This is a genomic window from Gottfriedia acidiceleris, assembly GCF_002128425.1.
Taxonomy (GTDB): Bacteria; Bacillota; Bacilli; order Bacillales; family Bacillaceae_G; genus Gottfriedia; species Gottfriedia acidiceleris.
Genome location: NZ_NESS01000005.1, coordinates 346,028 through 403,698, shown reverse-complemented (window position 1 = coordinate 403,698; position 57,671 = coordinate 346,028). Strand labels below are relative to the sequence as shown.

Genomic DNA, 57,671 nt, shown 5'->3' with positions numbered 1-57,671 from the left:
TCGTTCGTTTCCGTAAGTTCTTAGAGAAAAAAGGTCTTTGGACTGAAGAAGAAGAAAATGCAATTATCGAAGAAGCAAAAGAAGCAATTAAAGATGCAATCAAACTTGCTGACCAAGAGCCAAAACAAAAAGTTACTGATTTAATGGCTAATATGTTCGAAACAATGACAACTAATATAGAAGAGCAATATGCAATTTACAAAGAGAAGGAGTCGAAGTAAGTCATGGCGCAAATGACAATGATTCAAGCTATCACAGATGCATTACGCGTTGAAATGAAAAACGATCCAACTGTAGTAGTATTTGGAGAGGACGTTGGAGTTAACGGTGGTGTATTCCGTGCAACTGAAGGTTTACAAGCAGAATTCGGTGAAGAGCGTGTATTCGATACACCACTTGCTGAATCAGGAATCGGTGGATTAGCAATCGGTCTTGGAATTGAAGGCTTCCGTCCAGTACCAGAAATCCAATTCTTCGGATTCTTATTCGAAATTATGGACTCAATCGCTGGCCAAGCTGCTCGTATGCGTTACCGTACAAGTGGTCGTTTTACTTCGCCAATTACTTTCCGTTCACCATTTGGTGGTGGGGTTCATACACCAGAAATGCACGCGGATAGTTTAGAAGGTTTAATGGCTCAAACTCCTGGTTTAAAAGTAGTTATTCCATCAACACCTAAAGATGCTAAAGGTCTTTTAATTTCATCTATTCGTGATAATGATCCGGTTATCTATTTAGAGCACATGAAATTATACCGTTCATTCCGTGAAGATGTACCTGAAGGTGAGTACACTATTGAATTAGGTAAAGCGGATGTTAAACGTGAAGGTAAAGATGTATCTGTATTTGCTTACGGTGCAATGGTTCACGCTGCATTAAAAGCTGCTGAAGAATTAGAAAAAGATGGCGTATCAGTAGAGGTTGTTGACTTACGTACTGTTCACCCATTAGATATCGAAGCAATCGTTGCATCTGTTGAGAAAACTGGCCGTGCAGTTGTTGTACAAGAAGCACAAAAACAAGCTGGTATTGCTGCAAATGTTGTAGCAGAAATTAATGATCGTTGTATCCTTTCATTAGAAGCACCAGTTGTACGTATTACTGCAGCTGATACTGTATACCCATTCTCAGAAGCTGAAACAGTTTGGTTACCAAACCATAAAGATGTAGTTGAAGGAATTCAAAAAGTTTTAAACTTCTAATCAGTTTGTAACAAAAATAGTGAAAGGTATTTGATGAATTCATCAATACCTTTCTTACATTATAGATAAAATATTTAAAAAAATTAATTTAACTTTGTTCGGAGGTAGAAATCTGTGTCAAACTCAGTGGCAAGTCTATTTGAATTTAGATTACCAGATATCGGTGAAGGTATTCACGAAGGTGAAATTGTAAAATGGTTTATTAAAGCAGGCGACGAAGTAAATGAAGATGATATCATTTGTGAAGTTCAAAACGATAAATCAGTAGTAGAAATTCCATCACCTGTAAAAGGGAAAGTATTAGAAGTATTAGTTGCAGAAGGAACAGTTGCGGTTGTTGGTGACGTATTAGTACGTTTAGATGCACCTGGATATGAAAACATTAGCTTCAAAGGACAACATGCTGAAGAAGCTCCAACTACTACTCCAGTACCAGAGGCTGCTGATGCAGTTCAAGCAAAAGTTCAAGAATCTTATGAGCAAAGTGAACCAAAAACAGATGCTGCACCACTATCACCTGTTGCTGCAATTGAACCAAAAGCTCATGTAATTGCAATGCCATCTGTACGTAAATACGCTCGTGAGAAAAACGTAGATTTACGTATTGTACCAGGTTCAGCTAAAAATGGTCGTGTAACAAAACAAGACGTAGATGCATTCTTATTAGGTGGAGTTGCACCAGCTGCTGCAGCACAAACTGAAGTTGCTGTTGAAGTTGTAACTGAAGCGAAAAGCTCAACACAAGAAGCTCCTAAAGCTATGCCAATTCCAGAAGGTGCGTATCCTGAAACTCGTGAAAAAATGAGTGGAATTCGTAAAGCAATCGCTAAAGCAATGGTTAACTCTAAACATACTGCTCCTCACGTAACATTAATGGATGAAGTAGATGTAACGAAACTAGTTGCTAGCCGTAAAAAATATAAAGAAGTTGCAGCTGCACAAGGTATTAAATTAACATTCTTACCTTACGTAGTTAAAGCTTTAACTTCTGCTTTACGTAAATTCCCAGCGTTAAATACATCAATTGATGATGCTACTAACGAAATCATCCACAAGCATTACTATAACATTGGTATTGCTGCAGATACTGATAAAGGTTTATTAGTACCAGTTGTTAAAGATGCTGATCGTAAAGCAATCTTCTCTATTTCTGCTGAAATTAATGAGTTAGCTACAAAAGCTCGTGATGGTAAATTAGCTCCTGCAGAAATGAAAGGTGCTTCATGCACAATTTCAAACATCGGTTCAGCTGGTGGACAATGGTTTACACCAGTAATTAACCACCCTGAAGTAGCTATTTTAGGTATTGGTCGTATTGCTGAAAAACCAGTTGTATTAAATGGAGAAATCGTTGTTGCTCCAGTATTAGCGTTATCATTAAGCTTTGACCACCGTATGATTGATGGTGCAACTGCTCAAAACGCTTTAAACCATATTAAACGATTATTAAATGATCCAGAATTATTATTAATGGAGGCGTAAGATAAATGGTAGTAGGAGATTTTGCAATTGAACTAGATACGGTCGTTATCGGTGCCGGTCCTGGTGGTTATGTTGCAGCAATTCGTGCAGCACAACTAGGACAAAAAGTAGCTGTTATTGAAAAAGGTAATCTTGGTGGGGTATGTTTGAACGTAGGTTGTATTCCTTCAAAAGCATTAATTACAGCTGGTCACCGTTATGAAACAGCTAAGCATTCTGAAGACATCGGTATTACAGCAGAAAATGTAAAAGTTGATTTTACAAAAGTTCAAGCTTGGAAAAGCAGTGTAGTTAATAAATTAACTGGCGGTGTAGCTGGTTTATTAAAAGGAAATAAAGTTGAAGTTATTAAAGGTGAAGCTTACTTTAATGATGCAAACACTCTTCGTGTAATTACTGAAGATTCAGCTCAAACTTATACTTTTAACAATGCGATCATCGCAACAGGTTCAACTCCAATCGAAATCCCTGGTTTCAAATGGAGCAACCGTGTTATCGATTCAACAGGTGCATTAAACTTACCTGAAATTCCAAAAAAATTAGTTGTTATTGGTGGCGGCTATATTGGTATGGAATTAGGTACTGCTTATGCTAACTTTGGTACACACGTTACAATTCTTGAAGCTGGTGACGAAATCTTAAATGGTTTTGAAAAATCTATGAGTTCAATTGTTAAACGTGGATTAAAGAAAAAAGGTAATGTAGATATCGTAACGAAAGCGTTTGGTAAAGGCGTTGAAGAAACTGCTGATGGCGTTACAGTTAAATTCGAAGCTAATGGCGAAATGAAAGAAATCGAAGCTGATTACGTATTAGTAACAGTTGGACGTTTCCCGAACTCTCGTGATATGGGCTTAGAAACTGTTGGTGTTGAAATTAACGAACGTGGTGTTATTACTACAGATAAACAAGCTCGTACAACAATTAAAAATATTTACGCAATTGGTGATGTAATTGCTGGTCCTCCATTAGCTCACAAAGCTTCTTATGAAGGTAAAGTTGCTGCTGAAGCAATCAGTGGTATGTCAAGTCAAATCGAATACTTAGCAATCCCTGCAGTAGTATTTACTGATCCAGAATTAGCAACTGTTGGTTATACTAAAAAACAAGCTGATGAAGAAGGATTAGCTGTTAATGTAGCAAAATTCCCATTTGGCGGAAATGGTCGCGCATTATCTCTAAATTCAACTGATGGATTCGTACAATTAGTTTCTCGTAAAGAAGATGGAGTACTAGTTGGTGCTCAAGTTGCAGGTGTAAATGCATCAGATATTATTTCTGAGCTTGGCCTTGCAATTGAAGCTTGCATGAGCGTTGAGGATATTGCTCAAACAATTCATGCTCACCCAACATTAGGTGAAATCTCAATGGAAGCTGCAGAATTAGCGATGGGTCATCCAATCCACGTTTTAAAATAATTTCTTAAAAACCTCCTATTTTATAGGAGGTTTTTTCATACTGTTCATATTGGTTTAAAACCCTTCATTTAAAGCTTAAATTAGTTTATTAATCATAGCTGCATTTATTACTGTATGAGGCAAATTAACGAAAAAAACGACTGCCTGCAACCTTCTATTTGTTAGAAGGTTTTTTTGCATGATTAGGGCATGTCTCGCATAACGTTTAAAAAAAAATCTTTCTAGTATTTGATGATTGATTGGTGGGAGTATTGATGCGAAAACAATTAATAGTATTAATGATTCATCAACTATTTTGGGTGGGTTTTTCATTTGTTTTATTCTTATCGAAAAGGGATCAAATTTACTCTAAAGTCATTTTGTTTCTAGTATTCTTTTACCAGCTTTATTTAATTGCAAAATACGTTGGAAATACAAGAAAAGCAAGTATTATTATTACTTGCTTTTATGCTTCGATATTTTTCTTTTGTCAGGCTATCGTAAATTTATTTTAAATTATCGTTTGTAAAAATACATGATTCGATTGTTAAATAATTCAAGTTTTGCTTCAATCTTTTGCGCTAAGTATCTACAAAGCTCATTTGCTTTTCCTTTATCACCATAAGTGGAGTTTGGTAACAGCGTAATCACGATATTTTTATCATCTTGAATTGAAACAACAAAATGTTTATAACGAGAATCATTGCTCTGTAAATAAAGTGCCTCTTGTTCATCTAATTTTTTATTTGAAATAGTGTAAGGAAAGGAAGCCCTTTCATAATTCCAGTCAACTTGTTGACCGACCTTAGTTGAAGATTGTATGTAATCATTTATTAAATTATTTATTAAATCTAAATTTGCTTCTTGGTATTTTGATTTTTCCACTAATTGAATGGTAGCTTGTTGAACCATTTTTAATTTTTCCCCCTAAGATGTTTAATGAAAAACATCACTTTTAATCTTTTTTTATCATAACATTATTTTAAATTTTTAGACAAGTATTCGGTATGAATTTAATTTTTTCATCATATGTATTAACTTACAATACTAATTCTTTAGAAGTGGGTGATACAATGTTTGAAAAATTATATGATGATCACGAAAATGTAAGAGTCCGATTTGTTGGCTTCGTTGCGAACGATACAAGATACGATATTGGTATTGTATATACGAACATGTTCTTTGGAAAGCCGCTCGTCATCTGTATGCAGTCTAGACAATGCATCGTATTAGATCGACAGGATGTTTCATTTCCTAATCAGTTGAAATTTTTATGTAAACTAAAAAGTGAGGAAGAGGCAATGGAGCTCGCAGAATATATAGTTGACTGGTTACCGTCACCAAGTATAGAGGAAAGTTATGAATAAAAATAAATGTGTTATACTAATTAAATAGCTCTCACCTAATTAAACCCCTTGAATAATCTAGTATGAGAAAATTTAAGTTATACTTATTTACCTCTTGCGTAAATAAGTATAACACATTATAATGAAGTTAGTTAATTGATACAACATTATGAAAGGGGTTACAAAGATGGGAACGTTCGTATGTAAATGTTGTGAAAAAACAGTAGGTCATTTCGAGGATGAAAAAGTAACAACTCTTTACGTTAAAAACTGTGAAGAGTGTGAACCAGCTGATAATGAAGTTTGCTAATTGAAAATTAGTTAAAACATAAATGAATTTCTGTAGATATCTATAAATGAAGAAATTCCACAAGGGAATCGTTTTTCCTTGTGGCTTTTTTATTGTTTTTTCTTTAGGAGTAAGAACGTGTTTTATCAATGCACAAAAAGGGAGACTCAATTTAGAATCACCCACTTTTATCTTTATGCAATTTGAGTTTGATCTCCAATTCTTGCAGTTATAACGTCAGATGAAGCTTCTCTCGTTGTAACTGGTATTAATTTTGAATTATCCTTTAAATGTTGAGCCATTTCGTTAGAATCAATTCTAGTATTTAAATTTGTTAAAAAGGCAGAAACCATTGCAAAAGGATATCTATGCATATTTAAATGGAAAATAATCTCTTGTAGTGTACGTATTCCGATACCGTGACCATAATAATAATTACTTCCCATAGTTACAGTATTTTCTCCTTGCCACTCTGGGGTCATTGGATCAACTTGAGGGTTTTTGATATAAACAACGTCTCCTGGAGCTGGGCGATCTACTTCAGATGTTAAAATTGCTAATTTAGGGTCGTAATTCCATGTGTACAAGTAAAATCCGTTATCGAATAGTCGATCAAATACTTCGTAGCCGTATAAATCTAGAAGGGCTTTGTAAAATATCATTATGATTGCAGTAGCACACTCTGTTGCGTAAAATTGTCCGTTGCGGAAAATATCATAAATTCCCATGGAAGCTCTTATGCCTGGCCTAAGTCTAAATCCTCCCATTGGGGTGCGAATCCAAAACATAGGATTACAATACGCTCTTCTAAAAACCCTAAATTGCATACCGCTTGTTAATAAGTCTTTAGAAGCCTGTAGTATATAAGTTCTAATTGTTAAATCAAAAGATAATTCACGGTCCGATTTATAAATATGAGATTTTTTACTATTTGTTAAATTGGTCAATATTTCTTGATATAGTTTATTATTTGAATCTTCGCTATTTTTTAATGAAGCATGAACAATTTTATTATTCACGACTATCAATTAGTCCACATCCTAACATAAAAACAGTTTTTTCGTGCGAATAAATATAATTACCTTACCTATCATATGCCTATTTAATTTAGATGTGATTTAGAATACAAAAAAACTAGGATTCATTTCCTAGTTTCTTCATGAAAGCTTTAGTTATTTTAATACTTTTAACGTTAATAATTCTTCGTCTTCTGGACCTTGAACAGGTAATCCCGCTTCAATATTCTTTTTAATATAAACTAGATTTTCAAGTGTAATTTCTTCACCAGGTAAAAAGATTGGAATACCAGGTGGATAAACCATTACAAATTCAGCAATAATTCTACCGACAGAATCCTCAAGTGGAACAGATTCTGTTTCAGAGTAAAATGCATCCCTAGGAGAGACTGCTAAATTTGGAATTGTTGGGATCTCTACGTTTAAATTTGTATTGTGCTCAGAGATTTCAAACTCAGTTACTAATACTTCAAGTGCATGAATTAACTGCTGAATATCTTCTTCACTATCACCTGGTGTTAAAATGCAAAGAACATTATATAAATCAGACATTTCAACTTCAATATTAAATCGCTCTCTTAACCAAACCTCAACGTCATGGCCCGTTATACCTAGTTTTTTTACACTGATTAATAGTTTAGTAGGATCAAAATTGAATGTAGCCTCTTTACCAACTAAGTCATAACCAGGGCAATATAATCCATTGATTGAATTAATTTTATTTCGTGCATTATTTGCTAGTCTAATAGTATTAGTTAGTAAATCTTCACCAACAGTTGCTAACCTCTTTCTTGCAACATCTAATGAAGCAAGTAATAAATAGGATGTTGAAGTAGTTGTCAGCATGCTTAGTACGGATTGTACTCTGTGGACATTCACAATGCCTTCTCTTACATTTAAAATGGAACTTTGAGTCATAGAGCCACCAAGCTTATGTACGCTCGTAGCGGCCATGTCAGCCCCTGCTTGCATTGCTGAGATCGGTAATTCGTTATGGAAATGAATATGTACGCCGTGCGCTTCATCTACTAATACAGCTAAGCCATGTGAATGAGCTAATTCTACAATGCTTTTTAAATCTGCTACAAATCCAAAGTATGTAGGATTAATGACTAATACTGCTTTTGCATCAGGATTATTTAAAATAGCCTCTTTTACTGCGTTTGTTGTAATACCATGTGAAATACCTAATTCACTATCAATTTCTGGATGAACAAAGATTGGTGTAGCGCCTGAGAAAATGATAGCAGATAAAACAGATTTATGAACATTTCTTGGAACGATAATTTTATCGCCAGGTCCACAAACACTCATTACCATTGTCATAATCGCTCCACTTGTGCCTTGAACTGAAAAGAATGTGTGGTCAGCACCGAAAGCTTTTGCTGCAAGATCTTGTGCTTGTTTTATTTTACCTTTTGGATGATGTAGATCATCTAAAGGAGCAATGTTGATTAAATCGATTGATAATGCATTATCACCAATAAACTCTCTAAATGTTGGATCCATTCCATTTCCTTTTTTATGTCCTGGAATATGGAATTGAATAGGGTTCTTCTTTGCATGTTCTAATAAAGAAGAAAATAACGGCGTTTCAATTTGTTTCATTTAACATACACCCCATTTAATGAATAATAGTGTTTTTCGGAAGTGATATGTTTGTAAACAATTCAACTGTTTACTCTCATTAAGTTAAAAACTGTCTTACCTTCATTTGAAAAACAAAAAGATTATATCATTCTATGAATTTTCTGTATAGAAAAATATTATAAAGTTATGAAATTTTATTCATCTGAATGGAATTATATCAATTTTGAAAATAAGAATGGAATTTGAAAAATGTGATAAAATGGAATTAATTAGAAAAGTAGGAGTGAAGTAAATGGATTACCAATACCCCATTTCATATGATTGGACAACAGATGAGACAATTGAAGTAATAAAATTCTACACATCAGTGGAAAAAGCTTATGAAAAGGGAATAGATCGTGAAGAATTAATGGCTACATACAAACAGTTTAAATCAATTGTACCTAGTATTGCAGAAGAAAAAAATTTATGTAATGAGTTAGAGGAGATTTCAGGGTATTCTGCTTATAGAGTCATGCAAAAAGCAAAAAATGGTGCTCCTGGTGATAAAATTAAAATGTAGTACTAATAAAATAATGTTTAAGTCTTAAATAGTAAAAAAATTTTTAGTAAAAATAAAAGCCCACTAAAGGATCATTGACTACCTTCAAGTGGGCTTTTCATACGTATGTATGTCTATGTAAATCAAGTTCATATTTCGTCCTGTCGAAAAATGTGTAAAGAATGGGCATAGACTTTTGTTTTTCACATATGTATAATTAAACAACACTTATATTAATTCAGTTTATACTTATCTTGTATAAAGGAATTAAAGTATTATATGTTTCTATAATACGTTGGATCAGTTCTTCCTTTGTAAGTGTAATAGCTTCATCTTTTGCAATTGTAATCCCACATAGGTATTCTGCTTTTTTTACATCATGAAATCTTTGGATACCTTTATTGAATTCATCTTTAGTCATTTTACTTTTTTGTATCACATCAGGCTTCATATGATCATATGATACAACAAAATTTTTCGGAATCATTTTGTAAAGTTTATTTTTATTCTTTTCAAAGTTAATGGCAATCGATTGCTTATTTGGACTTTCATAAATAATTCCAAAATAAACAAACAGGTGAGTACCCCAAAGTCCAAATTGGAAATGAGGAAGCATCTTGTATCCACGATTATTTGTTGCAAAAGCAATCCAAGTATCTTTTGGAGCATTCACAGTTCGACGAGCATGCTTAGCAATATGGCCAAAAAAGATTTGATCAGTTTGTACATTTAAAAATGGTAATATTTCTTCTTCAATTTCTTTAAATTTTGGTTGAATTTCATTTTGTATAGCACTCATTCTAGTTTCTAATGTTGAGTCAGTTGTAAATATTTCAAAATCACGTTCTTTAAAAAAAGTTTGAGTCATTTTCGAACCCCCTAGTTACATTCTCTAATTAGTATACCATGTTTGTCCAAAACAAATGGGTAATATGTTTCTTCATAAAATAGTTACATTATAAGCTTAAATAACATATATTAGTAGCAAGATAAAAATCAGAAAATTTCGTTAATTAACTTTTACAATTTGTTTTGCCAACTTATATTCTATGGAGGGATAATGATGAGACAAGTGATTAATGCGTTAAAAAGAACTGATGCAGAAAAGAGAATTCCTGTACTTAGATTAGAATTAGATTACGAATTAGCTACACTATTCGATGCTATGACAGTCAATGATAATGAAGCAATGATTGAATCTAAGAAGAAATTAGAATTATTAAGATTAGAATTAATTCGTCTAGAAGCTTAGCGAGTTTATTTACCGAACCTTTAAATAGGTTCGTTTTTCTGTGTGCTCATTCTTCCACTAAAGCCCAATGGTCTATCGTATGCCCACCCTCCAAAATAGTTCCTCATCATTAAATAAAAATCATTTCATTAGGTTTTTTTAGGATAAAATTGGTAAACTGATAAACAGGACCATAATATTACAAGTTTTAGCACGTAGAGTTTGGAGTGTTTAAATATGAATGTAGATTGGAAAGAAATTGAACAATTCGCGAGGAATTTGCTTCAAGAGGCAGCTGAAAATATTAAAAGCTCTTTATACGACTCCATAACAATAAATACAAAATCAAACGAAAATGACTTAGTAACAAATAAGGATGAAGAAATTGAAAAATTCTTTTATGAAAAAATAAAAAAGAAATTTCCAAATCATTACTTACTAGGTGAAGAAGGTAAAGGCGATGAATTGGATCAAGTAAATGGGATTGTATGGATTCTTGACCCAATCGATGGAACAATGAATTTTGTTCATCAAAAACGTAATTTTATGATTTCTTTAGGTATTTATGAAAATGGAATCGGTATAATGGGATTTATAATGGATGTAATACATAATGAACTATATTTTGCTAAAAAAGGAGAAGGAGCGTATTTAAATGATCTTGAATTAACTCCTTTGAAAAATGTAGTATTAGAAGAGGCTATTGTAGCTGTAAATGCTATTTGGTTAACAAAAAATCGTTATTTAAATCATGAAAAATTAAGTAATCTTGTTCGAAGAGTTAGAGGAAGTAGGTCATATGGATCTGCAGCGATGGAAATGGTCTATGTGGCAATGGGAAGGATTGATGCATATATCACCCCAAGATTATCACCTTGGGATTTTGCCGCGGGTAAAATTATTGTTGAAGAACTAGGCGGAATATGTACTACTCTCAAAAATGAAAGCCTTTCAATTCTTAAAAAAAGTTCTGTGCTAGTAAGTAACGCTTCGATTCATAAAGAATTACTCACAGATTATATTGAATTTCTGCAAAAATAATAAAAAGAAGGTAAGTTTGGTTTGTAACTTGCCTTCTTTTTAGTGTGTAGACAGTGTTCAAAAAAATTGATTTTCAAAGAAGGTAAGTCTATAACTTGCCTTCTCTTTTTAATTTAGCACGTAAAGAAAAACCATAACCAACTAAAGATATTGAAATAATTAGTGAAATGATAGCGCCAATAGTACTTAGTTCTGCTAGCATAATACCAACTAGAATTAAGAAGATTACGGATAATGTTGCTACACAGAAAAGCCTAAATTTTATGCTAGACATGGTGAATCCTCCTGTTCATAATTCTTATTTTACTCTTTGTCGAATCGGATGTAAATTTGAAAAAAGTAAATCTTTACTTAATTTTTATTAATAATTATATTTTTGATTAAACATTTTCTTGATATATTTCCGTGTGCATGTGCTATAATGTTTTAGTTAATAATGAAAATAGATGTGTAGACATTTTAGGAGTGAATATATTTTGAAAAAAAGAGAAGATTTACGCAATATAGCAATTATTGCGCACGTTGACCATGGGAAAACAACGTTAGTTGATGAGTTATTAAAACAATCAGGTACATTCCGTTCAAACGAAAACGTTAATGAACGTGCAATGGACTCTAATGATATAGAACGTGAACGTGGAATTACAATTTTAGCTAAAAATACGGCTATTCAATATGAAGGAAAACGTATTAACATTATGGATACACCTGGACACGCCGATTTTGGTGGAGAAGTAGAACGTATCATGAAAATGGTAGATGGTGTTCTTTTAGTTGTAGATGCATATGAAGGATGTATGCCTCAAACTCGTTTTGTATTGAAAAAAGCTTTAGAACAACATTTAACACCTATCGTAGTAGTAAATAAAATCGACCGTGACTTCGCACGTCCTGATGAAGTTGTTGACGAAGTAATCGATTTATTTATCGAATTAGGCGCAGACGAAGATCAATTAGAATTCCCTGTTGTATTCGCTTCAGCAATCAATGGAACTTCTAGCTTAGAATCTGATCCTACTAAACAAGAACCAAACATGAATGCTTTATTTGATACAATTATTGAGCATATTCCAGCTCCAATCGATAATAGTGAAGAGCCATTACAATTCCAAGTAACATTATTAGACTATAATGACTATGTTGGTCGTATTGGTATCGGACGTATTTTCCGCGGGACAATGCAAGTTGGTCAATCAGTTGCATTAATGAAACTTGACGGATCAGTTAAACAATTCCGTATTACGAAAATGTTTGGATTTATAGGATTAAAGCGTATCGAAATCCAAGAAGCACAAGCTGGTGACTTAGTAGCAGTATCTGGAATGGAAGATATCAATGTAGGTGAAACAGTATGTCCTGCTGAACAACAAGAAGCACTTCCAATTTTACGTATTGATGAGCCAACTCTACAAATGACATTCTTAGTTAATAACTCACCTTTTGCTGGTCGTGAAGGTAAATTTGTGACATCTCGTAAAATCGAAGAAAGATTATTACAAGAACTTCAAACAGACGTAAGTTTACGTGTAGAAAACACAGATTCTCCTGATGTATGGATCGTAAGTGGACGTGGTGAGCTTCACTTATCAATCTTAATCGAAAACATGCGTCGTGAAGGATATGAGCTTCAAGTTTCAAAACCAGAAGTTATTATTCGTGTGATTGATGGAGTAAGATGTGAGCCGGTTGAGCATGTACAAATCGATGTACCGGAAGAGTATACTGGTTCAATTATGGAATCTATGGGTGCTCGTAAAGGTGAAATGAGAGACATGGTAAATAATGGTAACGGTCAAGTTCGTTTAACATTTATGGTACCAGCTCGTGGATTAATTGGTTATACTACAGAGTTCTTAACTTTAACTCGTGGCTATGGAATCATTAACCATTCATTTGATAGCTACCAACCAGCTATTCAAGGTCAAGTTGGTGGACGTCGTCAAGGTGTATTAGTTTCAATGGAAACTGGTAAAGCTTCAACATACGGAATTATGGGTCTAGAAGACCGTGGTGTAATTTTCGTTGAGCCAGGAACAGATGTTTATGATGGTATGATTGTTGGTGAACACAACCGTGATAATGATTTATCAGTAAACGTTGTTAAAGTTAAACACGCTACTAACATCCGTTCAGCGAACAAAGACCAAACAACAACAATGAAAAAACCACGTATTATGACGCTTGAAGAGTCTTTAGAATACTTAAACGATGATGAGTACTGTGAAGTTACTCCAACATCAATTCGTTTACGTAAAAAGCTTCTTGATAAAAATGAGCGTGAGCGTGCAGCGAAAAAGAAAAAATACGCTGAACAAGACTAATTAAATTTAAAAATAATTATGATATAATAAAACCGACTAGATAATAGTCGGTTTCATTTTTGTAGACAAAGTACAAAATTTGATTTTTAAGACTGTCTGAAACGAATAGAAGTATTCGGTTTTATTATTAAATAGGGGGATATGGATTTGGAAAAGGCTCCAAAGGGATTTGAATTTGTTATAACACAGTTAATAAATATAACTCATGATATTCATCTTTCAATGTGGATATTATATGGTTTAATTGTTGTACTATGTATTGTGGTATATCATTTAGGTTTCGCAAAAAAATTGAGCATCCTTAAAAGTTTAATCATTTATGTTTTACTTATGATCGGATGTAGTTTCCTTACTTTCTTAGCTTTAAGGATACCAATCGTGGAAGCTTTACTTGCAAGTGTTTTCGTATTAGGTGTTTATAAGATTCGTTTACATCAATCAAAAAAGAATAATGCTACTACATAACGTAACACTTATAGAAAGTTGGTATTTAGATGAAATCTGTTCAGGACGCTTTATATAATTGGTTAACGATAAAAGTAATATATGAAGGTAGGCCTTCGGATGAAGCTGCTAAAGAGACGTATGAAATGTTTGATTCGATTTTAAAAGAGGACCATCAAGTATCAAATGTAAAAATAGAAAAAATGGAAGATTTTTATTTAATCACATTTACACAAGCAGAAAAAGAGCGTACTACGCGCTTTCCAATTGAAATGATTGATTGTTTTTTAGATCAAGTAAAAGTTAATCCGGAGAAGTATTAAAAACCTAGAATTAATCTAGGTTTTTTTACGTTGTGTAGTAAGAAATGAGATTGGCGGCTTATTTCCAAATTTTTTACACTATAAAATTAGCCCGCGTGATTTTGATTTTCATTACTGATTGATCGTTTTCCATTTGTATCAAATAGCGACTAGGAGGATAAATTGAATAATTTTTCTCCCAAAAAAAAGAAGCCCAAACGACTTCATTTTTCATGATTTAATTACCACTCGTCATTGTCCTTAACAGGTTTTAAGAAACGGAATTTTCCTGTTGCAATTCTTTGTTCTGTTTTTATTTTAATTCGATCGTAACATTCAGAGCATGTATATGTATGGATTGGACGATTTCTTAATTTTTTTGCGATAGGTGATTCATCGCTAATCGATTCGCTTTTATCACAAATCATGCATTTAACTCTCATGTGAAATTTCTCTCCTTATATATGGAACTTAAGTTAACATAATTATAACAGGTTTTAGAATATATTTTTAGAAAACAGTGGTTTTAGCAGGAAGTTTTCAATAAACTTTGAATTATATTAGTATACTCTTTATTTGAAGGAGATGAAATAGTGATGGTAAACAGTATTGAGAAAACATTGTCACCAAGCTTATTTGAAGATTGCAATAAAGAAAAGATTGTTTTTTTAAGTACTTTTAACTCCGAAAAGAATGCTCCAGTTACGAATGCAATTTCTTGGCTTGCTGCTTTAGATGACAAGACGATTCGTTTTGCGGTAGATCAAAGATCTGCAATTATAACAAATATTGAAGAAGTTGAAGGAGTATCATTAAGCTTATTTTCAAATGAAACAGTTTATAGCATTTCAGGTAATGCAAAAATTTTAACAAAGCAAATGCCTGGGATTCCATTAAAATTAGCGTGTATAGAAGTAGAAATTAATGAAGTGAAAAATATATTGTTTTATGGGTCAAAAATAACTGTTGAACCAGAGTACGAAAAAACTTATGATGAGAGAGCTGCAAAAAAATTAGATGTAGCTGTATTAAATGGTCTTAGGGCCACTTGAGCTTTAAGCATTAAAACATATTCTAAAGTAGAGAGAAATTCATATAATATATTAACGGTTCGTCCATTCTTCGACTAGTAACCATATGTAAGACCAATCAATTTAGAATTAAAACTAATTATTCTAATCTGAGTTATTTTTAGTCAGGAGGTTAAGGATTGAGTAAAATATATGTTCTCGACACCAATGTACTACTGCAAGACCCACTAGCAATCTTTTCATTTGAAGATAATGAAGTTGTTGTACCAGCTGTTGTATTAGAGGAAGTAGACTCAAAGAAGAGATATATGGATGAAGTTGGTCGTAATGCTAGGTATGTATCTAAATTAATTGATAGCTTTCGAGAACTAGGGAAATTACATGAAAGTATTCCTCTTGAAAATGGTGGTTCGTTTAGAATTGAGTTAAATCATCGCTCGTTTCAACAATTGCAAGAGATCTTTGTTGAAAAAACGAACGATAACCGCATTTTAGCTGTTGCAAAAAACTTATCACTTGAAGAAGAAGCAAAAGAAAGTGGAAAAACAGTGATTTTAGTTAGTAAAGATACATTAGTTCGTGTAAAAGCGGATGCATTAAATTTACTTGCTGAAGATTATTTAAGTGATCGGGTAGTTGAAGTTGATCATATTTATACCGGTTATCTAGAGTATTACATAAATACAGATTTATTAAACAAGTTTTACGAGAAGACAGAACTTCCAGTTTCAGATATAGCCAACCATCCATTTTATCCTAATCAATTTATTGTATTAAAGGATGCTCTCGGTGGTAAAAGCTCAGCTCTTGGAGTTGTTGATAAAACGGGTACTAAAATTAAGAAATTTGTTTTCTCGAATGAACATATTTGGGGCATTAGACCAAGAAATGCACAACAGTCCATGGCTTTAGAATTACTACTTCGAGACGATATACCTTTAGTTACATTGATTGGTAAAGCAGGTACAGGAAAAACATTATTAGCTTTAGCAGCGGGTTTAATGCAAAGTGAGGACCTACAAAGCTATAAAAAATTATTAGTAGCTAGACCAATTGTTCCTGTTGGAAAGGATCTTGGTTATTTACCAGGTGAAAAGGATGAAAAACTTCGACCTTGGATGCAGCCGATTTATGATAATCTAGAATACTTATTCAATACGAAAAAGCCAGGTGAACTTGATGCCATATTAGCTGGAATGGGTTCAATTGAAGTAGAGGCTTTAACTTATATAAGAGGTAGAAGTATCCCAGAACAATTTATTATTATCGATGAAGCACAAAATCTAACTAGACATGAAGTAAAAACGATTTTAACTCGCGTTGGTGATAAGAGTAAAATTGTTTTAATGGGGGATCCAGAACAAATTGATCATCCATATTTAGATGAATACAATAATGGATTAACTTATGTGGTTGAAAAATTTAAAGATCAAAAAATAAGTGGACATGTAAAATTAATAAAAGGTGAACGTTCATCAATTGCACAACTTGCAGCGGATATATTGTAATTAAATATTGGCTTACAAAATACAACATCTTACCAAAATCAGTCGGTAAGATGTTGTATTGTTTTAAACTACAAAATAATTTTCTTGATTGAAGTGATTGGTGTTTCCTTATTTGAGCCATCAACAAAATATAAATGTACTGGACCGTCTTCAATGATTCTCTTACCATTGTACGAAAATGCTAAATAACTTTCATATACAGTTTCAAACGGTAATTTTATTAGCTCACCTTCTGTTTCAATCGTAACTTCTGAATCACGATTTTTCGGTTTACTATTATCTATAAAATAAGAAAATGGCATTGCATACGATTCCTTAAGCCATTCTTTTTTTTGAGTAGCGTATAAAGGACTATTATCAACCTTTGCACCTTCAACAATTTCACGGTCCCAATGCTTTGAAACACTTTTAGTATATTGCTCAAGCTCATCAACCTTTTTTAAATCACCAGCTAACAAACTCTCTAACTTAACCTTTCTGTCATCAAAAATCCAAACACTTGGATCAATCGTTAACGGAAACTCCACATTACCTGTTAATTGAAAAACATCACTCATAAAAAAAACCCCTTCTATGTACTAAGTCTTACTATAGTGTACGACTATTCTATGTAAAAAGACAATCAATTGAACAGAATAGCTCTTATTTTCATTTAAGTTTTTTAAATAGTTTTATCATAGATATTGTCATTATTCTGAGTGTGCTTTTTTTGAAGAAATTAGTTCATTATTTAGTACTACATTCTTAAATAAGAAAATTTTAATAAATAAACTGTTGCAAAAAAATAATTTTCTAAAATACATATTTGCAAAACTTATGATTTAAGTTGATTTTTCATCAAAAGAACTATAATATTAAATAGATAGCTTGTACGGAAGCGGAGGGAGAAAATTGAGGTCTGATGCTGTAACAGATTACAAAGATAAAGCATTTGAATTATTAAAAAAAGATGCTGAAAAAATTTTAAAATTAATAAATGTGCAACTTGATCATTTAACGATGCCACAATGCCCTCTATATGAAGAGGTTTTAGATACTCAAATGTTTGGATTATCAAGAGAGATTGATTTTGCTTCTCGATTAGGTTTAATTGAAGCAGAACAAGGTAAAGAACTTCTTTCTGAACTTGAGCGTCAACTATCTGCTCTGCATGAAGCGTTTACAGATCAAAAGAATAAATAATTATTAGTAACAAAAGCTCAAACAAAAAATGTTTGAGCTTTTTTTTGTAAATTTTTTTAATTGTTATAAGCAATAAATCTATTAATCTATGTTACAATATTTTTATTTATAAAGGGAATTTGTCAAAATAGTTGAATACATAAAGTATAATTAATCAAAGCAGGGATGATTAAGTAATGTTAAAAAAATATCTAAAAAATATTGATTATATGATTTTTGTTCCATTATTAGTTTTATGTTTATTTGGATTAATTATGGTGTATAGTGCAAGTTCGCCACTACCATCCATTCGTTATCAAAGTGAACATTGGCCTAGTGACTATTTCTTTCAAAAGCAATTAATTGCTTTTGAAGTAGGGATGTTTGCATTTGTATTTTTAATGTTTTTACCTGCAACTTTCTTTAGAAAAAGAATTGCTTTGTTATTAAATGTTGTAGTAAGTATTGTATTACTTATTGCAGTTCTTTTATTTGGTGAAGTTAGAAATAACGCAAAAAGCTGGGTGTTTGGAATTCAACCAGCCGAGCTAATCAAATTAGGATCAATCATTCTTCTAGCAGGTTGGTACTCCAAAAGACAAAAGCGAATTACAAAGAACTGGAAAATGCTATTTGCTCCATGGAGTATAGTAGCCCTGTATATCATCTTATTGAGATTACAACCGGATACTGGTACAGCTATATTAATAATAGGTGCTTGCGCTGTAGTATCATTTTGTAGTGGTTTTATTGTTAAGAGATTAATTCTATTATTCGTTGGTGGGATTGTATTTCTATATCCATTAATTAGTATTTGTATCAGTTTAGGAATCGGCTTAACAGATGTACAAGTTAATCGATTTTTAGCATTCCGAAATCCGTTTGATTATGCTCAAGGAATCGGATTTCAAATCGTAAATTCACTAATCGCATTTGCAAATGGTGGCTTTACAGGAGTTGGATTAGGAAAAAGTATTCAAAAACTAGGTTACTTACCTGAGCCTCATACTGACTTTATTCTAGCAATAATCGGTGAAGAAACAGGATTAATAGGAGTAATTGTAGTTATTTTATGTATATTCATAATTGTTTGGCGAGGATTGCTAATAGCGCATCAATCAAAGGATTCTTTTGATTCATTATTGGCTACTGGTATTAGTGCAATTATCGTCATACAATCATTTGTAAATATTGGAGGAGTTACTTCGTTAATTCCACTTACAGGTGTTCCTTTGCCTTTTGTTAGTTATGGAGGAACTTCGTTAATCGTTATGCTTTCCATGGTTGGTATTTTAATGAATATTTCAATACGAAATAAGATTAATAAAGAAACTTTATAAAATCTTCAAAAAAATGCATTTTGAAAAAGTTTATTCTTAATTTATTGATAATTATCTTTCATAAATACAGGAGGCTTAAAAATGACTTACACGAAACAGATTAAAAAGGTTCTAGTCGCTAACCGAGGTGAAATTGCAATTCGAGTTTTTCGAGCTTGCACTGAGTTAGGAATTAGAACAGTTGGTATTTATTCTAAAGAAGATGAAGGGTCATATCACCGTTATAAAGCTGACGAAGCATACATAGTTGGAAAAGGTAAAAAGCCAATTGATGCTTATCTAGATATTGAAGGTATTATTGAAATTGCAAAGAAAAACAGCGTAGATGCAATACATCCAGGATATGGATTCTTATCAGAAAATATTAAATTTGCCGAGAGATGTGAAGAAGAGGGCATTATTTTTATCGGACCATATTCAAGACATTTAGATATTTTTGGAGATAAAATTAAAGCAAAGCAGCAAGCTCTACAAGCCAATTTGCCAATTATACCAGGTAGCAATGGTCCAGTAGAGTCATTGGATGATGTAAAGGAATTTGGTGAAACTTATGGATTCCCGATTATTATTAAAGCTGCTCTAGGTGGTGGCGGTCGTGGAATGAGGATTGTTCGAACGAATGCAGGATTAAAAGATGCATACGAGCGTGCTAAGTCTGAAGCAAAAGCTGCTTTTGGTAATGATGAGGTTTATGTTGAGAAATATATTGAAAATCCAAAGCATATTGAAGTTCAAATATTAGGGGATAACCAAGGGAATATCATTCATTTGTTTGAACGTGACTGTTCAATTCAAAGAAGACATCAAAAGCTAGTTGAAGTTGCACCATGTACTTCGATTAGTGAAGATCTTAGAAATAGAATTTGTGATGCAGCTGTTCAGTTGATGAAAGAAGTAGAATATGTAAATGCTGGGACAGTCGAATTTTTAGTTTCCGGTAATGATTTTTATTTTATTGAGGTGAATCCTCGTGTACAAGTTGAACATACGATTACTGAAATGATTACAGGGATTGATATTGTTCAAACTCAAATCTTAATTGCACAAGGTAATAGTTTACATAGTGATAAAGTAGGAATTCCATTACAAGATGAGATTCCGAGAATTGGTTTTGCTATACAAGCACGTGTTACAACTGAGGATCCACTTAATAATTTTATGCCTGACACAGGAAAAATTATGGCTTATCGCTCAGGTGGTGGTTTTGGTGTAAGGTTAGATACTGGAAACAGCTTCCAAGGTGCTGTTATTACACCGTATTATGATTCATTATTAGTAAAAGTAACGACGCATGCATTAACATTTGAAGGCGCAATTGCGAAGTTAAATCGAAATTTAAAAGAATTCCGTATCCGTGGTATTAAAACAAATATTCCATTTTTAGAAAATGTTATGACGCATCCAGATTTCTTGTCTGGTGAGTATAATACTTCGTTTGTAGATTCATCTCCGGAATTATTTGTTTTTGCTAAAAGAAGAGACAGAGGAACGAAATTATTAAATTATATCGGAAATGTAACAGTGAATGGATTTCCAGGAATATCGGTAAAAGAAAAACCAGTTTATGATGATATTATCATTCCAAATGTAAATCATATTAAAAGTGCTGAAAGTGGTACTAAGCAATTATTAGATAAATTAGGTGCAGATGAATTTTCGAAGTGGTTAAAAAATCAGCCAAATGTTTTATTTACAGATACAACGTTTAGGGATGCTCACCAGTCACTACTTGCAACGAGAATTCGTTCAAAGGACTTAATTACAGTAGCAGAACAAACGTCAAAATTATTACCTAACTTATTCTCTATGGAAATGTGGGGCGGAGCGACTTTCGATGTAGCGTACCGTTTCTTAAATGAAGATCCATGGGAAAGATTATTAAATTTAAGAGAGCAAGTTCCAAATGTATTATTCCAAATGCTTTTACGTGGATCAAATGCAGTTGGTTATAAAAATTACCCTGATAACCTTGTGAAAAAATTTATTGAAGCATCAGCTCAAGCTGGTATCGATGTATTTAGAATATTTGATAGTTTAAATTGGATTAAAGGGATGGAAGTTGCAATTGATGCTGTAAGAGAGAGTGGAAAGCTTGCTGAGGCATCGATTTGTTACACAGGAGATATATTAGACCCAACTAGAACAAAATATAATCTAGCTTATTATAAAGAGCTTGCAAAGGATTTAGAATCGGCTGGTGCACATATTTTAGCTATTAAGGATATGGCAGGTTTATTAAAGCCTCAGTCTGCTTATTCGTTAATTAGTGAATTGAAGGATACAGTAGATTTACCAATCCACTTACATACTCATGATACGAGTGGAAATGGATTATACACATATGTAAAAGCAATTGAAGCAGGTGTTGATGTTGTAGACATCGCTATTGGAAGTATGTCTGGATTAACTTCTCAGCCAAGTGCAAATAGTTTATATTATGCTCTTCAAGGTTCAAATAATGAGACGAACTTAAATATAAACGGCTTAGAACAATTATCAACCTACTGGGAAGGCGTTCGTAAGTATTATAGTAGTTTCGAAAGTGGTATGGTTTCACCACATACAGAAGTTTATCAACATGAAATGCCAGGTGGTCAGTATTCTAACTTAAAACAACAAGCTAAAGGTGTTGGTTTAGGAGACCGATTTGAAGAAGTAAAAGATATGTACGGTAGGGTAAATCAACTTTTTGGGGATGTCGTTAAAGTAACACCATCTTCTAAAGTAGTTGGAGATATGGCATTGTTTATGGTTCAAAATAATTTAGATGAAGATTCTGTATATGAAAAAGGGGAAAATATCGATTTTCCTGATTCAGTTATAGAGTTTTTTGAAGGAAAATTAGGACAACCTCATGGTGGATTTCCAAAGAGCTTACAACGTATCATCTTAAAAGGTAGACAACCATTAACTGAAAGAGCTGGGGAGACTTTAAAACCAATCGATTTTAAAGACGTTGAGGAGTATTTATTCAAAACGTTAAATCGTCAGGTTACGAATTTTGATATATTAGCTTATTGTCTATACCCTAAAGTATTTATGGACTATCAAAAAAATGTTGAAAGCTATGGAGACTTATCTGTACTTGATACACCTACTTTCTTCCATGGAATGAAATTAGATGAAGAGATTAAAGTAGACATTGAACGTGGTAAAACACTGATTGTTAAACTTGTTTCGATTGGTCAAGCTCAGCCTGATGGAACAAGAGTTATATACTTTGAATTAAATGGTCAGCCGCGAGAAATAGTGGTAAAAGATTACTCAGTCAAATCTACAGTCGTTCAAAAAAGAAAAGGCGATACTAGTAATCCAAACCATATAAACGCAACAATGCCAGGTACTGTGTTAAATGTACTTGTTAAAAAGGGAGATGTAGTTGAAAAAGGTCAAACTTTAGCAATTACTGAAGCGATGAAAATGGAAACAACTGTCCAATCTCCATTTACTGGTGTAATAAGAGACATTCTAATTACATCAGGAGAAAGTATTTCTACAGGTGATCTGTTAATAGAATTAGAACAAAGATAAAAAGTGCGAGCTAAAGGAAGAGTATGTAATACTCTTCTTCGCTTCCAATTTAACTGATTAAAAAAGGTATTTCTTCTACAATTAAGTGGAAGAAATACCTTTTTTTAGGAGATATTTTTATTTTGAAGTAACTCAGAATTTGAGTTTTTACTTCTTGTACAAACTAAACTTTGGAAACTAAATATTGCAAACAAGCACGAGATTAAAATAGCATGTGTTAATGCAACATAAATATTTAGGTTTGTAATAACAATAACTGCTCCACAAATTACTTGAAGTGTAACTAAAATTAAAGATACAAACCACCCAAGATAAATGCCACGTTCATTACGATAGTATTTAAAAGCATGTACAAATGCAATAATGATCCAGACGAATAAAAGAAAAGCAGCAAATCGATGCCCCATTTGAATCCATTCATGAACTTGTGTAGGAATACCGTTGTTTGCTTTACTGCAAAGTGGCCAGCTTGGGCAAGCTAAACTAGCATTTTCGTGACGAACAAGTGCGCCGGTGTAAACTACTAAGTATGAATAAATCCATAAACCGTAAGTATGAAATTTCATTCTTTTCCCGACATAAAAAGAATTTTTCTGGTAATTGCGATCGCGTTCAAAAATTAATAATGTTAACATGACAACTGCCGCAAAACAAATTAGAGAAATACCAAAATGAATTGCTTTTACTGCTGGGATTTGTCCCCAAACAACAGCAGCTGCTCCGATTAATGCTTGGGCAATTAGAAAAATACAAGAAATGATTGCTAAAAACTTTGTTTCTCTTTTATGAGGAATTACAATCCAAGCAAGCACTGCTAATAATAAAACAAATATCCCGGCAAGGCCTGATGCTGCACGATGAGATAATTCAATTACAGTTTGAATAGTTAGATGATCAGGAATAATTTGACCTTTACAAAGAGGCCATGATCTTCCACAACCGAGTCCAGAATTAGTCTTTGTTACAAGTGCACCACCTAATAAAACAATTAAAAGAATGAACGAGGTTATTAACGATACCCCTTTTAAAACACGTAGCAAGTATATCCACCCACTTTTATAAAATAATAATAATTTTAAAATTTAATTATTAAAAAAATTATTCTGCAAATAATACTACTATATCATATAAGATTACGACATAAAATTCAAAGGTAACCTTCATATTTAGACATAATATTTGTTTTTTCTTAACTTTGGATGTATTCATTTTTAAAATATAGAAATAATTAATTTTATAATTAAATAGTATTTAGTATTGAAAAGATAGGCTGTTTACGTTAAAATTTTTTTGAAACGTACACAATTTGTTCATATATTTATCACAAAAATTTCATTATATTTAGTTTAATAGAAGTATGTCTAAATTAAAAACTCATTATGAACCATTAAAAAATGGGTATGAAAAATGAAGTTTTGTAAAAACAGAGGAGGATTGACCCTTGGAACAATTAGCAAATAATGTTTCTAATAACGGAGAAACTAATCATCCTTCTAGTTCACTAAAGAAAGATTTACTTTCTTTAATGAAAATAGGGATTGTAAACTCTAATATACTGACAACGTTTACAGGTATCTGGTTAGCAATCCAAATAAATGGATTAGATATATTAGATTCTTTACCAAAAGCAATTATTACTGTAATTGGTTCATCACTTATTATTGCGGGATCATGTGTAATCAATAACTATATTGATCGTGATATTGATCCTTATATGGAGAGAACTAAAAACAGACCAACTGTAACCGGTAATATTAAACCGAGCGTTACAATTTCAATTGGAATTCTTTTATTAATTGTGGGCTTTACATTTATGGCTTTCACAACTTTAATGGCTGTTGTATATGCATTTATTGGTGCATTTACATATATCGTACTATACACTCTTTGGACGAAACGTAATTACACGTTAAACACAGTAGTAGGTAGTATATCTGGTGCAGCACCCCCATTAATTGGATGGGCAGCAATCGATGCGAATTTGCATCCAATTGCTTGGTTGCTGTTTTTAATCATGTTTATTTGGCAACCACCTCATTTCTTAGCACTTGCGATGAGACGTTCTGAAGAATACAAAAGAGCGGGAATTCCAATGCTACCAGTGGTTTACGGATTTGAAATGACGAAACGTCAAGTGATGATCTGGGTATTATGTTTATTACCACTGCCATTTTACATGCAAGCTCTAGGTTTACCATTTATTATTTTTGCAACAATATTGAATATTGGATGGGTTATTTTAGGATTATATTGTTATAAACAAAAGGACGATCAAAAGTTCTCTAAATTGATGTTTATATACTCCATTAACTATTTAACTCTTCTATTTATGTCAATGATTGTGTTTACAATTTCGTTTTAATTAGGGGTATTACGGGGGATTTTTTTACTGTTTGTTTAATCTTATTTTTAAATAAGAATGAAACACTTTAAATTGAAAGAGGGGGAAGTATACTTATGAAACATTGGCGATTAGTCTCGCTAATTTCCTTGATAGCAGTTATTTTGAGTGCATGTGGTCATGCAAATCAATCAACACTGAATCCTCAAGGTGAAGTAGCAAAAATGCAATACGATCTTATGAAGCTAAGTACGTTGATCATGGTATTCGTTGTTGCTGTTGTAACAGTTCTTTTCCTTTACGTAATCGTGAAATACCGTCATCGTAAAGGTCAAGAGAATATTATTCCTAAGCAAGTAGAAGGTAGTCATACTTTAGAACTTCTTTGGACTATTATTCCTGTTATTTTACTTATCGTATTAGCAGTTCCAACAGTATCACAAACGTTTAAGCTTTCAGATGAGAAGCAAATAGGAAAAGATGAGAAGAAAAAGGATGCAATTGTTATTAATGTAAATGCTCATCTATTCTGGTGGGAATTTGAGTATCCAAAACAAAAATTCGTTACTTCTCAAGACATGTACATCCCAGTTGGTAAAAAAGTTATCTTAAACCTTAAAGGTCAAGATATTAAACACTCATTCTGGGTTCCATCATTAGCAGGTAAGATTGATACAAACGTTGAAGGTGAAAACAAAATGTGGCTTTCAGCGGATAAAGAAGGTACATATAATGGGTTCTGTGCAGAGTTTTGTGGTCCTTCACATTCATTAATGCAATTTAAAGTTAAAGTTGTAAGTCAAGCCGACTACGATAAGTGGTTAGCAGATATGAAGAATCAAAAAGGTCAAGCTGTAACAGCAGATGCACAAGAAGGTGAAAAAATCTTCAAACAAAGCTGTATTGGTTGTCATGCTGCAGATGCAAATGATACAAGACCACCTGCTGCAAGACTTGCTCCAAACTTAGCTAACTTCGGTGATCGTGATATGGTTGCTGGTATTGCTAAAAATAATGAAGCAAACATCAAAAAATGGTTAACTAATCCTGAAGCTATGAAGCCAGGAAACCTTATGACAGGTAAATATGGTGACTTATCAGCTGATGAGATTGATGCATTAACTGCATACTTAACTAGCTTGAAAATTGCAAAATAATTTAATGGACATGAAGCAAAGGGGGTAATACTGTGAGTTCTGTAGCGAAAAAGAAACCACTATTGTGGGACTACTTAACGACAGTCGACCATAAGAAAATTGCCATCCTGTATTTATTAGCAGGCGGATTCTTTTTCTTAGTAGGTGGAATGGAAGCGTTATTTATTCGTATACAATTGATTAAGCCAGACAACACATTTTTAGTCGGTGACGCTTATAACCAAGTATTAACAATGCATGGTACAACAATGATTTTCTTAGCGGCGATGCCAATGATTTTCGCATTTTTTAATGCGGTAGTACCTTTACAAATTGGTGCTCGTGACGTAGCATTCCCGTTTTTGAATTCTTTAGGATTTTGGTTATTTTTCTTTGGTGGAGTTTTCTTAAACTTAAGTTGGTTCTTAGGTGGAGCACCAGACGCAGGTTGGACATCTTATGCGACACTGGCTCTACAAAGTAAATCTCATGGTGTAGACTTTTACTTATTAGGTCTGCAAGTCTCAGGTATAGGTACACTAGCAGGTGGTATTAACTTCCTAGCAACAATTATTAACATGCGTGCTCCAGGGTTAACATACATGCGTATGCCACTATTTACTTGGACAGTATTTGTAACATCAGCACTTATTTTATTTGCGTTCCCGGCATTAACAATCGGGTTAGCGCTATTAATGTTTGACCGCCTATTTGGAACTGCATTCTTTGATGCATCTTTAGGTGGAAACTCAATGATCTTTGAACACTTATTCTGGATTTTCGGTCATCCAGAGGTATATATTCTTATATTACCAGCATTTGGTATCTTCTCTGATATCATTCCAGCATTCTCTAAGAAAAGATTATTCGGATATTCTTCAATGGTATTCGCTACAGTATTAATCGGTTTCTTAGGATTCATGGTGTGGGCTCACCACATGTTTACAGATGGTCTTGGTGCAGTAGCAAATGCAATCTTCGCAGTTGCAACAATGGCAATTGCAGTTCCTACAGGGGTTAAAATCTTTAACTGGTTATTAACTATGTGGGGCGGACAAATTCGATTTACAACGCCAATGCTTTGGTCAGTTGCATTTATTCCATCTTTCGTATTAGGTGGAGTAACTGGTATCATGAACGCAGTTGCTCCTGCTGACTATCAATTCCATGATAGTTATTTCGTAGTAGCTCACTTCCACTACGTAATCGTAGGTGGGGTAGTATTTGGTTTATTTGCAGGTGCACACTATTGGTGGCCTAAAATGTTTGGTAAGATCCTAAATGAAAAATTAGGTAAACTTACTTTCGCTTTATTCTTTATTGGTTTCCATTTAACTTTCTTCATCCAACATTTCTTAGGTTTAATGGGTATGCCTCGTCGTTACTTTACATATTTACCAGGACAAGGCTTAGATACTGGAAACATGATTAGTACTATCGGAGCTATGTTCATGGGAGTAGCAACAATCATTATGGTAATTAATGTTATCTATACAGCAGTTAAAGGTGAAAAAGCTGCAGGAGACGCTTGGGGTGTTGGTCGTACACTTGAGTGGTCAATCTCTTCTCCAGCACCAGAATATAACTTTGCTCAAATTCCTTATGTACGTGGATTAGATGCTTTATGGGTAGAAAAAATAGAAGGAGACGGCAAAATGACACCTGCCGAACCATTAGGTGATATTCATATGCCAAACTCATCTATTCTACCGTTTGTTATGTCACTTGGCTTATTTATTGCTTCATTTGGTGCAATGTATAATGACCAACTTAAAAACCACACAGCTGTTGGTGTATTAGTTCTTGGTTTATTTATCACATTTGGATCAATGTTCTTACGTTCTTGGATCGATGATCATGGATTCCATATCCACAAAGAAGATATAGCTGAAGAGGGGGTTAAGGCATAATGGAAATGAATCAAAAATTTACGGCTGAAACTTTTCCTCATAACCCTGAAAAAGCTACAGAAGAAGGTAAAAATAAGTTCTTAGCATTCTGGCTATTTCTTGGTGGAGAAACAGTATTATTCGCATCATTATTTGGTACTTTCTTAGCATTAAGAAACTCTACTGCTGGTGGAGCAAGTGCTGCAGAAATGTTCGAACCAAAATTAGTATTCATTGCTACAATGTTACTTTTAACATCTTCTCTTACAAGTGTTTATGCAATGTACCACATGAAAAACTTTGAACACAAAAAGATGATGCTATGGTTAGGTATTACTGTTTTATTAGGTCTAGGATTTTTATTATTAGAAATTTACGAATTTAGACACTATATGCACGAATATCATTTTACAATTAAGAGTAGTGCATTTGGTTCTTCATTCTATACATTAGTAGGTACTCATGGTGCCCACGTATTTGTTGGTTTACTATGGATCACTACATTAATGCTTCGAAATGGTGGAAGAGGTTTAAATTTATACAACGCTCCGAAGTTTTATGTTGCTAGTTTATACTGGCACTTCATCGACGTAGTATGGATTTTCATCTTTACAGTAGTATACTTAATGGGAATGGTGGGATAAGAAAATGGGTACAAATACAAACTCTCATCAAAGAAATCAAGTTGAAATAAAGTATCACAGACGTAAACATGCAGAAGAAATGAAACAACAATTAATTTCTTTCGCATTAATGATCATTTTAACACTTGCATCATTCGCTGCAGTATTATACAGAGATAAAATGGATCCATACTTTACAGTACCATTCATTTTATTACTTGCTGTAGTACAACTAGTGTTCCAACTTTATTACTTCATGCACATGAAAAATAAAGGTCACAGCACACAAGCATTCTTCCTATATTCAGGACTTACAGTTGCTGTAATTACACTATTAACATTCTTAACACTAATCTGGTTATGATGAAAAAAGGAAGTGAATTTTATTCACTTCCTCTTTTTATGAATTCATATATTCATGACCGGTAATGGGTTACAATACAATTATTTTTTATTATAAAAAAGGTCTGGTTTTCCACAATTTGGGCACTCATATAAATAATGTTCTTGAATTTCATTACTAATATTTGAATTTTTGTCATTAATGGAAACGTTTGAATTACAATTTGGACAATTAATGTTCGTTTTCGGGGACTTGTTTTTTAAATAGTCCATCTACATCCATCCTTTCTTTTCATTTCTCTGTTAAATCCTTTTCTATTTTACCCATTAAATTATATATCTTATTAAATTAATAAACTTGATTCAAAAATGATTTTCTCCTCTAATGGTAATGTCATTTTCAGGTGTCATTTTTATTGGTATAAGAATGATCAGAGGAAGAAAACTATAAAGCCGTTAGTAAAAAAAATTTAGAATGGGTATTGAAAGGTTTCAGACGATCATGGAAAAGGTGATTGAACGATGGATATGGACATTCCTAAAGATGATGATATTGAAATGGAAGAAAAAGTGGACCTAAGTGGGAGTATTGATAAATTAACAGAGCATAAAATCTGGGGCGGACAAGGTTTCATGGATATTCCAATTCAAGGCAAGGCGTACAGGAAACGATATTAAGGAAACCGATATCTATAAGTCGAGAAATTGTTGACCCAAAAAAATATGTGAAGGTTTCAAGGTCAGACAAGGAAAAGATAGCTTTGTATCCTAAGGTGATTTTTTAGTAGATAAAATTGATTTTTTTAGTTATACCCAGTTTTATTTCCATTTCAACCAAGTTATTTATGAATAAATTTTGATACATCACAAGCGCATGCGTTATTAAATCTGGGCTACTTCGGTAGTCCGTTTTTTATTGTCTTAAAGGCGGTACAGTTGCTTAAAATATGCTAAACTAAAAGCCATAAAAATAATCAGTTATTAGCAGCGAAAAAATGGAAGTGTATTCTTGTTCATGATGTGGTTTAAAAACATTTTTAAAAACCAAATGCTAGTGACGAAAATATTTATATAACCAACATGATTCTTTTATTCTTAGATCCAAGGAGTTTCGGGCGAATAACATTTTAAGCTATATTTTAAAATTCAATCAGTTGATCAAACAAAATTCACCATTCTATGAAATCGACGTCAGCATACAGCTAACATTAGACGACATTGTAAAAGCTGGTCAATTAAGCGGATCTGAGTGTTGTCGATATTTCAAACGGATTTTAAAAAATAACACCTTTAAACTATGTATCTGATTATCGAATTCAAAAAAGTTTAATATTAATACAACAACTAGAGTCTAATGTCACTGATGTTTCTTATCAATTAGGATTAAATAGCTCATAAATTCCGATAGTCGATGAACTTGACACCATTAGCATACAAAAAACAAAAAATTCCAGAACGATTGGAATGTTAGTACTCACAAGATATTAATTATGAAGCAAACTCAGCAAATGATCGAGTAATATGAAAAATAGACAATTGGGTGGTGGAATGATCATGAAACATCTTCTTCCGAGTATAGAAGATTTGTTGCAAACAAATTTCTCTTTGCTTTCTGATATGGATGACAATAATGAAACAGCAATTATAATTAAACAGCATCATAGTGAAGTCAGGATGTTAACGATAAATGAGTATCTTCATTTTAAAAGCAAGAATATCAATGAATTTTATTGGAAAAAAGCGTCTGTTTTCAATGAAAAAGCTGTTATTCAAGACGTGATTCAAGAAGTGCAAACATCAGGTGTTGTAGTCATCACGGATGAAGAAGGAAAAATCAAGGGCTACATCGATTCTAGTGTTTTACTTTCTAAAGTGTTTGAATCTTATCAATATTTAGAGGCCTATTTTCGAACGATGATTGATACAATGGATGGTTCGGTCTCGATTGTGGATGAAGCTGGAAAAACGGTTGTTTGGACTCATGGTGCTGAGAGGATCTTTTCAATTCCCAAAGAAGAAATTATCGGGAATGAAATGGAGCAGTTTTTTCCAAAAGATATGTTATTAAATAAAGTTACGATGGAAACAGGTCAATCTTTTCGTCATCATCAGCATAAACCACGTGAGGATCTCTTTGTCATGATTAATAGTAGTCCGATCTTTATCAATGATCAAATCGTAGGTGCAGTTGCTGCAGAAACTGACATTACGAGTCAAGTGGTAATGAATCAAGAACTGATGAATGCTTCCTCCAAAATTCTTAAACTGCAGAAGGAGGTTTCAAGGCTGCAATTGTCGCATGATTCTTTTCAACAAATTAAAGGATCGAGTCAATTGATGAAAGAAACAGTTTCATTATCAAGGAAAATGTCTGAAACAAGTGCGAACATTTTATTATTAGGTGAAACTGGGGTTGGAAAAGAAGTCTTCGCAAAAGCTATACATTTTTATCGTGGATCAACCTCTCCATTTATTGCTGTGAACTGTGGTGCGATTACACCATCATTGTTTGAGAGTGAATTTTTCGGCTATGAAAAGGGAGCATTTTCCGGTGCAGATGCAAAAGGTAAAAAAGGAAAAATAGAGTTAGCGCAGGGAGGAACACTTTTTTTGGATGAAATTGGTGACTTACCTTTGGATATGCAAGTGAAGTTACTCCGAGTATTGCAAGATAAAACGTATTACCGGGTTGGTGGTACAAAGCAACTGAAAGCTAGGTGCCGAATCATCGCTGCTACAAATAAGGATTTAGAAGCAATGGTTGAAGCTAATACATTTCGAGAAGACCTTTATTATCGTCTTAACATTCTATCTATTACGATTCCCCCACTGAGAGAACGAAAAGAAGATGTTATGGAGCTCCTTCATCAATTTATTTATGAGTTTTCATTGCTATATCATCGAACGATTACTGTCGTTGATCCTCAGATAACTTCCGCATTATTACAATACGATTGGCCTGGAAATGTGAGGGAGATGAAAAATGTTATCGAACGATTAGTATTATTGTCAGCAGAAGGAACCATCTCTGCTGGATCCTTACCGCCAAAGCTGTTACAATCTGCATTGTTATCGACTGGATACGATGACTCCTTACAAGATGATCTAAATGATTTTGAAAAAAATAAAATCATTGAAGCTATTCAAACTGAGAATGGCAACAAGCAAGCAGCTGCAAAAAAACTAGGAATTTCTCGAGCTACTTTATACAATAAAATGAAAAAATTACAGATTGAGCTTTAAGAACAAATTGCCTCTGTCTCTAAATTAGCCTAGACGAGCGTAAAAACTCCTGGGCTGATTTAGAAATTTGAAATCAAAAGTTTACGAACGTCATGCAAAGTTAGTTTCAAGTTATCTTCCCTTACCGAAAGAATTTCTCTTCTACCCGTAAGTAAGCTCCCTATCTCAAATAAAACTCCACTTATAGCATGCTCTACTGTTCTTCAAATCTACCGTCTAAATATTTAGACACTAAGCGTTATACAGTGTCTAAAAACATATACACCATTTCCTGAAAAATCCTCTAAATAAAAGATTATAAAAATGGCACAGAACTTGCTTTAATATTTCGTGTCTATTTTTAATCCATACATTAAAGGAGAAATGATCATGAAGAATCGATTGCAAGAATTACAAACATTTTTACAAAAACAAAGTATTCCAGGTGGTTTGATCACATCGCGTGAAAATATTTACTATTTATCGAATTTTGATTACGATCCGCACGAACGATTTGTAGGTATTTTAGTCTTCCCAAATGACGAACCCATTTTTATTACACCGGCAATGGAAGTTCAAATGATAAAGGAAGCAGGCTGGATCCATCCAATTCTAAGTTACACAGATTCCGATCACCCGTGGGCACTTGTTCGTCACGTGATTGAAAGCAGAAACAAAATGAAACTATTTGCTGTTGAGAAGCATGATATTTCCTATCTTTACATTGAAAGTCTGCAACAGATTTTTGGTGAAGTAGAGTTTGCATCACTAGATTCTATACTTACAGAAATGCGACTAGTTAAAGATGCTGTTGAAATTGAAGTTTTACGTGAAGCCGCCGCTTTTGCTGATTACGGAGTACAAGTGGGTATTGAAGCTTTAAAAGAAGGCATTACAGAACTTGAAGTATTAGGGAAAATTGAATTTGAATTAAAGAAAAAAGGGATTAAAGAAATGTCATTCCCTCCCATTGTACTGTTTGGACAAAATGCAAGTAACCCACATGGAGCATCAGGAGACAATAAGTTAAAAAAAGGAGATACTGCCCTATTTGATATAGGTGTGAAATATAAGGGATATTGCTCTGATATTACAAGAACAGTCATTTATGGTGATCCCAATAGTGAACTCGTAAATATCTACAATACAGTTTTACAAGCCAATCTTGCTGGGGTGGATGCTTCTCAACCTGGAACAAGAATTGGTGAAGTTGATCTCTCTGGAAGACGCGTCATTCAAGCGGCTGGCTACGGTGATTTTTTTCCACATCGAATTGGTCATGGCCTTGGTATTGATATTCATGAGGCACCTTCTATGCACGATGCTAATGAGGGATTATTGAAGTCAGGAATGGTCATCACCATTGAACCTGGCATTTATCTTAATGGCCTTGGTGGTGTTCGTATTGAAGATGATGTTGTCATTACAGAGAATGGGAATGAAGTATTAACGAAGTTTCCAAAAAAATTAATGGTTGTAGGAGCTAAATGATAATGAACAGAATCGAAAAAATACAGAAACAGCTTTTAGAGAACAATGTCGATGCAATATTAATTACAAAGAGTGAAAATCGTTGATATACAACAGGTTTTACAGGTTCAGCAGGTATGGTGCTAATTTCAAAAATAGCTGCTACCTTTATCACTGACTTCCGCTATGCTGAACAGGCCCAAAATGAAGTGAAAAACGCTAAGATTATCGTCCATGAAGGTAATCTTGAAAAAGAAGTTGCCAATGAAATCGAACGTCAAGGTCTTAAAAAGGTCGCTGTTGAAGCAAATGCCATGACATTGAAGACGTTCTCTACGTTACAAGAGTATGGAGATGTACAATGGCTCCAATTGGAAAATATCGTTGAAAAGGTTAGAGAAATCAAAGAGTCGCTAGAAATAGAATTAATGAGAACGGCTGCTAAAATCTCTGATCAGGCGTTTGATTAAATTTTGAATGTCATAAAACCAGGGGTTACGGAATTAGCAATCCGTGATGAGCTGGAATTTTTTATGCGTAAGCAAGGGGCAACTTCATCATCCTTTAATACTATTATTGCATCTGGTAAGAGGGCTGCCCTACCACATGGATTGGCTTCCGAAAAAGTGATCGAGCATGGTGACATGGTAACCCTTGACTTTGGTGCATTGTACAATGGTTATTGCTCTGATATTACGAGAACTATTGTCGTTGGAAACTGCTCGGATGAGTTCCACAACATTTATCACATCGTATTAGAAGCTCTAAAACGAGGAACAGAAGGAATTCGAGCAGGTGCAAAAGCGAAAACGATCGACGATTTAACGAGAGAATATATTACAGTAAAAGGATTCTAAAAAAAGTTTCGGACATTCAACGGGTCATGGGTTAGGTATGGAAGTTCACGAACCGATCCGGCTTTCTGACAAAAGTGTAGAAAATCTTCAAACTGGTATGGTTGTTACCGTCGAGCCAGGAATCTATATCCCAGGATGGGGTGGCTGCCGGATTGAAGATGATCTTGTAGTAACTGAGAATGGTTATGAAATCATTACCCATTCTCCTAGGCACTTAATTATCTTATAAAAAGTATTGAACAGGTCATCTAATGAATTTTATAAAGATGACCGTTCTTTTTAATGGGGGCGTATTCGATATGAATGAAATCATCTTATATATTATGACGGGATTTATGGTCCTAGCAGCTATAGATTATCTGTTGGGTAATCGGTATGGAGTCGGACAAAAATTTAAGGAAGCCTTCAATTCTATGGGAGCACTAGCCCTTTCAATGGTTGGAATGATCTCACTATCGCCTGTGTTAGCAAAATGGTTAATACCGATTGTATCCCCTATCTACCAATTTCTTGGAGCGGATCCGTCGATGTTTTCATCTACGTTTTTAGCTCTTGATATGGGTGGATACTCATTGGCAAATGAAATGGCTCAATCGAGTGATGCTGCTTTATTTTCTTGGGTGTTTTTAGGAACGATGATGGGACCAACTATTGTTTTTACTATTCCGGTTGCATTAAGTATCGTTCATAAAAATGATCATCCCTTTTTTGCGAAAGGAATTTTAGTTGGGCTCATGACGATTCCATTTGGATGTTTAGCGGGAGGATTCGTAGCAGGATTTGGCTTAATTTGGATGGTGAAAAATCTGATTCCTTCAATCCTCATATCTGTCTTGATTGGCATAGGAATGTTATTCGCTCAATCCGTGATGATCCGTGGTTTTAAATGGTTTGGTAAAGGAATTGAAATAGTAATTATCATTGGTCTTATCTCGATTATCATTGAAACTTTAACAGGTATCGTTATTATTCCAGGTATGATGCCGCTTTCAGAAGGATTTGTAACAGTTGGAAAAATAACAATCATACTTGCCGGTGCGTTTCCATTTGTATTTGTGTTAGTAAAAGTTTTAAAAAAGCCTTTTGCAATACTCGGAACTAAGCTAGGTATGAATCAACAAGCATTAGGGGGATTCATTGCCTGCTTCGCTCACCACATACCTATGTTTGCAACACTGCACGAGATGGACGACCGTGGGAAAGTCATAAATACGGCATTTGCCGTAAGCGGCGCATTTGTTTTTGGAAGTCACTTAGGGTTTGTAGCGGGTGTGGAGAAGAATTTTGTCATTCCGCTGATTGTCGGCAAACTGACAGCTGGGTTTTTGGCTGCTGCATTGGCTTTGTTAGTGTCAAAACGTCAATAAGGATTGAATAGTTGGATCAAATTCATCATCACTTTTGAAGTACCGACAACAATATCTTTTGTACCTTCTGTTAAATGATTAATATCAATAGAGAAAGAGATTGGAAATACTTCTATAGGAGATGAAGTGAGGCCCACACAAAAGCAAACGCAACGTGGGGGCACAAGAATCATCTCCTATAGAAAGCTAGCACCCTTCAGTGGAAATCACCGTTTGGCTTTTCGTAGATATGGATTCCCTATAAATACTTATCATTTAAAAATGAATAACATTTTCATATCGTATTTTAATTTGAATAAACCGTTATCACTGTTATATAATTTAGTAGTATAATAGTTTGGATATTATCATTAAATATTATATGATAGAAGTAATGTTTATATTTTTTTGTCTTTGTGAAGTTTTTGTTTATTGTTGTAAAAATCTACAATATATTTACATAGTCCAATATTAATTTAAACATTAGGTAAAAATAATAAGTGTGAATAGAATAATTAAAGGGTGTGCATTCATGATTAGCTTAGGGATGTTCGGGTTTAAAGCACTTTGGAGTCCATATTTATTTGTGTTTTTGGTTTTAGTCATTTTAGGTTATTTTTACATAATTAATAAATTTAAAGATAAAAACCATTTTACTGAGACTAAACAAAAGGTGTATTTCGTAATTGGAATTTTGTTAGTTTATATTGCACAAGGCAGTCCAATTGATTTAATTGGTCATATTATCTTTAGTGCACATATGACTGAAATGGCTGTGTTATATTTAGTTGCACCGATCTTTCTTATTAATGGTATTCCAAATTGGTTATGGAGAAACATACTTAAACCAAAATTCGTTAATTCGTTTTTTAATTTTGCTACAAAACCATTAATTGCTTTACTTATTTTTAATGTAGTATTTTCGATTTACCATTACCCGTTAGTATTTGATACTGTAAAAACGAATAATGTCTATCATTTCTTATTTACAAATATATTATTTTTCATGGCAGTATTTATGTGGTTTCCTGTTATTAATAACTTACCTGAGAGACAGACCCTATCTGATATCCAAAAGATTGGTTATATGTTTGGAAATGGTATTTTATTAACACCAGCATGTGCACTTATTATTTTTGCAGGACATCCATTTTACGCGACTTATAATGATCCAGTATTATGGAGTAAAGCGATGGAGTTATGTGTATCACCAGATTTATTAAAATCACTAAATATTTCAGGCCCAGAAGTATTTAACTTTATGTCAGCAAGGGAAGATCAGCAGGTTGGCGGAGTTATCATGAAAATTATCCAGGAAATAGTTTATGGATCTGTTATTGGATACAATTTCTTCAAATGGGCTAAAAGAGAACAAAATGGAAATAAAATTGATCCAATCAGTAGTAATCCGTTATTGCTTAAAAAATCGTAGGGGTGGAAATTTTGAATTCGTTACCAATTTTACCAACAATAAGTACAAGCTTTATTGTAATTAGCGCCATATTAGTTGCAATTGGCTGGTCTCTTATTGCAAAAAGAAATGTAGAAGGACATAAGAAAGTTATGTTCTTTGCTGGAGTATTTGCGCTCTCATTTTTCATTGTGTACGCAACTAGAACAATATTTATTGGAAATACTTCATTTGGGGGACCAAAAAGTTTAAAGTTGTATTATCATATCTTTTTGTTTTTCCATATATTCTTAGCTACAACTGGCGGAGTATTTGGTCTAGTTTCAATTATTTCAGGTTTTAAAAACAAATTAAAACTACACAAAAAAATTGGACCAATTACTAGTATTATTTGGTTTTTTACCGCAATTACAGGTGTAGTAGTTTATTGTTTATTGTACGTTTTCTACAAAGGTGGAGACACTACTTCAGTTATAAAAGCGGTTTTAGGATTTTAAGTAAAAAAAGTAAATATAAAAGAGTGAGTAAAAGAAGTTGTACTTCTTTTTACTCACTCTTTTTAATAATTATAGAATAATGAACTTGCTTACTAAAGAAATTTGCTCTTCAGCTTTTTTAAGTAAGTCTTTACTTTTCTCAACGATACTTTCAGGGAAGTTTTCGCCTTCTCCGTATTCTACACCGTGAGGATAATAGTATTTACCTAAAAGTGGAGTAAGTAATTGGATTTTACCTTTACTTGACTCTACATGTCCTTCTACTGCGAAACCTTGAACACGTAAGTAGTAGATTTCATTACGTTGTTCAAATTTATAATCGTAAGTTACTCTTTCGTAATCCCATTGACCAGCAAGGACAAAGCCTAATTCTTCCATGATTTCAGTTAATAAATTTACATTTAATACATGATTTTCTAAATTTGTATTCTCAAATTTCATGTTATTACCCCCTAAATTACTTAGAAAAAATCCCTACTAATATAATATTATCTATGACAATAATTAGCAATGAAAAGCTGATAAATGTATTTTAACTAATTTATATATTTTTTTGAATAATTTGGCTACAATGGATATATAGACAAAGAGTTAACAATTGGGAAGGGAAGATCTAAATGGAAAAGCTTATAAAACTTTTCTTTTTTACAATAAGTTTTATAACAGTTTTTATGTTCAGTCCACTTATTAAAGATTGGATCACCAATATGACATCATTTAAACAATATCAAAAAGTAGAAGAAGTGAATATGCCAATGATTGAAAATGCAAGTACTAAAAATGTTACATACTCAGTTTCTCAGTATATTGGTAAAAGTGAACAAGAAATATTAAAAACCTTTGGTAAACCGTCAAGAAAGGTTCCTTCTCAATATGACTATGATTGGCTTGTTTATGATAAGGATGTTACAAAGTATACTCAATTTGGTGTACTAAATGGCAAAGTTGTAACAATTTTTGTTGCTGGTAATAAAGTTGATATTAATCCATTTGTAATGGGTAGTCACTATGAAGAAACAATGGATAATATAGCTTTACATGATAAAGTCTCATTTTCGATTTTAAGTAATCAATATACTTTTAAATTATCGACAAATGATTTACATGAACGTCCACTTGTTTCATTAAATAATTGTTTTGCTCAACTTTATTTTGACCGTTTTACCGGAAGTTTATTAGGTGTTCGTTATTTATCACCAGAAACTTTAGTTAAGCAAAAACCGTACGAATTAATTTATAGTGGTAATTTAATAAATGCAAAAAAATTAAATTCATTTCAAGAAGCAATCGTTGATCGTGAAGAAGAGAGACAGATATTTAATTTAACGAATGTTTATCGAAAAAGAATGAATTTAAGTCCTTTAAATTGGAATACTGGTGCTGCCAAAGTAGCCCTAGGACATAGTAAAGATATGGTTCAAAATAAATATTTTGATCACTATTCTAATTTATATGGTAGTTTAGCTGATCGTTTAAATGATGCAAATGTTCCATACAGAATTGCTGGTGAAAATATATCGGCTAATTATGTTGATGGGATAGCATCTGTATATGGATGGATTAATAGTAAAGGTCATCGAGTAAATATGTATAAAAAAGAATATACCACACTTGGTGTTGGAGCTTTTAATAAATATTACACTCAAAATTTTATAAAATAATGACGAAATCAAGCAAAAGCGAAAGCTAGTGCTTGATTTTTTTATTTCCAAACAAGCACAAAATTATTCAAAAGACATAATTTTGTAATAAATGCTTTTAATTGGAGTGATATGAATGGGAAATGAAAATAATCGTCCATCTATCGAACAATTTAGGCAATTCGTTATGGAACACCCAAAACTTCGTGAGGAAGTAAAAACGGGTAAAAAAACATGGCAACAATATTTTGAAGATTGGTATTACAAAGGTCAAGACCATGAAATGTGGGATGAATACAGAAATGACAATAATACAAAGTCTCAAAAGAAAACTGCTAAAAAGGAACAATCGGAAGAAGGTTATGTTGGAAAGGTAATTTCTTTTGTGAAAAATTTAGATCCAGATCAAATTCAAGACCATTTAACAAATGTAAATTCTACTTTAACTAATATTCAACAGCTTATATCACAATTTAAATCTCCAGCTACTTCAACTAATCAAAGAGAAGAAAAGCCAGTGTCACAGCAATTTAATTTTAGACAGGATTGAGGAGATCTAAAGTGAGAAAAGATGTTTTGGAATTTCTTCAGAGCGAAGAAGATTACTTAAAATTTTTACGACAACAACCAAAATGGTATCGTAAACTTTCTAGAAATCCTGAGCTTACTGATGAGTTTAGACTGGCTTCCCTTGAGTTTTTTGGTAAAACTATTCCACAACGAGTTGATAAATTGTCAAATCAAGTTCAAATGGCATCGTTTATGATTGATATGTTCCATGTATTAAAGGATCAACAAAGTACTAGTAGTGAATCATTAGATGCTGAATCAAAAGAAGATTAAAAAGTATAATAGTTCAATCTGTCATAGCTTTTTGCTACAATGAAGAAACAAGTTTTAAAAAGGAGTAATAGTTATGACAGAAATTTGTTTAGTAAGACATGGACAAACTGATTGGAATTTTAACAATATAATTCAAGGAAGAGAAGATATTCCTTTAAATACGATAGGTAAACAACAGGCGAATGATAGTGCTTTGTTTTTAAGTGCTCAAAAATGGGATCGGGTTATTACAAGTCCATTAATTAGGGCAAAACAAACTGCACAGGCAATTGCAGAGTTTTCTAAAATTGATGAAATTATAGAGGATGAACGATTTTTAGAAAGAGAATTTGGTGAGGCTAGTGGAAAACCTGTTTCCGATTTTCATGAAAACATTTATAATAATAATGTAGTAGGAATGGAAACAAATGAAGAATTAATTGATCGAGCGTTTAGTGCATTAAAAAACATTGCTCAAAATTATGAAGGTAAACGAGTTGTAATTGTTGCACACTCTCATACAATTAAGGCAATTTTACATGCGATTGATCCTGAGAAAGTTAACTTTAGGACAACTTTAAAAAATGCTTGTGCAAATTTTATTGAATTTAAAGATGGTAAATGGAAGATAAATGAATTTAATATATCTGATCATATAAAGGCTTAGGACAAGTTCTTTTATTTAAGGAATTAAATGTGATATAGTTTATTCTTGGAGGTGTAAGGAAATGTATGCAACAATGGAAACCTTGCAACTTATAACAGTCTCAGAAGAACTTGCTTCAATGATCGTAAACTCGGATGTTGCAGATCAGTATCGAACTTCATATATTGCATTAAATAATGATAAAACTGCTCAAGAAATTATTAGCCGTTTTATGAAAACGAAGGATTTATATGAGGATGTTCAGCGATTTGGAAAATATCATCCTGATTATAAAGAAATTCGAAAAAAAATGAGTGAAGTTAAAAGAGAACTTCAATTAAACGATACAATCGCTGCTTTTAAGCAAGCGGAAGATGCAGTCCAATTACTTTTAGATGAGACTAGCTATTTAATTGCTCAGGCTGTTTCGCCTTCAGTAAAAGTTCCAGCGGGTAATCCATTCTTCGTGAATACAGGTGGAGGATGTAGTACTGGTGGATGTGGCACAGGTGGAAAGTGTGGATGTAAAACGAGGTAATAGAGTATATTGAAAGGCTCATTATTTAATAATGAGTCTTTTTTTAATGAAATTCATTTTCTGAACCTAGTACAGTTAGCACAATTATTTCCACAACAAAACATTTTTTTATTCGGAACGTAAAATCGATGTCTAAATACGAAAATATTATTTTCATGACGGATAAATTCAATTCGGTAAATTAGTGTAAATTGTTCAGTAATGGTTTTTGAGCAATAAATCAGTAGTTTTTTGATCGTTTCTTCGGTCTGTTGACTTTCTGTCTGAATATATAGGAAATTTGAACCGCAAATTTGTTTGTTTGAAAACTGAATAATTTGTTTATAATTTGAAATACAGTTAAAAAATTGCTCCCAAACATCATCTAACATAATTTTCAATCCTTTCTAAAAACTATTTATGAAAGTTTCGTTGCAAAAGAAATTTGGGATATGATATTCTATTTCTAACGGATTTTTAAAGGAGAAAGCTATGTTCGTGCAAAGACAAGGTATTATTATTTATTTACAGTCATTAAAACAAGCAAAAATGTTACGTAAATTTGGAAATATTCACTTTGTCTCTAAACGTTTGAAATACGTAGTCCTATATTGTAATATGGATGATATAGATCGAACAATAGAGAGATTGAAAAAATTTCATTTTGTAAAACGAATTGAATTGTCATATAAACCTTTTATTAAGACTGAGTACGAAAATGCGAAACCAGACGAAGCAAAGGAATATGATTATCAAGTAGATTAAAAACGATTGAATGGATAATTAATTTAGGAAGGGATAACCGATCTGAATTAAAAAACCGTTCAATCGTTTTTCTTGTGGTATGTCTTGAGAGGTAAGGGGATAGTAAAAAACTATCCCTTTTTTTCTTAGTACTTTATGAAAAAGATTAGGAAATAGTAAAACAATTCCCTGCTCTAGTTATTTCATTGGTGGAATTAAGTGATTTAAGCGTAAAATTCCGATAATGTATTGGTGGAATAAATCGGTTTCATGAAATGAGCTTGAATGTCTAATTTGTAGTGTGATGATTTCTTTGTTCAAAGTTGTAGCTAATTCTTCAAACAACACTTCACGTTTTGTAACTGAATCTTCTTTTAATGTAATTCCTTCTCTACAGTAATATATTGGCTGGAATTCACCAATAGAAGTAGGGCTTAATATAACAGCAAAAGAACAGCAGTTTGAACCTTTATTTTCAGATGTTAATTTAAGTAAGAATTTAACTCGATCTTTTTGCGATTTAGCAATTTCAAATAGTTCATATAAGTCTGAGTATCCTTCTCCAATTTCAATCATGCGTTGAATCATGAGTGTTCCCCCTTAAAACGTAAATACTTTACGAGTTTTCAAAAAAAAGTATGGTCATAAATGCAACACTTATTCTACAGGATAAAAGCATAAAAAAAAACCCCGCATTTGCAGGGCCCCTCTTATTAAAGTGTAATCACTTAAAAGAAGGCAAAGGGAGAGGAGAAACCGGAGGAAGAACTTATGGGGAAACGTAAGTCTTCTCCGCGGTTGGCAACAACATCAACTGAGATGTTGTTAAAATTAATTATTGCCAAAGTGGATGATTTTATACATTAGTAGGAGAATATGGAAAGAAATGTTTTTGTTTTAGTGAAATTATGATAGGATATTTTCGTAAATTGAAATTTATAGTAGGTGTAAATTAATGAGAGTAGTATCAGGAAAAAATAAAGGATTAAGTTTAAAGGCAGTACCTGGAATGAGTACTAGACCGACAACTGATAAAGTAAAAGAAGCAATGTTTAATATAATTGGACCTTACTTTGAAGGTGGTATTGTATTAGATTTATTCGGTGGTAGTGGTGGACTATCAATTGAGGCTTTAAGTAGAGGGATTGAAAAAGCGATTATTGTAGATCGTGAAATGAAGGCAATTAAGACAATTAAAGAAAACTTAGCAACATGTAATTTAACTGATTGTGCTGAAGTGTATCGAAATGACGCTGAGAGAGCTGTAAAAGCGATTATTAAAAGAGAGATCCAATTTGATTTAATTATTTTAGATCCTCCTTATAAAAAGCAACAAATCGTATCATTAATTGAAACTTTTGATGAAAAAAATTTACTTGCAACAGATGGAACAATTTTAGTAGAACATGCTACTGATGTCGAATTACCTGAAAAAATAGGGAAATTTGTACGAACAAAAGCAGAAAAATATGGAATTTGTGGCGTATCAGTGTATCATATTTGTATGGAGTAATTTTTAGGGGGTACAAGATGAAACGTATTGCTGTTTGTCCTGGAAGTTTTGATCCAATTACTTTAGGACATTTAGATATTATTAAACGTGGAGCAAGAGTGTTTGATGAGGTAATAGTTGTCGTATTAAATAACTCGGCCAAAAATTCTTTGTTTACTTTAGAAGAAAGAAAAGAATTAATTACGGAAGCTACTAAAGCAATTCCAAATGTACGAGTTGATTCATTTAGCGGTCTATTAATGGATTACGCAAAAAAAATTAACGCATCTGCAATATTAAGAGGCCTAAGAGCAGTATCAGACTTCGAATATGAAATGCAAATTACAGCAATGAACAAAAAATTAGTAGACGAAATTGACACTTTCTTTGTTATGACAAATAATCAATACTCATTCTTAAGTTCATCAATTGTAAAAGAAGTCGCGAAATATGGTGGAAATGTAAAAGATTTAGTACCAGATTGTGTAAATATCGCATTAACCGAAAAATTTTTGAAACCTCAAGTTTAATTTAAACTGAGGTTTCTTTTTTCTATATGAAAAGGTTTAAGAATATAGCTTTTTAGAATACATTTTATAAATTAAGATAATTACATAAATGTAGAGAGAAATTAATGTTATGAATGAACCTATTGAAATCAACGATTCGAGGTTAAACTGTTTCTCCGTAAAAATCTTTATTACAGGTAATGTATTATGTGTAGCATTAGTTGTTAACTGGTTAAGATACAGTGGCTTCCAAAAGATAATTGCTAAAATAGGTGCGATTCCAGATTGTAATAAACGACCGATTAAATAAGGTTTAATACTTAATTTAACTTCAGAAATAATACTTGCTACTTGGGCTTGTATTGAAAAACCCCCAAATCCTAAAATAAAGCTAGTTAAAGCTACTTGCTGCAATAAAGTACTATTGCCTAGTTCACTTACTAATTTAGATCCTAAAGTGATTTCAAATAATCCAGATAAAAAAGGCGTTGATAAATTGTGATTAACCCTTAAATTTGAAAAGCAATATGCAATTATTTTTCCAACATTAGATATAAATCCAATTTCGATTAAAAGCATATTAAGTACAGAAAAAACGATAATAAATCCACCAATCATTAATAATGTCTGTACAGAAGAAGCTATAGCGTCTCCTAAAATTTTACCAATCGGTCTTCTTTCACTTAATCGTTTTTCATGCATTACCTTAAAAGCGTATTTAAAGCGGTTAGAATGGATTCTTTCTTTTCGAGAGTAGTTAGGTTGGTTTCTGCCATAAAACCTCATAATAAGGCCTACAATCGCGTTAGATAAATAATGACTGATGGCAAGCACGAGTCCGATCTTTGCGTTATGAAAAAAACCAACAGATATTGCAACAAAAATAAACAATGGATTAGACGAATTTGTAAATGAATTAAGTCGTTCTGCTTCTAATTTTGTTAATTCTCCATCTTTATACAGTTTAGCAGAAAGTTTTGCACCTGAAGGAAATCCTGAAGCCATCCCCATCGCCCAAACGAATGCTCCTACACCAGGAACTCTAAATAAAGGTCTCATAACTGGCTCTAAAAATACACCAATAAATTGTACAATTCCAAAGCAAATTAGAAGTTCACTTAAAATGAAAAAAGGAAGGAGAGAAGGAAATACGATACCCCACCACATATTTAATCCTCTTATCGAGCCTTTAAATGCTACTTCAGGATGCAGAATAATTGTTGATGTCAGAAATATAAGTATTAAAAAAATTAGTAATGTAATGAAGTAATTTTTTTTCACATATAAACCTCCAAAGATAAACTTAAAAAACATATAGATTTTTGTCTAATTGTAGTAAGAACATTGAATAGGAAATAAGATAGTAATATATGTATAAAAAAAACTTGTACAATTAAATATACGTTGTTGGAATTCAATTTTAGACCAAAGAGTTTAATTGGAGGGGAAACAACTTGGAACCGAAAATTGGTTTAGCATTAGGTTCAGGAGGTGCAAGAGGTTTTGCACATGTTGGTGTAATTTCCGTTTTAAAAAAGCATAATATTCCTATAGATCTGATTGCAGGTAGTAGTATAGGTGCTTTAGTTGCTGTTTTATACGGTGCGGGTGCGGATGTAGATCGTCTATATAAAATAGCAAAAGTATTTCAATCTAAATACTATATTGACTATGCTGTTCCAAAAATGGGTTTAATTTCTGGGAACAGAGTTAAAGAGTTGATAAAAGTACTATCATTTGGTAGAAAGCTTGAAGATTTAGATTTGCCAGTGTCGGTAATTGCTACTGATTTATTAACAGGTGAAAAAATTGTATTTCAAAAAGGGGATATTGCTACAGCAGTCCGAGGGAGTATTTCAATACCGGGAATTTTTGTACCAGAAACATGGAATGGAAGACTTTTAGTTGATGGTGGAGTAATCGATCGTATCCCAGTTTCAGTTGTAAAAGAGATGGGAGCGGATTTTATTATTGGAGTAGATGCTTCACCGATTCAAGTTAGTGGTGAAGTTTCAACGATCTATGACGTGATTATGCAAAGTATTGAAATAATGCAACACGAGCTCGTTAGAAATAGAGAAATTGCCTCTAATGTTATGATAAGACCTAAATTAGATCATGTTAATTCTAGAAACTTTACTGACCTTGAAAATGTTATCAAAATAGGTGAAGAAGCAACAGAAAAATTAATACCAGAGATTCTTGAAAAGATTGAGCAATGGAAGGAGAAAAATAGTGATAAAAAGGATCAGAATTCTTAATGTACTATTAGTACTTGGTATTACGCTAATTCTTTTATATTTCATTCCATTACCATATTATGTTACAAAACCAGGCTTAGCCGAGCCTCTAAGGCCATATGTAAAAGTTGAAGGTGCAAAAAAAGATAAAGGTGAATTTATGCTAACCACCGTAGCAATGGGGAAGGCAAATATCTATTCATATATTGGTACGAAAATTAATGACAACTATCATCTATACAAAATAAATGAAATAAAAGTAAAAGGTGAAAGTGATGAAGATTATCAGTTCCGCCAATTAAGATACATGGAAGAGTCAAAGCAAGCTGCGATATTAAACGCTTATAGAGAAGCTAAAAAATCATATAAAGTGACGGGAAATGGTATTGTCGTATTATCTGTTTTAAAGGATATGCCAGCTCATAATGTATTAATGCTAGGAGACATTATTACGAAAATCAATGGGAAAGATATTCGTACATTAAATGATTTTACGAATACTGTAAAAAGTAGTAAACCTGGTTCAAATTTTAATTTAGAAGTAAGTAGAAAAGGTAAGATTAAAAACTTTAATATTAAAACAAAAGCTTTTAAAGATGAACCTAATCGTGCTGGAATTGGTGTTTCTATTGCAGAAAATTTAAATTTAAATACAAATCCAAAGGTTAAAATAAATTCAGAAGAGATAGGTGGACCTTCAGCGGGGCTTATGTTTGCGCTAGAAATTTATGATCAATTAAAAGACGAAAATTTAGCAAAAGGTCACGAAATAGCTGGTACTGGGACAATAGATAGAAATGGAGTCGTTGGTCCGATTGGTGGTATTTCTCAAAAAATCATTGCAGCATCTGATTCGGGGGCAGAGATTTTCTTTGCACCAAATGAAAATGGTAAAAAGAATTCAAATTATAATGAAGCTGTAAAAAGTGCGAAAAAACATGACTTGAAAATGAAAATAGTACCGATTGATACATATGCACAAGCAATCAATTATCTTGAAAAGTTAAAGACAAAAAAATAATTTGATTATGTATAGGTGCATCACAAAAAATAGCAGGATATAGGGGAAGAATTAAATTCTAATACCTATACCTGCTTATTTTTTGTTTCTAATGTTTAGTTGAAACTAACTAAGATCTACTAAATTGATTACTATTTTCATCATAAATAATTGGATACAATGAATATTCGGTTTTTATTAACTTTTGTTGATTGCTTAATGAAAGAATAGAAGCATAAGTATAGGTTGCTTTCAAATCTGTACTTAGTTCTTTTTGATTTTGTTGATTAATAGTCGTATAAATTGGTAATTCAATTAATTTTTTTTTGCTATTTAAATAAGTTTTTCCCATTGAACTCATACCAAGTAAACGAATATATGGAACTCGGTCTTTTTCTAATATTGTTGACATTTCTTTTTTTGATGTATTTGTTAAGATATGTGTTAACAATCTTTGAATTCGAGTCCAAGTATATCTCTTTGTTTTTATTGATGTCATTAGCTCTTCAAAATTAAGACAGTTTAAAACAGAATGTAAAACTCTTCTCTCTAAACCTTCGACAGCTTCGTAAATTTCTTCAAGTGCTTCTTTAGTTGAAGTCATTAATTTGTATTTCAAAAATGGTAAATATTCATTCCAAGAATGAAGGGCACCATACTCGTTTATGTATTCCTCAATTGACTCTCTAGTAAAGCTTGGAACAAAGTCAGAAATCGATTGATTATCACCCATAAGAATTTTTCGAATTGCTGTAGCGCTAGCGATACTATGATGATTGGTTTCTTCATCATGATAATTTGCAGCAATTCGTTGAATCGTTCTACCTTCCATCTTACTATCAAAATGTTCAATAGCTTCTAAATAATGTATTCCTAAAATATTATTTGGAAGTGAAACATCTAGCTTTGATGTTTCAAGATTTTTTTGTAAAGCAGTGCTATATGCAGCAGGGTAACTTAACCCTTCATCAAGAAAAGTACGTATACTTGAATTGATTGAAGAAGTAAGCTGCTTCTTTTGTTTGATTAACTCGTAAAATGTCTCAATTTTTCCTTCTTCACTTCCAAAACAAACAAAGTCACATTTTAAAGAATCTAGGATTGAAATAGCTCCTTTGGCAAAGATGCTAGCGTGTTGAGTCGAATAGCTATAAGGTAATTCAATAACAAGATCTGCTCCTGCTTGTAAAGCCAACTTTGTTCGTACATGCTTTGGAACGACTGCAGGCTCGCCTCTTTGTAAAAACTGACCACTCATTACCGCAATAACAACATCAGCATTTGTAGTTTCTTTAGAACTAGTTAAGTGAAAAACATGTCCATTATGTAATGGGTTATACTCAACTACTACACCAACCGAACGCAAGAAATGCACCTCCAATATTTACTAATTTCACGAATTTATACATTAAGAATACCAGTTTTAAGAAATAATTCGCAACCCGGTGTGAATTGTATTGAATTTTATTGTGGAAAATAATATATTAGATGGGTTACATATTTGAAGTAAGGTCTATGATATAAAAGAAAAGCTAGAGGAAAGATAAGGGATTAATACTATTTTTAGTATGCTATAAGAGCAAATCTTAGCTAAAAATCGTCTTATGCTTGTCGGAGCTAAGCTGTCGCCTCCGCTTTTCGAGATGTCTAGCTCCAGGCGTTTGCCCCTCGAGGTCATAAGCCAATTTTCGGCAAAGGTTAAACTGCAAACCTTAGCCGAAAATCGTCTTATGCTTGTCGGGGCAGAGCGAACGCCTTCCGCTTTTCTAACTGTAAAGAAAAAATATTGACAAGTGATTATAAAGAATATATAATTTTCATTGTTGCCTTGAGGTGGTTTATTTATGAAATGGTCAGTGCACCAGTTGCAGAAATTAAGACATAAAGGTTTAAATTTAGATGAGACAATTGATGTTAGTCAAATAAAGGAACGTAATACTGATATTCGAGAGGTTTCTCCTATTCGAGTTACTGGACGAGTTGATTTTGGAACGAACCGATATACGTTTCATTTAACAATAACTGGATATTTAATTTTACCTTGTGTAAGAACATTAGTTGATGTAAAATATCCTTTGTCGATTACCACAACAGAAACATTTTTTACAACAACTGAATGGAAAAGTGAAGATGAGAATTTTCACATCCTAGAGGGTGATGTGTTAGACTTAACCCCAGTGATTGAGGAATGTATTTTAGCCGAGATTCCAATGCAGGTTTATGCAGAGGATATTGAGGGGAAAGAAACAGCTCCTACGTCAGGAACAGATTGGGAAGTTAGGGAACATGTCGAAGTAGAGCAAAAAATTGACCCTCGTCTTGCTGGATTAGCAAAATTTTTTGACAAACAAGATAATTGAGAAGTACCGGATAACCGGCTTCATAACAAACACTGACTTTAAGGAGGTGGGATCAATGGCAGTACCTGCAAGAAGAACGTCCAAAACTGTAAAAAGAAAGCGTCGTACGCATTTTAAATTAGCGGTACCTGGAATGGTTGAATGCCCAAACTGTAGTGAATTAACATTAGCACACCGCGTATGTAAATCATGCGGACACTACAAAGGAAAACAAGTACTTAGCAAATAAGCTAGTCTTTTAGAGCACATAGGAAACTATGTGCTTTTCCTTTTGTCTTTAAACGTTGTTTGAATGGCTAAAAAATCTCATCGAATCCTCTAAAATCATGCTACCCTTTACCTCTGCCCTTTTCAATTCTCGTATAGTATAATAAAAACTAATAGGAAACTAGATAAAGAGAGAGGGATTCCAATGTCTGAAGTAATTACTTATCAAAGAGATGAAATAGATTATATATTTTTAAATAGGCCTAATTACGGGAATTGCATTGATGAAAATACTGTAGAAAAACTTTCTGAAATTATCCAAGAAATCCGAATGAAATCTCAAAGTAAACTAGTTGTTTTAACTGGGGAAGGTATGAAATATTTTTGTACTGGTGGAGATTTAAATACAATCTTAAAGTTTAAAAATAATTTAAATGGATTAGAATCTTTTAATCTTAAAATGTGTGATGTGATTTATCAAATAGCTATGTTGCCTCAAATTACAATCTGTTTTATTAATGGTTATGCTTTAGGTGGCGGTTGCGAACTTGCAAGTGCTTTCGATTTTAGATACGCAAGTCACAATGCAAAAGTAGGATTTATTCAAGGAAGAATGGGAATCCCAACCTCATGGGGTGGAGGTACCGTACTTCAAGAAAAAATGAGCCATCAAGATTGGATTACTTTACTATCATCCTCAAATATTTACACCGCATTTCAAGCTAAGAAGATCGGCTTTATACATGAACTATCGAAAGATTTAACAAGTTTACATAATGAAAGTTTTATAAGTTTAGCTAGTAGTATTCCAGCACATATTCATCATCAAAACAAAAAAATACTTATTCGTAAATGGACCGAGCAAAATCTTAAGAGACGAATGCAAGAAGAAGTTATTTCTGCTATGCCACTTTGGTTTTCAGATGAACATATAAAAAATATCGAACAATTTACAAAAAAATTGGAAAAGTAATCTTCTACCTTCATTTTTTTGTGCATATGAATTAGTAAAATCTGCTTATTGCATAAGAAATTGGAGGGGATTGCAAATGGTTGCAAATCGCCAGGATGCATGGACAAAAGATGAAGATAACTACTTAGCTGAAGTAGTTTTAAAAACGATAAATGAAGGGTCAACTCAATTAATGGCATTTAAAGTTGTCGCAAAGAACTTGTCTAGGACAGCAGCTGCTTGTGGTTACCGCTGGAATTCTTTTGTTAGAAAGTTTTATAAAGAAGAGATTGAAAAAGCAAAAAATAGTAATAAAAAACAAGCTGTTCCATCAAGTGAAGTAGAACCCACAGACGATTCAAAAACAATTACGAATCAAGCTCATGAAGAGGCTACAACAGAAAAAGTCCATTCCGAAATAACTTTTGAATCAGTATATAAATTCCTTGAATATTTGAGATTAAAAGTTGATGCCGGTGGACGAATTAAAGATATACAATCTTTAGAAAAAAAGCTATTGAAATATAAACAAGAAAACGAACAATTGAAAATTGAAAAGCAACAATTAGTTGAAAAACTAAATGAGCTCCAAAATGAATATGAACATTTATTTGATTTTTTAGATCAAAAACGAAAAATAGTAGTTAGTTCTAAAAATGACTCGAAAGTAAAATAAAATGAAAAAAACTCAACATCTTTAAAGGGAGGTTGAGTTTTTTTCTTTATTTATTTACTGGTTTCCAAATGACGAATTCAGAATCTGCCTCAATGAAACCTTGTTTTTTCCAAAATTCATTTGAATTTGCTCTTGGTATTGTTTTGATTGTTTTCTTAAAGGATTTTGCGAAATTTACTAGTTCTTTTCCGTACCCATTCTTTTGATAATAAGGTAGAACTTCCATCTTATTTATTTCAATGATTTCTTCATTATTTTCATTATGTGTATATAAACTCATTCGGGCAATAAGTGCCTTGCCTAAGTATATACCATAGAAAGGAGATTGGAACTCGTTATCAATTAAATTTGATTCAAGATCTTCAAGCATTGATAGCTCTTGTAATCCGTAACCAGAAAATTGCTGAAATTGTTCAAGTGTTTTAAAATTTATTTGTAAACGTTCTATCTTGATGTTCAAAAAAGCTCCCCCTTAAAAAGAATGTAAATTTTTAATATTTTAAATATAATTATATCGTACAATTAAATTTAAAAAAAGATAGATTCGGTGTAAATTTATTATCAAAAAGATAATGGTGGAAAAATAATTTTTCGAATGGAGAAATCAATGAAAATAGGAATAATTGGTGGTGGTGCCGTTGGTCTTCTTACAGCATCGTATTTGTATCAAAATAAACATAATGTTACATTGTTTACGAGAACAGAAGAACAGGCAAATCTAATAAATAACTTAGGTGTTATACTTTCATTAGATGAAAAAAAGAAACAAATGTGTATAACTGCAAATAAATTATTACCTAAAATAAACACGTTCGATCTACTAATCGTTTGTGTAAAGCAATATCATTTAACTCAAATTGTAAACACGTTAAATCAATATGAGGGTGAGAATATATTATTTCTACAGAATGGAATGTCTCATATTGAAATCGTTAAAAATTTACCCATTCCAAATTGTTTTATAGGTATAGTTGAACATGGCGCATTAAAAACTTCTCCGAATGAAATTACACATACTGGTAAAGGTATTATTCGAATAGGACAAATAAAAGGTGAAAAAGATGCTTTAAAGCGTTTATCGGGTTTACATACTGCTGATTTTCCAATCAAAAGCCAAGATGATTGGGAGTATATACTTAAACAAAAATGTTTAGTAAATTGTGTTATTAACCCTTTAACGTCTATATTGAACGTTCGAAATGGTGAATTAATTACTAATGAGTATTTTAAACCAATTTGTAAATTATTATTTAATGAGGTTGCAACTGTTCTAGATTTAAATCACCAAAATGAGTGGGATAAATTAGTAGAAATATGTGAGAAAACGAAAGAGAACTACTCTTCAATGAATCGAGATTTATTTCACGGTAGACAAACAGAAATTGAAAGTATGCTAGGATTTGTTAAAAAATTGGCAATTAATAAAAAAATAAATGTACCGACAATTGAACTTGTGTACAATAGTATAAAAGGACTTGAGAAGAAAAAGGGGTAATTCTTTTTGGAAAAATTTTTCATTTTCTTTATTTCACTATTAATTGAATTTCCGATTTTTTCATCAATATTTATCTATATGTTTTTAAAATTATTTTTTAAAAATAACAAGCGTAAACTTTTGCTTTTTACGTTAGATTTATCTACAATTCTATATATTAGTTCATTTTATTTTGGTTTAAATATGATATTTCCGACTGCAACAGGTTGGATATTAATTAATTTATTATTGGTTATCTTATTTATTAGTATTATTCTTCAATGGAAAGCAAAGAGGGATATTCGGTTTACTAAGCTACTAAAAGGTTTTTGGAGAATGTCATGTATTCTATTTATTATTCTTCACTTTATAACCATGTTGACTGGTTTAGCTTTAAAAATAACTGAGTATAATGCTTAATTGAAGAACGAGAGAGGAAGTTCGTAATGCAAATTAGTAAAGTCCATTTAGGCGGGCAAAATAAATTGCTGAATGATTTTGTAAATGGAAATGAAGTAATTTCTTCTTTCTTTGGTGAAAATCCATTAGTTAAGGAAGAAATGGAATATAGAATTAAAAATGTAATGGAGCGTTCTTATAATCGCACAGGATTAGTAAATGCACTTGAGAAGTTTCATCATAAGCATCATGCAAGTAATGAATCATTAGAAAATGTGAAAAAATTACTTAATAAAGATTCATTTGTTGTAATTGGTGGACAACAAGCTGGCTTATTAACTGGCCCATTGTATTCTATACATAAAATTATTTCAATTATTCAATTGGCTAAGAAATATGAAAAAGAACATAGCCTAACAGTTGTCCCAGTATTTTGGATTGCTGGTGAAGACCACGATATAGATGAAATAAACCATATTCATACAATTGAGAACAATGCAGTAAAAAAACAAACCTTTTATCAAAAAAATACTTATTCTCATTCTGCTTCTAGAACAGAATTAGATCCGCAAGAAATGAGAAAGTGGATTGATAAAATAGTTAAAACATTTAATGAAACGAATTATTCAAAGGAATTACTTGAAGAACTATATTCGATGACTGAGCAATCTACTACTTACGTAGATTTTTTTGCGAAAATTATTTTTAAATTGTTTGAAAAAGAAGGACTTGTCTTAATTGATGCTGATGATCCGAATGTCCGAGAGTTGGAGTCATCTTTATTTGAAGAAATGATTCTAAAGCAGGATATCGTAAGAGGGGTATTAAAGGATACGAAAAGCAGATTAATAAAATCCGGGTACCACGAAACACTTCAAATTTCTGAACAGAGTATTCATCTTTTTTACCATAGTAAAGAAGGTAGACAGCTACTAGAAGTGTCTGAAAATGAAGAGGTTTTTCAAACGAAGAATAAGAATTATCAGTTCTCTAAGCATGAGTTGATTAAAATAGCTAATGAACAGCCAGCTTTATTAAGTAATAATGTGGTTACTAGACCAATCATGCAGGAGTATTTATTTCCAACATTAGCATTTGTCGGAGGTCCTGGTGAAATTGCTTATTGGGCTGAGCTAAAGGACATTTTTAATATATTTAACCTGCAAATGCCACCTGTGTTTTTAAGACATATGTTTACTATTTTTGAAAGAAATATCATATCAGCACTAGAAGATTTTTCATTAGATATTAATGATGTACTGAAAATATCATTAGAAGAAAAGAAAGCTGAATGGATTAAAGATCAAGTAAAACTAGACTATAAAGTAGTGTTTAGTAATGCTAAAAAATCTTTAGAAGAATTGCATAAACCTCTTCAAGATGTAACAAAAAAAGTAACACCGAATTTAAAGGATTTTTCTATAAAGAATTATTTTAAAATAGAAGAACAAATTCTACTTTTAGAACGAAAAATAGAAGAATCAATTTTAAAGCAAAATGAAGAACAGATTGAAAAGTGGAATCGAATTATATGTTCTATTTCTCCTAATGGGAAACCACAAGAACGAACGCTAAATATCCTTTATTATATAAATAAATATGGTTTTGATTTTGTTCATGAACTTTGTAGTTTAGAACTATCATGGGATCACGCACATCAAATCGTAAAAATTTAAGCGTATAATATTGCTTTTATTTAATATGTGTAAGTTGATTTTCAATAAGCAACATTACTTTAAAATAAGCTGAATTTTATAATAAAAATGAAATCCTGCTGCACTGTTAGCAGGATTTTTTGTTTTTTTAAAGAATTTTTTAGAAAAGGTGGTAAGAAGTGGGGGATTGTGGTAAGTTTGTGTTAGAAAGTGGGGGAATAGGATGTTTATCGGTGAATATCAACATAATATCGATGTTAAAGGACGTCTTATTATACCTTCAAAATTTCGAGACAAGCTTGGTGAAAACTTCATTGTTACAAGAGGTTTAGATCAATGCTTATTTGGTTATTCAATGGCCGAATGGAGTGTAATTGAAGATAAACTGCGCACACTACCACTAACTAAAAAAGATGCAAGAGCATTTACCCGTTTTTTCTTCTCAGGGGCAATGGAATGTGAGATGGATAAGATGGGGAGAATTAATATAACACCTAATTTACGTAGTTATGCAAAATTAGAAAAAGAATGTGTAGTAGTTGGTGTTACAAATCGTATCGAGATTTGGGATTTATCAACTTGGAATACATATATGAATGAATCAGAAGAGTCATTTGGTGAGTTAGCAGAAAACTTAATCGGATTTGACTTGTAAAAATTAACAAATTGAAAGTAGTGAAAGCATCATGTTTGAACATATTACGGTTTTATTAAAAGAAACTGTTGATTCTTTAGAAATAAATGAAGATGGCATTTATGTAGATTGTACACTTGGCGGTGGAGGACATAGTGAATACTTACTATCTCAACTTTCATCTAAGGGTAGATTAATCGCTTTTGATCAAGATGAAACAGCAATTAAACATGCAAAAGAGAGATTGAATAAATACGAAAATCAATTAACAATTGTAAAAAGTAATTTTAAACATATAAAAGAGGAACTTCATAATTTAGGAATTTTTGAGGTCGATGGCATCTTATTTGACTTAGGCGTTTCGTCACCACAATTAGATGTAGCTGAACGTGGATTTAGTTTTCATCAAGAAGCACCACTTGATATGCGTATGAATCAAGAACAAACATTATCAGCATACGAGGTTGTAAATGACTGGCCATATGAGCAACTTGTAAAAATATTTTTCCGATATGGAGAAGAGAAATTCTCTAAACAAGTTGCAAGAAGAATTGAAGAATTAAGAGCGAAGAAACCGATTGAAACAACTTTTGAGTTAGTCGAAATCATTAAAGATGCAATCCCTGCTCCTGCAAGAAGAACAGGTGGACATCCTGCTAAAAGAATTTTCCAAGCAATTCGTATAGCTGTAAATGATGAACTAGGTGTATTTGAAGAAGCACTTAAAGATGCAATTACCCTTATAAAACCAAAAGGTAGAATTAGTGTAATAACGTTCCATTCATTAGAGGATCGCATTTGTAAAACGATTTTTAAAGAAGCTAGTTCACTTCCACCGTTACCACCAGGTTTACCAATTATTCCTGATGAGTTTAAGCCTAAATTAAAACTAGTGACAAGAAAGCCGCTTTTACCAACAGATGAAGAAGTCGAATTTAATAAACGAGCAAGATCTGCAAAGTTAAGGGTTGCAGAAAAATTATAAGGAGGGAAAATAATGAGTAATTTGGCTAGAAAGCTACAACAAAAACAAGTTACTGATTTACAACAAAGACCTTCTAACAAGAAAAAACAAAAGAGAGCATCAAAAATTACCCCTATTGAAAAAATACTTTACCTAGGATTTATTTTTGCATGCTTCTTTATGGGTACAAAAATAATTAAAACCCAAGCGGAAATATATGATACAAACTTAAAAATTCAAAGTGTGAAAAATGAAATAGCAAATGGAAAACAGCATAACTCTGAGCTTAAAATGAAGATTGATGAGTTAAGCACATATGAGCGTATATGGCAAAAAGCAAAAGAGTTAGGTTTAAATATTGATAGTAACAATGTAAAGTTTACCGACACTAGCAACTAGGAGATTGTGATATGAGTAAGAAAAAGAATAAATACACAAATTATGGTATTCGTTGGTTTTTTCTAGGCACTTTTCTCCTTTTTATATCTCTTGTAGCTAGACTTTGCTATATACAATTATCAACTACAGTTGAAGGTAAAAATTTAAAAGTTTATGCTGATGAGAATTATAATACATCTCAAAAAATTCCTGCAAAAAGAGGCACGATCTATGATTCACAAGGTGTTCCACTTGCGGAAGAGGTGACTTCCTACACTGTATCGGCAGTTCTAGACCCAAGAGCTTCAAAAAACTCGAAAGTGAAAAGGCATGTAGTAGACAAAGAAAAAACAGCTAGAGAATTATCATCCATTTTAGATATCGATGAATCGGAACTTTTAGAAAAATTAGGTAAACCAAAATATCAAGTTGAATTAGGACCAGGTGGAAGAAAT

The 57,671-nt window shown here is 32.6% G+C and carries 63 protein-coding genes and 2 pseudogenes (2 of these 65 running past the window's edge); 52 read left to right on the top strand and 13 right to left on the bottom strand.

All coding sequences use genetic code 11. From position 1 onward, the window contains the following. From pdhA to B6K90_RS12515, 5 genes are all read left to right on the top strand, one after another. On the top strand, window positions 1-221 hold the 3' end of the coding sequence (gene pdhA, locus B6K90_RS12535; protein ID WP_235821795.1) for a pyruvate dehydrogenase (acetyl-transferring) E1 component subunit alpha. It extends 859 nt beyond the left edge of the window; the window shows 221 of its 1,080 coding nt (coding positions 860-1,080); its start codon lies beyond the left edge, outside the window; it ends in the stop codon at window positions 219-221. A gap of 3 nt (window positions 222-224) precedes the next feature. Beyond that, entirely contained in the window at window positions 225-1,202 is a 978-nt protein-coding gene (locus B6K90_RS12530) for an alpha-ketoacid dehydrogenase subunit beta (protein WP_088013093.1), read from the top strand. A gap of 126 nt (window positions 1,203-1,328) precedes the next feature. Continuing rightward, window positions 1,329-2,684: a dihydrolipoamide acetyltransferase family protein gene (locus B6K90_RS12525; protein ID WP_088013116.1), complete on the top strand. Its 1,356-nt coding sequence runs from the start codon at window positions 1,329-1,331 to the stop codon at window positions 2,682-2,684. Between the two features lie 5 nt (window positions 2,685-2,689). Continuing rightward, the gene (gene lpdA / locus B6K90_RS12520; RefSeq protein WP_088013092.1) at window positions 2,690-4,102 is read left to right on the top strand and encodes a dihydrolipoyl dehydrogenase; all 1,413 of its coding nucleotides are present in this window, start codon (window positions 2,690-2,692) and stop codon (window positions 4,100-4,102) included. A 254-nt stretch (window positions 4,103-4,356) separates the two neighbouring features. Beyond that, on the top strand, window positions 4,357-4,596 hold the full coding sequence (locus B6K90_RS12515) for a hypothetical protein (RefSeq protein ID WP_056468558.1): 240 nt from the start codon (window positions 4,357-4,359) through the stop codon (window positions 4,594-4,596). A gap of 1 nt (window position 4,597) precedes the next feature. On the opposite strand, the gene B6K90_RS12510 is transcribed toward B6K90_RS12515, so the two are convergent. After that, a complete protein-coding gene (locus B6K90_RS12510) occupies window positions 4,598-4,993 on the bottom strand; it encodes a DUF1885 family protein (RefSeq protein ID WP_088013091.1) in 396 nt (131 codons plus the stop codon). A 161-nt stretch (window positions 4,994-5,154) separates the two neighbouring features. Here B6K90_RS12510 and B6K90_RS12505 point away from each other — a divergent pair, with 161 nt between their 5' ends. Together B6K90_RS12505 and B6K90_RS12500 are read left to right on the top strand one after the other, a co-directional pair. Next, complete coding sequence (locus tag B6K90_RS12505; RefSeq protein WP_088013090.1) at window positions 5,155-5,448, top strand: DUF3055 domain-containing protein; 294 nt, start codon at window positions 5,155-5,157, stop codon at window positions 5,446-5,448. 166 nt (window positions 5,449-5,614) lie between these two features. Beyond that, a complete protein-coding gene (locus tag B6K90_RS12500; RefSeq protein WP_088013089.1) occupies window positions 5,615-5,737 on the top strand; it encodes a GapA-binding peptide SR1P in 123 nt (40 codons plus the stop codon). A gap of 173 nt (window positions 5,738-5,910) precedes the next feature. On the opposite strand, the gene B6K90_RS12495 is transcribed toward B6K90_RS12500, so the two are convergent. Together B6K90_RS12495 and B6K90_RS12490 are read right to left on the bottom strand one after the other, a co-directional pair. Then, on the bottom strand, window positions 5,911-6,735 hold the full coding sequence (locus B6K90_RS12495; protein WP_235821794.1) for a protein-glutamine gamma-glutamyltransferase: 825 nt from the start codon (window positions 6,733-6,735) through the stop codon (window positions 5,911-5,913). Between the two features lie 153 nt (window positions 6,736-6,888). Continuing rightward, window positions 6,889-8,340, bottom strand: a complete 1,452-nt coding sequence (locus B6K90_RS12490) for an aminotransferase class I/II-fold pyridoxal phosphate-dependent enzyme (RefSeq protein WP_088013087.1) — start codon at window positions 8,338-8,340, stop codon at window positions 6,889-6,891. A 274-nt stretch (window positions 8,341-8,614) separates the two neighbouring features. Between B6K90_RS12490 and B6K90_RS12485 the strand changes: the two genes are divergently transcribed. Further along, on the top strand, window positions 8,615-8,884 hold the full coding sequence (locus B6K90_RS12485; protein WP_088013086.1) for a UPF0223 family protein: 270 nt from the start codon (window positions 8,615-8,617) through the stop codon (window positions 8,882-8,884). Between the two features lie 217 nt (window positions 8,885-9,101). Here the strand turns inward: B6K90_RS12485 and B6K90_RS12480 are convergent, their stop codons facing one another. Continuing rightward, window positions 9,102-9,731, bottom strand: a complete 630-nt coding sequence (locus B6K90_RS12480) for a YktB family protein (protein ID WP_088013085.1) — start codon at window positions 9,729-9,731, stop codon at window positions 9,102-9,104. 195 nt (window positions 9,732-9,926) lie between these two features. Here B6K90_RS12480 and B6K90_RS12475 point away from each other — a divergent pair, with 195 nt between their 5' ends. Continuing rightward, a complete protein-coding gene (locus B6K90_RS12475) occupies window positions 9,927-10,115 on the top strand; it encodes a hypothetical protein (protein ID WP_056468536.1) in 189 nt (62 codons plus the stop codon). Between the two features lie 216 nt (window positions 10,116-10,331). Further along, the gene (locus B6K90_RS12470; RefSeq protein ID WP_088013084.1) at window positions 10,332-11,135 is read left to right on the top strand and encodes an inositol monophosphatase family protein; all 804 of its coding nucleotides are present in this window, start codon (window positions 10,332-10,334) and stop codon (window positions 11,133-11,135) included. Window positions 11,136-11,223: 88 nt separating this feature from the next. Here B6K90_RS12470 and B6K90_RS12465 read toward each other — a convergent pair whose 3' ends face one another. Then, the gene (locus B6K90_RS12465; RefSeq protein WP_088013083.1) at window positions 11,224-11,409 is read right to left on the bottom strand and encodes a DUF5325 family protein; all 186 of its coding nucleotides are present in this window, start codon (window positions 11,407-11,409) and stop codon (window positions 11,224-11,226) included. 199 nt (window positions 11,410-11,608) lie between these two features. On the opposite strand from B6K90_RS12465, the gene typA reads away from it, so the two are divergent. The 3 genes from typA to B6K90_RS12450 all read left to right on the top strand — a co-directional run bounded on the left by typA (window position 11,609) and on the right by B6K90_RS12450 (window position 14,223). Further along, window positions 11,609-13,456, top strand: coding sequence for a translational GTPase TypA (gene typA / locus B6K90_RS12460; RefSeq protein ID WP_088013115.1), 1,848 nt, complete (start codon window positions 11,609-11,611; stop codon window positions 13,454-13,456). Window positions 13,457-13,603: 147 nt separating this feature from the next. Next, a complete protein-coding gene (locus tag B6K90_RS12455; protein WP_235821791.1) occupies window positions 13,604-13,921 on the top strand; it encodes a YlaH-like family protein in 318 nt (105 codons plus the stop codon). A gap of 29 nt (window positions 13,922-13,950) precedes the next feature. Further along, entirely contained in the window at window positions 13,951-14,223 is a 273-nt protein-coding gene (locus B6K90_RS12450; protein ID WP_088013082.1) for a hypothetical protein, read from the top strand. Between the two features lie 221 nt (window positions 14,224-14,444). Here B6K90_RS12450 and B6K90_RS12445 read toward each other — a convergent pair whose 3' ends face one another. Further along, complete coding sequence (locus B6K90_RS12445) at window positions 14,445-14,645, bottom strand: YlaI family protein (RefSeq protein WP_088013081.1); 201 nt, start codon at window positions 14,643-14,645, stop codon at window positions 14,445-14,447. 153 nt (window positions 14,646-14,798) lie between these two features. Between B6K90_RS12445 and B6K90_RS12440 the strand changes: the two genes are divergently transcribed. Both B6K90_RS12440 and B6K90_RS12435 read left to right on the top strand, forming a co-directional pair. Next, window positions 14,799-15,254, top strand: a complete 456-nt coding sequence (locus B6K90_RS12440) for a pyridoxamine 5'-phosphate oxidase family protein (protein WP_088013080.1) — start codon at window positions 14,799-14,801, stop codon at window positions 15,252-15,254. A 158-nt stretch (window positions 15,255-15,412) separates the two neighbouring features. Next, the gene (locus B6K90_RS12435; RefSeq protein ID WP_056468520.1) at window positions 15,413-16,741 is read left to right on the top strand and encodes a PhoH family protein; all 1,329 of its coding nucleotides are present in this window, start codon (window positions 15,413-15,415) and stop codon (window positions 16,739-16,741) included. A 68-nt stretch (window positions 16,742-16,809) separates the two neighbouring features. On the opposite strand, the gene B6K90_RS12430 is transcribed toward B6K90_RS12435, so the two are convergent. Continuing rightward, window positions 16,810-17,298 carry a hypothetical protein gene (locus tag B6K90_RS12430; RefSeq protein ID WP_088013079.1) on the bottom strand — a complete coding sequence of 163 codons (489 nt, stop codon included), beginning with the start codon at window positions 17,296-17,298 and terminating at the stop codon, window positions 16,810-16,812. A 334-nt stretch (window positions 17,299-17,632) separates the two neighbouring features. On the opposite strand from B6K90_RS12430, the gene B6K90_RS12425 reads away from it, so the two are divergent. From B6K90_RS12425 to pyc, 3 genes are all read left to right on the top strand, one after another. Beyond that, window positions 17,633-17,923, top strand: a complete 291-nt coding sequence (locus B6K90_RS12425; protein WP_056468514.1) for a YlaN family protein — start codon at window positions 17,633-17,635, stop codon at window positions 17,921-17,923. Between the two features lie 176 nt (window positions 17,924-18,099). Continuing rightward, a complete protein-coding gene (locus B6K90_RS12420; RefSeq protein ID WP_088013078.1) occupies window positions 18,100-19,242 on the top strand; it encodes an FtsW/RodA/SpoVE family cell cycle protein in 1,143 nt (380 codons plus the stop codon). Between the two features lie 81 nt (window positions 19,243-19,323). Then, entirely contained in the window at window positions 19,324-22,773 is a 3,450-nt protein-coding gene (gene pyc / locus B6K90_RS12415) for a pyruvate carboxylase (RefSeq protein WP_088013077.1), read from the top strand. Between the two features lie 104 nt (window positions 22,774-22,877). Here the strand turns inward: pyc and B6K90_RS12410 are convergent, their stop codons facing one another. Next, window positions 22,878-23,813 carry a COX15/CtaA family protein gene (locus B6K90_RS12410; protein WP_088013076.1) on the bottom strand — a complete coding sequence of 312 codons (936 nt, stop codon included), beginning with the start codon at window positions 23,811-23,813 and terminating at the stop codon, window positions 22,878-22,880. Window positions 23,814-24,214: 401 nt separating this feature from the next. Between B6K90_RS12410 and cyoE the strand changes: the two genes are divergently transcribed. The 13 genes and pseudogenes from cyoE to B6K90_RS12350 all read left to right on the top strand — a co-directional run bounded on the left by cyoE (window position 24,215) and on the right by B6K90_RS12350 (window position 37,907). Continuing rightward, on the top strand, window positions 24,215-25,135 hold the full coding sequence (gene cyoE / locus B6K90_RS12405; RefSeq protein ID WP_088013075.1) for a heme o synthase: 921 nt from the start codon (window positions 24,215-24,217) through the stop codon (window positions 25,133-25,135). A gap of 95 nt (window positions 25,136-25,230) precedes the next feature. Further along, complete coding sequence (gene coxB / locus B6K90_RS12400; RefSeq protein ID WP_088013074.1) at window positions 25,231-26,271, top strand: cytochrome c oxidase subunit II; 1,041 nt, start codon at window positions 25,231-25,233, stop codon at window positions 26,269-26,271. A 32-nt stretch (window positions 26,272-26,303) separates the two neighbouring features. Beyond that, a complete protein-coding gene (gene ctaD / locus B6K90_RS12395) occupies window positions 26,304-28,160 on the top strand; it encodes a cytochrome c oxidase subunit I (protein ID WP_088013073.1) in 1,857 nt (618 codons plus the stop codon). Next, the gene (locus tag B6K90_RS12390; protein ID WP_088013072.1) at window positions 28,160-28,783 is read left to right on the top strand and encodes a cytochrome (ubi)quinol oxidase subunit III; all 624 of its coding nucleotides are present in this window, start codon (window positions 28,160-28,162) and stop codon (window positions 28,781-28,783) included. The genes ctaD and B6K90_RS12390 overlap by 1 nt, the downstream gene beginning before the upstream one ends. Before the next feature lie 4 nt (window positions 28,784-28,787). Beyond that, on the top strand, window positions 28,788-29,126 hold the full coding sequence (gene ctaF / locus B6K90_RS12385) for a cytochrome c oxidase subunit IVB (protein ID WP_088013071.1): 339 nt from the start codon (window positions 28,788-28,790) through the stop codon (window positions 29,124-29,126). Window positions 29,127-29,626: 500 nt separating this feature from the next. Further along, window positions 29,627-29,782: a hypothetical protein gene (locus B6K90_RS23715; RefSeq protein WP_167555354.1), complete on the top strand. Its 156-nt coding sequence runs from the start codon at window positions 29,627-29,629 to the stop codon at window positions 29,780-29,782. A 437-nt stretch (window positions 29,783-30,219) separates the two neighbouring features. Next, window positions 30,220-30,512 (top strand): annotated as a pseudogene (locus B6K90_RS24160) (AraC family transcriptional regulator); the annotation flags it as partial. Window positions 30,513-30,658: 146 nt separating this feature from the next. Further along, window positions 30,659-32,347: a sigma-54 interaction domain-containing protein gene (locus B6K90_RS12375; RefSeq protein WP_088013070.1), complete on the top strand. Its 1,689-nt coding sequence runs from the start codon at window positions 30,659-30,661 to the stop codon at window positions 32,345-32,347. 369 nt (window positions 32,348-32,716) lie between these two features. Continuing rightward, a complete protein-coding gene (locus tag B6K90_RS12370) occupies window positions 32,717-33,817 on the top strand; it encodes a M24 family metallopeptidase (RefSeq protein ID WP_088013069.1) in 1,101 nt (366 codons plus the stop codon). Further along, a pseudogene (locus B6K90_RS12365) lies at window positions 33,817-34,882 on the top strand (M24 family metallopeptidase). The gene B6K90_RS12370 and the pseudogene B6K90_RS12365 overlap by 1 nt, the downstream one beginning before the upstream one ends. Window positions 34,883-34,952: 70 nt before the next feature. Continuing rightward, window positions 34,953-36,020: an ethanolamine utilization protein EutH gene (gene eutH, locus B6K90_RS12360; protein ID WP_088013068.1), complete on the top strand. Its 1,068-nt coding sequence runs from the start codon at window positions 34,953-34,955 to the stop codon at window positions 36,018-36,020. Window positions 36,021-36,531: 511 nt separating this feature from the next. Beyond that, window positions 36,532-37,431, top strand: coding sequence for a cytochrome c oxidase assembly factor CtaG (ctaG, locus tag B6K90_RS12355; RefSeq protein ID WP_139840723.1), 900 nt, complete (start codon window positions 36,532-36,534; stop codon window positions 37,429-37,431). A gap of 11 nt (window positions 37,432-37,442) precedes the next feature. Further along, entirely contained in the window at window positions 37,443-37,907 is a 465-nt protein-coding gene (locus B6K90_RS12350) for a DUF420 domain-containing protein (protein WP_088013067.1), read from the top strand. 69 nt (window positions 37,908-37,976) lie between these two features. Here the strand turns inward: B6K90_RS12350 and B6K90_RS12345 are convergent, their stop codons facing one another. After that, window positions 37,977-38,348, bottom strand: a complete 372-nt coding sequence (locus B6K90_RS12345; RefSeq protein WP_088013066.1) for a YugN family protein — start codon at window positions 38,346-38,348, stop codon at window positions 37,977-37,979. 176 nt (window positions 38,349-38,524) lie between these two features. Here B6K90_RS12345 and B6K90_RS12340 point away from each other — a divergent pair, with 176 nt between their 5' ends. From B6K90_RS12340 to B6K90_RS12310, 6 genes are all read left to right on the top strand, one after another. Then, complete coding sequence (locus B6K90_RS12340) at window positions 38,525-39,568, top strand: CAP domain-containing protein (RefSeq protein ID WP_088013065.1); 1,044 nt, start codon at window positions 38,525-38,527, stop codon at window positions 39,566-39,568. Between the two features lie 115 nt (window positions 39,569-39,683). After that, window positions 39,684-40,097, top strand: a complete 414-nt coding sequence (gene ylbD / locus B6K90_RS12335) for a spore coat protein YlbD (protein WP_088013064.1) — start codon at window positions 39,684-39,686, stop codon at window positions 40,095-40,097. Window positions 40,098-40,108: 11 nt separating this feature from the next. After that, window positions 40,109-40,390, top strand: coding sequence for a YlbE-like family protein (locus B6K90_RS12330; protein ID WP_088013063.1), 282 nt, complete (start codon window positions 40,109-40,111; stop codon window positions 40,388-40,390). Between the two features lie 73 nt (window positions 40,391-40,463). Continuing rightward, window positions 40,464-41,036, top strand: coding sequence for a histidine phosphatase family protein (locus B6K90_RS12325; RefSeq protein ID WP_088013062.1), 573 nt, complete (start codon window positions 40,464-40,466; stop codon window positions 41,034-41,036). Between the two features lie 61 nt (window positions 41,037-41,097). Next, window positions 41,098-41,553, top strand: a complete 456-nt coding sequence (locus B6K90_RS12320; protein WP_088013061.1) for a YlbF family regulator — start codon at window positions 41,098-41,100, stop codon at window positions 41,551-41,553. A gap of 471 nt (window positions 41,554-42,024) precedes the next feature. After that, window positions 42,025-42,297 (top strand): YlbG family protein, encoded by a 273-nt coding sequence (locus tag B6K90_RS12310; protein WP_056468449.1) that lies wholly within the window; start codon window positions 42,025-42,027, stop codon window positions 42,295-42,297. A 177-nt stretch (window positions 42,298-42,474) separates the two neighbouring features. Here B6K90_RS12310 and B6K90_RS12305 read toward each other — a convergent pair whose 3' ends face one another. Beyond that, window positions 42,475-42,864: a DUF7147 family protein gene (locus tag B6K90_RS12305; protein WP_088013059.1), complete on the bottom strand. Its 390-nt coding sequence runs from the start codon at window positions 42,862-42,864 to the stop codon at window positions 42,475-42,477. Between the two features lie 367 nt (window positions 42,865-43,231). Between B6K90_RS12305 and rsmD the strand changes: the two genes are divergently transcribed. Both rsmD and coaD read left to right on the top strand, forming a co-directional pair. Next, window positions 43,232-43,789, top strand: coding sequence for a 16S rRNA (guanine(966)-N(2))-methyltransferase RsmD (gene rsmD / locus B6K90_RS12300; RefSeq protein WP_088013058.1), 558 nt, complete (start codon window positions 43,232-43,234; stop codon window positions 43,787-43,789). A gap of 17 nt (window positions 43,790-43,806) precedes the next feature. Continuing rightward, the gene (coaD, locus tag B6K90_RS12295) at window positions 43,807-44,298 is read left to right on the top strand and encodes a pantetheine-phosphate adenylyltransferase (protein WP_088013057.1); all 492 of its coding nucleotides are present in this window, start codon (window positions 43,807-43,809) and stop codon (window positions 44,296-44,298) included. Window positions 44,299-44,334: 36 nt separating this feature from the next. Here coaD and ylbJ read toward each other — a convergent pair whose 3' ends face one another. Next, window positions 44,335-45,591 (bottom strand): sporulation integral membrane protein YlbJ, encoded by a 1,257-nt coding sequence (ylbJ, locus tag B6K90_RS12290; RefSeq protein WP_088013056.1) that lies wholly within the window; start codon window positions 45,589-45,591, stop codon window positions 44,335-44,337. Window positions 45,592-45,731: 140 nt separating this feature from the next. On the opposite strand from ylbJ, the gene B6K90_RS12285 reads away from it, so the two are divergent. Beyond that, the gene (locus tag B6K90_RS12285) at window positions 45,732-46,538 is read left to right on the top strand and encodes a patatin-like phospholipase family protein (RefSeq protein ID WP_088013055.1); all 807 of its coding nucleotides are present in this window, start codon (window positions 45,732-45,734) and stop codon (window positions 46,536-46,538) included. Next, entirely contained in the window at window positions 46,513-47,538 is a 1,026-nt protein-coding gene (locus tag B6K90_RS12280; protein ID WP_088013054.1) for a SepM family pheromone-processing serine protease, read from the top strand. Before B6K90_RS12285 ends, B6K90_RS12280 begins: the two co-directional genes overlap by 26 nt. A 109-nt stretch (window positions 47,539-47,647) precedes the next feature. Here the strand turns inward: B6K90_RS12280 and B6K90_RS12275 are convergent, their stop codons facing one another. Further along, on the bottom strand, window positions 47,648-48,883 hold the full coding sequence (locus tag B6K90_RS12275) for a nucleotidyltransferase (RefSeq protein ID WP_088013053.1): 1,236 nt from the start codon (window positions 48,881-48,883) through the stop codon (window positions 47,648-47,650). A 478-nt stretch (window positions 48,884-49,361) separates the two neighbouring features. Between B6K90_RS12275 and B6K90_RS12270 the strand changes: the two genes are divergently transcribed. The 4 genes from B6K90_RS12270 to B6K90_RS12255 all read left to right on the top strand — a co-directional run bounded on the left by B6K90_RS12270 (window position 49,362) and on the right by B6K90_RS12255 (window position 51,712). Then, window positions 49,362-49,877: a YceD family protein gene (locus tag B6K90_RS12270; protein ID WP_088013052.1), complete on the top strand. Its 516-nt coding sequence runs from the start codon at window positions 49,362-49,364 to the stop codon at window positions 49,875-49,877. Window positions 49,878-49,932: 55 nt separating this feature from the next. After that, window positions 49,933-50,106, top strand: a complete 174-nt coding sequence (rpmF, locus tag B6K90_RS12265) for a 50S ribosomal protein L32 (protein WP_025672195.1) — start codon at window positions 49,933-49,935, stop codon at window positions 50,104-50,106. 183 nt (window positions 50,107-50,289) lie between these two features. Next, on the top strand, window positions 50,290-51,057 hold the full coding sequence (locus B6K90_RS12260; protein ID WP_088013051.1) for an enoyl-CoA hydratase/isomerase family protein: 768 nt from the start codon (window positions 50,290-50,292) through the stop codon (window positions 51,055-51,057). Between the two features lie 76 nt (window positions 51,058-51,133). Continuing rightward, window positions 51,134-51,712, top strand: a complete 579-nt coding sequence (locus B6K90_RS12255; protein WP_088013050.1) for an RsfA family transcriptional regulator — start codon at window positions 51,134-51,136, stop codon at window positions 51,710-51,712. Window positions 51,713-51,758: 46 nt separating this feature from the next. On the opposite strand, the gene B6K90_RS12250 is transcribed toward B6K90_RS12255, so the two are convergent. After that, window positions 51,759-52,172 (bottom strand): GNAT family N-acetyltransferase, encoded by a 414-nt coding sequence (locus B6K90_RS12250; protein ID WP_235821790.1) that lies wholly within the window; start codon window positions 52,170-52,172, stop codon window positions 51,759-51,761. A 147-nt stretch (window positions 52,173-52,319) separates the two neighbouring features. Between B6K90_RS12250 and B6K90_RS12245 the strand changes: the two genes are divergently transcribed. From B6K90_RS12245 to B6K90_RS12215, 7 genes are all read left to right on the top strand, one after another. Beyond that, a complete protein-coding gene (locus B6K90_RS12245; protein ID WP_167555353.1) occupies window positions 52,320-53,207 on the top strand; it encodes a 2-dehydropantoate 2-reductase in 888 nt (295 codons plus the stop codon). Window positions 53,208-53,213: 6 nt separating this feature from the next. Beyond that, complete coding sequence (locus B6K90_RS12240) at window positions 53,214-53,606, top strand: DUF3397 family protein (RefSeq protein WP_088013048.1); 393 nt, start codon at window positions 53,214-53,216, stop codon at window positions 53,604-53,606. A 26-nt stretch (window positions 53,607-53,632) separates the two neighbouring features. After that, complete coding sequence (gene bshC / locus B6K90_RS12235; RefSeq protein ID WP_088013047.1) at window positions 53,633-55,261, top strand: bacillithiol biosynthesis cysteine-adding enzyme BshC; 1,629 nt, start codon at window positions 53,633-53,635, stop codon at window positions 55,259-55,261. Window positions 55,262-55,463: 202 nt separating this feature from the next. Next, window positions 55,464-55,895 carry a division/cell wall cluster transcriptional repressor MraZ gene (gene mraZ, locus B6K90_RS12230; RefSeq protein WP_088013046.1) on the top strand — a complete coding sequence of 144 codons (432 nt, stop codon included), beginning with the start codon at window positions 55,464-55,466 and terminating at the stop codon, window positions 55,893-55,895. A gap of 31 nt (window positions 55,896-55,926) precedes the next feature. Continuing rightward, window positions 55,927-56,859, top strand: a complete 933-nt coding sequence (rsmH, locus tag B6K90_RS12225) for a 16S rRNA (cytosine(1402)-N(4))-methyltransferase RsmH (RefSeq protein WP_088013045.1) — start codon at window positions 55,927-55,929, stop codon at window positions 56,857-56,859. Between the two features lie 12 nt (window positions 56,860-56,871). After that, window positions 56,872-57,237 carry a cell division protein FtsL gene (gene ftsL, locus B6K90_RS12220; RefSeq protein ID WP_088013044.1) on the top strand — a complete coding sequence of 122 codons (366 nt, stop codon included), beginning with the start codon at window positions 56,872-56,874 and terminating at the stop codon, window positions 57,235-57,237. 11 nt (window positions 57,238-57,248) lie between these two features. Beyond that, window positions 57,249-57,671: the beginning of a penicillin-binding protein gene (locus B6K90_RS12215; RefSeq protein ID WP_088013043.1), read on the top strand. 1,770 nt of this gene lie beyond the right edge of the window; 423 of the gene's 2,193 nt are visible here — the first part of the coding sequence; its start codon is at window positions 57,249-57,251; its stop codon lies off the right edge, out of view.

Bases quoted from the DNA above. Each gene is read 5' to 3' on its own strand.
- B6K90_RS12530 (WP_088013093.1), top strand. From the start codon at position 225: ATGGCGCAAATGACAATGATTCAAGCTATCACAGATGCATTACGCGTT.
- lpdA (WP_088013092.1), top strand. From the start codon at position 2,690: ATGGTAGTAGGAGATTTTGCAATTGAACTAGATACGGTCGTTATCGGT.
- B6K90_RS12515 (WP_056468558.1), top strand. From the start codon at position 4,357: ATGCGAAAACAATTAATAGTATTAATGATTCATCAACTATTTTGGGTG.
- B6K90_RS12510 (WP_088013091.1), bottom strand. From the start codon at position 4,993: ATGGTTCAACAAGCTACCATTCAATTAGTGGAAAAATCAAAATACCAA.
- B6K90_RS12505 (WP_088013090.1), top strand. From the start codon at position 5,155: ATGTTTGAAAAATTATATGATGATCACGAAAATGTAAGAGTCCGATTT.
- B6K90_RS12500 (WP_088013089.1), top strand. From the start codon at position 5,615: ATGGGAACGTTCGTATGTAAATGTTGTGAAAAAACAGTAGGTCATTTC.
- B6K90_RS12490 (WP_088013087.1), bottom strand. From the start codon at position 8,340: ATGAAACAAATTGAAACGCCGTTATTTTCTTCTTTATTAGAACATGCA.
- B6K90_RS12485 (WP_088013086.1), top strand. From the start codon at position 8,615: ATGGATTACCAATACCCCATTTCATATGATTGGACAACAGATGAGACA.
- B6K90_RS12480 (WP_088013085.1), bottom strand. From the start codon at position 9,731: ATGACTCAAACTTTTTTTAAAGAACGTGATTTTGAAATATTTACAACT.
- B6K90_RS12475 (WP_056468536.1), top strand. From the start codon at position 9,927: ATGAGACAAGTGATTAATGCGTTAAAAAGAACTGATGCAGAAAAGAGA.
- B6K90_RS12470 (WP_088013084.1), top strand. From the start codon at position 10,332: ATGAATGTAGATTGGAAAGAAATTGAACAATTCGCGAGGAATTTGCTT.
- B6K90_RS12465 (WP_088013083.1), bottom strand. From the start codon at position 11,409: ATGTCTAGCATAAAATTTAGGCTTTTCTGTGTAGCAACATTATCCGTA.
- B6K90_RS12450 (WP_088013082.1), top strand. From the start codon at position 13,951: ATGAAATCTGTTCAGGACGCTTTATATAATTGGTTAACGATAAAAGTA.
- B6K90_RS12445 (WP_088013081.1), bottom strand. From the start codon at position 14,645: ATGAGAGTTAAATGCATGATTTGTGATAAAAGCGAATCGATTAGCGAT.
- B6K90_RS12440 (WP_088013080.1), top strand. From the start codon at position 14,799: ATGGTAAACAGTATTGAGAAAACATTGTCACCAAGCTTATTTGAAGAT.
- B6K90_RS12430 (WP_088013079.1), bottom strand. From the start codon at position 17,298: ATGAGTGATGTTTTTCAATTAACAGGTAATGTGGAGTTTCCGTTAACG.
- B6K90_RS12420 (WP_088013078.1), top strand. From the start codon at position 18,100: ATGTTAAAAAAATATCTAAAAAATATTGATTATATGATTTTTGTTCCA.
- pyc (WP_088013077.1), top strand. From the start codon at position 19,324: ATGACTTACACGAAACAGATTAAAAAGGTTCTAGTCGCTAACCGAGGT.
- coxB (WP_088013074.1), top strand. From the start codon at position 25,231: ATGAAACATTGGCGATTAGTCTCGCTAATTTCCTTGATAGCAGTTATT.
- B6K90_RS12390 (WP_088013072.1), top strand. From the start codon at position 28,160: ATGGAAATGAATCAAAAATTTACGGCTGAAACTTTTCCTCATAACCCT.
- ctaF (WP_088013071.1), top strand. From the start codon at position 28,788: ATGGGTACAAATACAAACTCTCATCAAAGAAATCAAGTTGAAATAAAG.
- B6K90_RS23715 (WP_167555354.1), top strand. From the start codon at position 29,627: ATGGATATGGACATTCCTAAAGATGATGATATTGAAATGGAAGAAAAA.
- B6K90_RS12375 (WP_088013070.1), top strand. From the start codon at position 30,659: ATGAAACATCTTCTTCCGAGTATAGAAGATTTGTTGCAAACAAATTTC.
- B6K90_RS12370 (WP_088013069.1), top strand. From the start codon at position 32,717: ATGAAGAATCGATTGCAAGAATTACAAACATTTTTACAAAAACAAAGT.
- eutH (WP_088013068.1), top strand. From the start codon at position 34,953: ATGAATGAAATCATCTTATATATTATGACGGGATTTATGGTCCTAGCA.
- ctaG (WP_139840723.1), top strand. From the start codon at position 36,532: ATGATTAGCTTAGGGATGTTCGGGTTTAAAGCACTTTGGAGTCCATAT.
- B6K90_RS12345 (WP_088013066.1), bottom strand. From the start codon at position 38,348: ATGAAATTTGAGAATACAAATTTAGAAAATCATGTATTAAATGTAAAT.
- B6K90_RS12340 (WP_088013065.1), top strand. From the start codon at position 38,525: ATGGAAAAGCTTATAAAACTTTTCTTTTTTACAATAAGTTTTATAACA.
- ylbD (WP_088013064.1), top strand. From the start codon at position 39,684: ATGGGAAATGAAAATAATCGTCCATCTATCGAACAATTTAGGCAATTC.
- B6K90_RS12325 (WP_088013062.1), top strand. From the start codon at position 40,464: ATGACAGAAATTTGTTTAGTAAGACATGGACAAACTGATTGGAATTTT.
- B6K90_RS12320 (WP_088013061.1), top strand. From the start codon at position 41,098: ATGTATGCAACAATGGAAACCTTGCAACTTATAACAGTCTCAGAAGAA.
- B6K90_RS12310 (WP_056468449.1), top strand. From the start codon at position 42,025: ATGTTCGTGCAAAGACAAGGTATTATTATTTATTTACAGTCATTAAAA.
- B6K90_RS12305 (WP_088013059.1), bottom strand. From the start codon at position 42,864: ATGATTCAACGCATGATTGAAATTGGAGAAGGATACTCAGACTTATAT.
- rsmD (WP_088013058.1), top strand. From the start codon at position 43,232: ATGAGAGTAGTATCAGGAAAAAATAAAGGATTAAGTTTAAAGGCAGTA.
- coaD (WP_088013057.1), top strand. From the start codon at position 43,807: ATGAAACGTATTGCTGTTTGTCCTGGAAGTTTTGATCCAATTACTTTA.
- ylbJ (WP_088013056.1), bottom strand. From the start codon at position 45,591: ATGTTTTTTAAGTTTATCTTTGGAGGTTTATATGTGAAAAAAAATTAC.
- B6K90_RS12270 (WP_088013052.1), top strand. From the start codon at position 49,362: ATGAAATGGTCAGTGCACCAGTTGCAGAAATTAAGACATAAAGGTTTA.
- rpmF (WP_025672195.1), top strand. From the start codon at position 49,933: ATGGCAGTACCTGCAAGAAGAACGTCCAAAACTGTAAAAAGAAAGCGT.
- B6K90_RS12260 (WP_088013051.1), top strand. From the start codon at position 50,290: ATGTCTGAAGTAATTACTTATCAAAGAGATGAAATAGATTATATATTT.
- B6K90_RS12255 (WP_088013050.1), top strand. From the start codon at position 51,134: ATGGTTGCAAATCGCCAGGATGCATGGACAAAAGATGAAGATAACTAC.
- B6K90_RS12245 (WP_167555353.1), top strand. From the start codon at position 52,320: ATGAAAATAGGAATAATTGGTGGTGGTGCCGTTGGTCTTCTTACAGCA.
- bshC (WP_088013047.1), top strand. From the start codon at position 53,633: ATGCAAATTAGTAAAGTCCATTTAGGCGGGCAAAATAAATTGCTGAAT.
- mraZ (WP_088013046.1), top strand. From the start codon at position 55,464: ATGTTTATCGGTGAATATCAACATAATATCGATGTTAAAGGACGTCTT.
- rsmH (WP_088013045.1), top strand. From the start codon at position 55,927: ATGTTTGAACATATTACGGTTTTATTAAAAGAAACTGTTGATTCTTTA.
- ftsL (WP_088013044.1), top strand. From the start codon at position 56,872: ATGAGTAATTTGGCTAGAAAGCTACAACAAAAACAAGTTACTGATTTA.